Consider the following 57,671-nt stretch of genomic DNA (forward strand, 5'->3'; position numbering starts at 1 on the left):
CCTGGAATTACAGCGTTGCCAATAGTGCAGTGCAATCTCTGGGTGCAGGGGTGACTAAAAATGAAACCTTCACTGTGCAATCTGTTGACGGTACTGCTAGCCAAAACATTGTTGTCACGATTACTGGTGTCAACGATACCACTACCATCACAGGTACAGCTACAGCAGCAGTTACTGAAGATACCAGCACGCCCAATTTAACGGCGACGGGCGCATTAACTGTTGCTGATGTCGATACCGGGGAGAACAAATTTAACACCAGCGTTACCTCTGCTACTGGCAATCTCGGCAGTCTCACCATCACTGATACTGGAACCTGGAATTACAGCGTTGCCAATAGTGCAGTGCAATCTCTGGGTGCAGGGGTGACCAAAAACGAAACCTTCACTGTGCAATCTGTTGACGGTACAGACAGCCAGGATATCACTGTGACCATCAACGGTGTCAACGATAACCCAGTTGCAGGCACAGACTCCTTAGTTGCTACCCAAAACACGCCATTGAACATTTCTGTCGTCACCCTACTTGCCAACGACAGCGATGTGGATACTGGCGATGTCTTATCGATTACTGGGGTGAGTAACCCAGTGGGTGGCACTGTCACATTCAATAATAATGGCACCCCTGCCAACACTGCTGACGATTTTATCATCTTCAATCCCACCACCAGTGGCAATCGTAGCTTTAAATACACCCTTAGCGATGGCAAAGGCGGCACCGCACTCGGTACTGTCAACCTACTCATTGGCACTCGCCAATTTGGCGGCAATGGTACAGACAGCCTCACAGGCAATGATGGGCCTGATTACCTTGATGGCGGTAATGGCAATGATACCCTCATTGGCGGATTGGGCAACGATATTCTCCTGGGCGGTGGTAACGGTGATGATTTGTTAGTTGGCGGTGCTGGTGCTGATACTCTCACGGGCGGTTTAGGCGCTGATACTTTCCGCTTCGCCTTGAGTGATTCGCCACTCAGTAATTTTGACCGCATCACCGACCTGGAAATTCGCACAGATATCATCGATGGCCCCACTGCTGTTAGTGCGGTTAACCTTGCCGAACTGGGGGCGGTAAGTGCTTTAACCCAAGACTCAATCAGTGCGGTGTTGACTAACGGTAGCTTTGTTGCCAACCGTGCAGCCACCTTTAGTTTTGGTAGCCGCACTTTCCTGGCGCTGAATAATGGCAGTGCTGGTTTCCAATCTACCAGCGATGCGGTGATTGAGATTACCGGGTTTGGCGGTAGCTTGACTAATTTGGCAATTGTTTAAGTGTAAATAGAGCGATCGCACTTGAGACAATTTGAAGTGCAATCGCGCTATTTTGAAGAATTTGGTGCGTTACACTGTCCTTGCAAGAGCTTTTGTCTGCCCTGTAAGACTTTCTGCCTTGACGTTTCAGTATATCGCGCAGGCTGTAAGAGCTTCCGTCTTGCCTGTAAGACTTTCTGCCTTCCTTGTAAGACTTTCTGCCTTGACGTTTCAGTATATCGCGCAGCCTGCAAGAACTTCCGCCTTCCTTGTAAGAGCTTCTGCCTTGACTTGATGGCAAACACACTTACGTTACACCAATTTTTACCCCCTTAATCCCCACTTTACAAGGGGGGAAAATTAACCGGACACGATATCAATCGGTAAAGAATGCTGGAAATCACTGAAATTTTAGATTTTTGCAGAAAAATCAACAATTTTACGTATGACAACTTTTTATACAATTGTCCACCATAGATATGTAGTACATTCATTAACTTGGTGTTAATTATGGGAAGAGCAAAACGCAGTTCACGTACACTCGAAAAAGCTCAAGTACGACTAGCAAGTGTTAAATCTATCAATCCAACTCTTGAGGTGAGAGAGGGATTGACAGTCAAAGATTATACTGACAAAATCGAAAGCCTGCGAGAATCTATAGAAGCATACAATACCGCCCTCTCCAATATTGATATATTGCTAACTCATATTGTCGAAAGTGAAAAAGATTTAGCAGATTATTCCGATCAATTTTTGCGTGGTATAGCTTATAAATTTGGTCACAATAGCGACGAATATTACAAGGCTGGAGGAGTTCGGAAAAGCGATCGCAAGCGTCCTGTACGTCAAAGCGCGGTTTTACCCGCAAGTTAATCGTCAGGGCACAATATATTGTGCCCCTATCTGTATACTTCAAGTTAACCTACGTCATCATGAGCGAAACGGTTAAACAGGAAGTCTAAGGCATAGTTACGCAGTTGATAGTATTGTGGATCTTCCATGATACGGGCGCGATCGCGGGGACGAGAAAAAGGAATTTCCATGACTTCGCCAATCTTTGCATGGGGGCCGTTAGTCATCATCACCAATTTATCTGCTAAAAATAGCGCCTCATCGATGTCGTGGGTAATCATCAACACTGTACAGCGGTTTTCATTCCAAATTTTCAGCAGTTCTTCTTGTAACTCTTCTTTGGTAATGGCATCCAGCGCCCCAAAAGGTTCGTCTAAAATTAAGACTTTGGGACGAATCGCCAAAGCGCGGGCGATGGAAACTCTTTGTCTCATACCGCCAGACATTTGCATTGGTTTCTTTTCCATTGCGTCAGCCAGTCCCACCATTGCTAAATGATCGCGCACGATCGCTCTTTTTTCAGCTTGTGGTTTATTAGGATAAACGGCATTAACAGCTAAATAAATATTTTCAAAAGCAGTCCGCCACGGTAGCAAAGCGTAGTTTTGGAAGACAACCATTCTGTCTGGGCCTGGTTTGGTAATGGGCTGTCCTTCTAGTAATACTTGCCCGGAGGTGGGAAAGTTAAAACCGGATACCATGTTTAATAGCGTGGATTTACCGCAGCCAGAGTGACCGATGACACAAATAAACTCGCCTTGTTCGACGTTGAGGTTAACGCCATCGAGTACGGTGAAAGGGCCTTTTTTTGTGGGATAGACTTTGGTAACGTCTTTGATTTCTAGGAAGGGCTGACGGGTGGTGGCTGTATTTTCTAATGGCTTTCTGAGGTCGGTAACTGTTGAATTGCGGTTTTGCATGGTGATTTGGTTATTGGGTATTAGGTATTGGGGACTCTTGGCGGCGAACTATTAAAGTTCAAGGCTCATTAATGCAATACGGTTCAGTTAAGGGTTGACTGTTTGTCAAAGTCAATTTTTTTTAACGAACCGCCAAGGACGCAAAGAACGCAAAGGAAGAGAAGGAAGAAATGTTTAACTCAAGTGTATTAGTTGTTAATAGAGTTCAAAGGCTGGTGCGTGATGTCCTACTTCTTCCACTGCCTCTTTCTCTCACCATTCTTTTATGAAGCAAGTTTTCTTCTTGGTGCATCAAGAATAACTTCGGCGACTGAGAAATCGCGTTTAATTTTCAAGCTGTTGAGATAGGCAATTGGATCGTCGGCGTTAAAGGGAGTACCATCAAATAGTTGGATGGGTTGGCGAATGTAGCTAATATCTAAGCCTAATTCTCGTGCGGCTGTGCTGAAAACACGCACTCGACATACACGTTCGACAACTTCCACCCAATTTCTGGGGAAGGGAGTGTCACCCCAACGCGCTAATTGACTCATAATCCAAATTTGTTCGGTGCGACTGGGGCGGTTAATGGCAGACTCGGAATAAAACTGGTGGTGGGCATAGTCTCGCAGGGGATGGTCAATATCACAGGTGAGACTATCTGGATCTTCGAGTTGGATGTATTCTAAATCAGTGCTGACATAATCTCGACTTGCTAAAATTTGGCGAATCTCTAGGGCATTTTCGGGATTTGCACAGTATTGACAAGCTTCTAGCAATGCTTTAGTTAAGGCAATGTGGGTGTTTGGATAAGCTTCTGCCCAATCTTCCCGCACTCCCAGAACTTTACCGGGGTGTCCTAGCCAAACTTCTAAGTCGGTGGCGATGGTAAAGCCAACATTTTCGGCGGCGGCGCGGTAGTTCCAAGGTTCGCCGACGCAGTAACCATCAATGCTTCCGGCTTGCAAGTCGGCTACCATCTGGGCTGGGGGAATGGTCTTCATGTCTACATCGCCGTCAGGGTCGATTCCACCAGCGGCTAACCAGTAACGCAGGAGTAAGTTGTGCATAGATGCGGGATGCACTACTCCCATTGTGTGCCTTTGGTCGCGAGTACTAAGCAGATATCTTTTGAAGTCTGATAAGCTTTGCACGCCTTGGTCGTAAAAGCGTTTTGCTAAGGTAATGGCGTTACCGTTGCGGGTCATGGTGAGGGCGGTGACAACGGGCAAAGGTTGGTTGTTGTGTCCTCCCAAAGTCAGCCACATGGGCATCCCGGAAGGCATTTGAGCCGCATCCAAATAACCGCCACTCATGCCATCAACTATACCCCGCCAGCTACTTTCGCGCACTAGGTGAACTTCATCTAAACCATGCTTGGTAAAAAAGCCTTTTTCTTTAGCAACTGCTAAGGGAGCGCAAGCGGTGAGTGGTAAAAAGCCGATTTCTAAATTAACTTTTTCTAAGCCATGACGGGAAATGTCGGCAGTTTTTCGGGCGCGAATTTTCTTAATCCGTTTTTGCTGATTGAGGAAGTAAATCATCTCACTCCGCAAGCTGTAGTAGCTAGGATGTTCGACAACTTCCATGCGCTTGCGGGGTCTGGGAATATCTACTTCTAAAATGTCACCAATTTTCGATTCGGGGCCGTTGGTGAGCATCACAATTCTGTCAGATAATAGCACTGCTTCGTCTACATCATGGGTAACCATCACAGCAGTAACTTCATTTTCTTCGCAAATTTGCATGAGTTGTTCTTGCAAATTACCGCGAGTGAGTGCATCCAACGCGCCGAAGGGTTCATCTAATAGTAGCAGCTTGGGACGAATCGCTAAAGCGCGGGCGATCGCTACACGCTGCTTTTGTCCCCCAGATAACATTCCCGGCTGTTTGTCAGCATGGGGACGCAAGCCCACCATATCGATATGTTTTTCGATAATGGCGTTGCGTTCAGCTGCGGGTACGCCCTTCATTACTGAATCTACAGCTAGGGCAATATTTTCTCTCACTGTCCGCCAAGGTAATAGCGAATAGTTTTGAAAAACCACCATTCTATCGGGGCCTGGTCTGCTGATTTTTTGCCCTTCTAAGGTGACAACACCTTCACTAGGCAAATCCAAACCTGCAATCATATTCAATAATGTAGATTTGCCGCAACCGGAGTGACCAATTAAAGAAACAAATTCTCCTTTTTTAATTTCTAGGTCAATTCCTTTGAGGGCAATATATTTACCACCGCCGGTTAATTCAAAAACTTTATCAATTTGATCGACAGCAACAAATGTAGACATGGCAGTTTTAAAATTTGTAATTTGCTCAGAAAATTTACAACAGATAAGTGAGTAAACAGCAGACAGCAGCTAGTTTTTCAATAATTACGAATTACGAATTACGAATTACGAATTAATAGTAGCTGCCAGATTTACGGTATTCGAGGGCAGTGAAGCCATCGTTTTCTAATACTTGACCTTTATCGACTAGGGCATAAATTAACCATCTGTCACCACATTTCATTTGATTTTGTACGGTACATTCTAAATAGGACAATGCTTCGGTGAGAATCAGGCAACCATTGTCGGCAGTTTGTGTAGAAAGATTGACAAAAGGATTATTTCCTAAAACGCTATTACGAGAAAAATAGCGGCGGACATTTCTGCCTTCTTTGAGAATATTCAAAACAAATTTATCGCCGGGATGACACATTAAATCTGCATTTTGTTCGTCAGCAATGGCAATCATAATCCCCGGTGGATTAAAAGTTGCTTGAGATACCCAAGAGGTTAAAACTCCTTTGTGGCTTTCTTCATCACGAGTTGTTAAAACACACAAGGAACCAATAATCCGCCCCACTGCTTGTTCGGTGCGGTCTACTTGGGTTTCTGTGACAACTTGACGCGCAGTCCGCAATTTTTTAGTTTTCTTCAAGTTTTGGGCAAAGGAAGCGCCTGCTTCTTGGCATTGTTGAAGAATTTCAGATGTAGGAGTAAAGCGGACTCTAATTGTTTCAAATCCTAGAAGATAATTGGCATCTTTGAGCTTACTTTCAAGTAAATCAATTGCTTCTCCACTCCAGCCATAAGAACCAAATACTCCTGCTAATTTTGTTTTAGCTGCTGTGGCGAGAACTATTCCTAAAGCTGTTTGAATTTGGGTTGGTGCATGACCGCCTAAGGTGGGTGAACCAATAATAAATCCGTCGCAAGCTTCGACAATGCGGGTAATTTCTGCTGGTTCTGCCAACTCACAATTAATGGACTCTACATTGACTCCATATTGAATTAAACCTTGAGCGATCGCATTAGCTACAATTGCCGTATTTCCGTAAGCAGAGGCATAAAGTAAAGCAACACTCAATTCTTGTAATTTCTGTTTTTGACACCATTGACGATAATCAAAAGTAAATCGGCTGAGGCTGTAACGAACAACAGGGCCATGAGCAGGAGCATAACATTTTGCTGGGAAAACCGAAAGCTTTTCTAAAGCAACTTCGACTTGTTTGGCTTGGGATGCGTGGAGACAATCAAAATAGTAATGACGTTCTGCATCTAAACTTTTCCAGTCTTCATCGAAGAGGGTATCTTCGCAAATATGAGCGCCAAAAAACTTGTCTGTGTAGAGAATTTTGGTAGCAGAATCATAAGTACACAATCCATCTGCCCACCGAGGAGTCGGTACGCTCACAAATGTGAGATGATGTCCTTGTCCTAAATCCAAAGTATCCTCGGAACGGACAGCTTGAATGCGCGATTCCCATTGCGGAAAAGCAGTTTTTAAAGCATTAGCAGCGGGGCGAGAACAAATTAAAGTAGCTTGAGTAGCTTGAGAAAACAGTACTTGTAAGGTGGCTCTGCGGTTCGGGTTGACATGACCGAGAACAATGTAATCTAGGGTAGTGAAATCTAGATATTGTGCTAATTCTTGGAGATAAATTTCTGTAAAAGATTCACCGGGAGGATCGATTAAAGCTTTTTTATCAGCTTGAATTAGATAAGAATTTGCCGTAGTTCCCCGTTGGCGGGAATACTCAACTTCAAATTTTAGTCGTTCCCAAGTCCGCGATCGCAAAACCAGCGTATCTTTACCAATCTCAGCAACCTGCACATCTCTCGGACGACTGGTAATTAAAGTATTAGCAGACATAGTAACCTCTATCGGGGAAGGGGAAAGGGGAAAGGGGAAAAGGGAAAAGGGGAAAGATTTGTTGCAATTTGTCCCCTTATCTCCTTATTTCTCGATTAATTGCCATTACTTTCGACTAATTCCGATTTGGCTCGATTTTTATAGCGTTTAGATATTGCTTGTTCGGGGTCGATGCCTTCAAATGTGGGGGGTAGCCAAACTCGAACAACTAGTATTACTCCTAAAACTAATAAGAAGGCACAAGTAGCTAAAATTTGACTCCAATTAGTTTCTAAAACTCCTTTAACAATGACTTCTCGTAAGGCGGAAACAATAGAGACTTCCACAGCTACGCCAATAGATATTCGTTGTTCTTGTAAGTAAATAATCAGCAGCCGAAATAACTCAACTAAGATGAGCAAAAAGAGAATATCGGCAGTCACAACATGAAAATCCAGTGGAGGAAGCAGGGAGAAAAACATATCTCTCACCTGAATTACCATGAAGCAAAACAAACCAAGACAAAGAGAAATTACAATCAAATCTTGAATCAATTCCAAGGTTTGTACGATGCGTTTCCGATGGATTTCATAAGTAGGAATTGAGCTATCTTGAGCAGTCTTATACATAGCTTTTTGTGAGTGAGGAGCGGGGGAGTGGAGGAGCGGGGGGAGCAGGGGAGGCAGGGGGAGAAATAACCAACAACTAACGACCAATGACCAATGACCAATGACTAATGACCAATTTAGTAATGATTGCCAATTTTGCGGTGATGGACGGCGGTGAGTCCGTTGACTTTGGCGACTCGGCCAGTTTGGACGGTGCTATAAATCACCCAATGGTCTCCACAGTCCATGCGGCTGGTGATTTCACATTCAAGATAAGCTAAAGCTTCAGCTAAAATGGGGGATTCGTTGGTAGCAGCAGGATATGTTTTAATTCCCGCAAAGCGGTCTGCACCGGGGGCAAAACGCTTGAGGAAATGTTTCATTAATCCTTGATATCTGCCTTCTTCTAAAATATTTAAGACAAAGCGATCGCCAACGTGCATTAATGATTCTATGGCCCGGTCTTTGGCTACAGCGATCGCTACGCCTAAAGGATTCAAACTTGCTTGTGTTACCCAAGAAGCCAGCATTGCACTTTGAACTTCTTCTTTTTTGGCGGTGATAATATACAATCCTGTGCTAATTCGCCCTAAGGATTTCTCTAATTCGTTATCAATGGATTTAATTTGTTTGATGGTGCGATCGCGGTTCAACCATTGACCCATATCTGTCCCCGCTTCATCGCAAAGTTGCTCTAGTACCTTGGAAGGAGCTTCTTTAACTAAAATTGGGGTAAATGCTTCAATTAATCCCAATTCTTGAAACTTATTCCGTAAGGGAAAAACAGGCTCATCTTCTCCTCCTCCCGACTCTAATAAACCAATGGCTTGTTTATTATGAGCAGCAGCTAAGATAATCTTTAAAGCTGCCTGAGGAACATCTGATGATTGGGGAGGCATTCCAACAACTAAACCAGCAGCTTGGTCAACTAATTCTCGAACTTCTTGAGGCTCGGCATTATTTAAAGCTACTAATTCTACCGCCACACCTGTTTTTGCAATTCCATGGGCGATCGCCCTTACTAAATGCTCGCTATAACCGTAATCTTCAACGTAAAATAAAGCCACTAATGTCTCTGTTTTGGCTTGTTCTAAACTCCAATTTTGATAGCGTCCCAGCCATTCGGAAATATACTCTTTTAGTAAAGGCCCGTGTCCTGTAGCAACTGTTTTGATTTCTAACTTTTCAATTCGCTTTAAAGCTGCCAATACAGACCGAGCATTAGGAGCCATCAGGCAATCATAGTAATATTTAAAATCTTCTTCGATGATGGTCAGATTCTCATCATAAGTATGGTCATCACAGTAGTGCATTCCAAACACATCGCAGGTGTAAAGAGTGCCTGTTTTGTGGTCATAAGTCAAGATTGTATCAGGCCAGTGTAAGTTAGGAGCCGAGATAAATTCTAATTTATGCCCGTCGCCTAAATCTAACAACTCTCCACTTTTTACCAGCTTTGATTTAAAAGGCTGGTGAATCATATTTTCCAAAAATTGAATAGCTATCTTCGCACCAACAACAGTAATGTCAGGAGCTAGTTGTAAAATATTTTTGACTAAGCCACTATGGTCTGGTTCAGTGTGACTAACAATCAAATAGTCTATTTTAGTTGGGTCGATTAATCCTGTCACTATCTCCAGATATAACTCCTCAAACTTGCCATGAGAAGTATCAACTAAAGCTAGTTTTTCTCCTTGAATTAAAAAAGAATTATAGGTCGTGCCATTCCGTAAACCAAACTCGACATCAAAACGTTCTCTATCCCAATCAAGACAACGAATAGCAGTTGTTTCGGGAGCAATTTCAACAGTTTCAATTGTTAAACGTCCGGTGTTGGGAATAACTTGAGTAGGCTGTGTGAGTGCGACCATTGGTTTTCTCCAATCAAGAGATTATCTAGAGCAACTGTGCTTACTTCTTATATTTACTTGAAATGTTTAATTAGTAAAATGCCAATTTCTAAAGTTAACTATCAAAAAGATTTATTGTTCATTCCTATTGATTTATCATTGAATAAATCAATGGTTATCATTAGTTTTCTAGCAAAGATTGAAACTATTCAAAGAGAAATACGCTTGGGTTAGTGATATTTAGTAGCGAAAGAGTTCGCCAGCTTCCTTTAAAAATTTAGACTTAATTCCTTCCTTTTTAAGGAAGCCTAGGAGAATCAAGCTTTAACCCAAGCGTATTAATTTAACTAGGAGTTATAAATTTGCAGCAGATTTCAAATTCCTGAAGCACCAACCTAAGTCTGGTAGCCTTCTGTAAAGACTGTTTTACTTGCCTATTCTGAATTCTGTTGTATAACTCATCACTGATGATTACTTCTGTTCTGCCGGTAAAATCTTGTTTTGCAGCCAAGCCATCGCTTTATCTAGCAGTAAACCAACAACGCCGATATAAACCAGAGCCAAAATCACTTCGCTGACGTTGTTATTTTGATACGCATCCCAGATAAAAAAGCCAATTCCCACAATACCAGACATGACGATTTCAGCGGCGATAATCGCTAACCAAGCTAAACCGATCGCAATTCTCAAACCGGTAAAAATATAGGGTAATGCCGCAGGAATCAAGATATTAGTGAAATATTCTTTGCGGCTAAGTTGTAGAACTTTGGCGACGTTGTTGTAATCTTGGGGAATTTGAGTAACGCCGACAGCAGTGTTAATTAAAATCGGCCAAATAGCAGTAATGAAAATTACGAATAACGCTGCTGGTTCGTTTTGTCGTAAAGCTGCTAAAGAAATTGGTACCCAAGCTAAAGGTGGTACAGTCCGCAATAATTGAAACAGAGGATCTAAAGCCTTGGACATGGTTTTATTAACACCAATTAAAATGCCCAAGCCAATACCTACAATTGCCGCAAGTGTATAACTAATAGCGACTCGTTGTAGACTTGCTAAAATTTGCCAAAACAAACCTTTATCGATGCCACCTCGGTCATAAAATGGCCAGAAAATAAGTATCCACGTGTCTTGTATAACCTGTATTGGTCCTGGTAATGTTGCACCGGGAGTCCAAGCAAATAATTGCCACAGAACTAGAAATATGGAAATGGCGATCGCTGGTGGTATAAGGTCAGGAAATTGCTTTTGCAGACGGGATATAAAGCCATTATTAAATCTAGGGCTTGCAGGGCGTTTTTGGGCTAATGTCATAATCTATCTACTCCTCAAATTTTATTTGTCATTAGTCATTAGTCACTTGTACTGAGCGTTCGCGTAGCGTCTCGTAGAGAAGCCGAAGTATTGGTCATTAGTCATTGGTCATTCTTTCTGAATGCCCCATGCCCAATGCCCAATGCCCAATGCGCAATTAAATATTGACCTTCTTGATTTTCAAACTCTTGAGATATTCTTCTGGCTTTTCGGGGTCGAATTTAATGCCATCAAAAAACTCTTCTACACCACGAGATGTGTTTGTAGGAATTTCAGCAGTGGCAATACCAGCTTCTTTAGCCGCTTCTTTCCAAATATCTTCGCGGTTGACTTTATTAATTAGTTCCTTCGCTTTTGCGGCATTATTGGCAATGTAGTCTTTTGGTAAAAATCCCCAACGGACATTTTCCACAATGAACCATAAATCATGACTTTTGTAAGGATAAGAAACATTACCTTTTTCATCTTTCCAGTAGTAAGCTGCCATTGATTTATCATCAATTTTGCGACCATCACCCATGTCATACTTGCCTTGGAATGGGTCTGCAAGAATTTCAGGTGACGCCAGATTAAAATAATTTCGTCCAGCAAGAATTTGAGCGGCTTCTTTGCGGTTGTCAAAATTATCTAACCACTGTTGAGCCTCCATAATGCCTTTTAAAATTGCTTTGGTTGCTTTGGGATTTTTATCAACCCAGTCGGCTCTCATGGCAAGATATTCTTCAGGATGATTCTTCCAAATTTCTGCGGTTAATGCTGCTACATAGCCAATTTTGTCTTGAACAAGACGATAAGGCCAGGGGTCACCTGTACTAAAGGCATCCATTGTTCCTGTTTTCATGTTGGCTACAGTTTGCGCTGCTGGTACTGTGAGCAATTTCACATCTGTATCTGGGTCTAAACCGCCTGCTGCTAACCAGTAGCGAATCCACAAATCTTGGTTGACGTGGGGAAAGGTGAATGCTGCGGTGAAGGGGGTTGAAGATTTGAGTTCGGTGAACAGGGATTTAGCGCTAGCCAGTTGTAAACTGATACCTTTGCCTTGGTGCTTGCTGGCGATCGCAATTCCATTTCCATGTGTGATTAATTGGCATAATACATACATGGGAATCTTTTGATTGCCCTTGGTAATTAAACCTTCTGTAATTAAATGTGGCATTGGCATCTGCCATTGACCGCCATCAATACCACCACCCGCAGAACCAATTTCTACGTTATCTCTAGCCGCACCCCAAGAAGCTTGCTTAGAAAGGTCAACTTTAGTCATGCCATATTTGGCAAAAAAGCCTTTCTCTTTAGCAATAATTAAAGGAGCCGCTTCTACAATCGGAATATATCCTAATTTGACTGTAGTAGTTTCTGGTGTTTGTTCGGGACTAATATTAACAACCGACTGAGCAGTTTGCTGTACTTGGGTTCCTTCACCAGTCAGGTTTTCAGGAGGATTACCCAAACAACCTTTGAGCAATACAGCACTCGCAGATGCTCCAGCTGTGAAGATAAATTTGCGCCGAGAAATTCGATTAAAAAATTCTGTCATAATATGTCCTGGAATGTAAATTTTATTTTTATAGCTATGACAATTGAAGCAAGAAAATATTATATTTCTTGCTATTCAATGATTAATCAAGCTATATTTTGCAAGACAAATTAGACCATTTTTCAATGGCTATTACTATTGCCTCAAACAAAAGCTCAATGAATTAATTAAATCTGCTCTGGTGTGATGCAGAAGTGTTATTCACTTGGTTGAAATAAGTTTACAGCCTTTAAAGCCCAATTAGTTAACTATGAGTCGGCATTTATTAAATAAATATTAGATTGGATGTATAAGTAAAAGTTTATCTATCTGTCTCAAGTCTAGTAGTAATTATTAATATATAAACTCTGATTTATGAATACTATTAACTTGAGATTATGATTGATAAAAAAGTAAATCATTAACGAAATCAATCATAATCATAGACAAAAAGCTAAATGATTTAAAATACAAGATAAGAAGATAAAAGTCAGCAGAATTTTATACCAAGCTTAAGCTGCCTTACCCTACAAGAAAGTGTGGTTTAAATAGTAAATAAGACCAATTTGCGATAGATAGTATTATTCCGTTTTTGAATACTACAGATCCCGTGTGCTATGCTTGTTCGTCTATCGGTAGCTAACACCCAGTGTCATGTAGACGAGAGTGCTGGGGTATGCCCCGCTTTCTCGAACGTAACAATTTTGAGCGCACCGTCTCCCGTAGGGAGGAAAATTGTGAAGTGAGTAACAATAATCGAGGCTATTTGACCAAGGTCTTGTAGTAGCTCCGGAGGTGATGTAGATATACTTGAGACTGCTGTAGTTAATCAACAGCAGCAACCAATAACACCGGAGAAAAAGTCATCTGGAAAAGTGGCTAAAAGTACTAGGCGGCAAACGGCAAGTTAATCTAAGCCAAAAGATGATATAGTAATCCCTTTTGATTTATGAAATTATCTGTGTGGTGCGCGTTCGCGTTGGCAAAGCCTCTCGCAGAGAAGCGCAGCGCAAGCGCGATAGTAGGCAAGAGGCAACGGTTCGGCTGTGCTCACCGTCCGTAGGCAAGAGGCAATAGGGTTATAGAAGATTAAAGGTACAGAATTTTGCTCAAAAATCAAATAGGAGTCCTATATTGTAGATAACTTTAATCAATACCAGATTTAAACATAAAGGAGTGCAGCCATGCCAACAATTCATTTGATAGATGGGGAAAAAGGAGGGGTAGGCAAGTCTCTAGTCGCTAGAACAATGATTCAGTATTGTCTGGATAAGAATATGCCGTTTGTACCAGTGGAAACGGATAGGTCAAATCCAGATGTAGCTGGGGTCTACAAGGGGATATGTCAGTATGCAGTGTTTACAGAAGATGAGAAGCAAGCTGATAAGGCGGATAAAATCTTTGAGATAGCAATGACTAAGACAGTGATTGCTAATCTAGCGGCACAATCTCATAGGGCAGTCAAGGAATGGATTGAGAAGAATCAGTTAATTGAACTGGGAGAGTCACAAGGGGTATATTTTTGTAAGTGGTTTGTCTCAACAGGAGGGTATGACAGCTTAAATCTATTTAAGCAATCTGTAAATAGCTATGGTGACAAAGTTCCTCATGTATTAATCAAAAATTTAGGCTTATGCGATGATTGGGAACACGTAAATTCCGATGTGGCAATACAAGAGATAGTAAAAAAATATAATATTAAGGCTATAGATTTTCCGAAACTTGCGTATAAAGAAAGAAATATTATAGACCAGCACAGATTAACATTTGCGGAGGCAAGACAGTATAAAGAATTTGGAATAATCAGCAAACAAAGAGTGGTGAATTTTCTCAAGCTTGCCTATGCTGCTTTTGAAACCGTTGGTATATGGTATGAAGAAGTTAAATAATATCATGTTCGGCAAATCACCCTTAATATGTGATTTGCCGTGGCATCTAGCCCACCCAGTTCACAGGACGGCCTAGATGCCCATCCTACAAGAAATATTGGAATATTTTATTACTTGGAAGTCTCTTTAAAATATCCTCTTAACCTTTGAGATAACCCACCCTACCAAAACTGAATTCTGTATTCTTCAAGTTGTGTATTCTGCGTTAATCCTCACGTAGTCATAACTCAAATCACAACCCCAAGCTTTACCTGTACCATAACCATTGCCAACACTAACGGAAATTAATACTGTATCCTCTTGGAGATAAGCACCCGTCGCTGCTTGTTTCAAATAGGCGCTGGCTGCCGCACGGTCAAATGGTACGGGTTGCCCGTTTTCTAACATTAAGAAATTCCCTAACTTAATTTGCAGGTTTTCTTGCTCAAAGGGCACACCTGCGCGTCCAGCAGCTGCGGCGATGCGTCCCCAGTTGGGGTCACGTCCAAAGATTGCAGATTTAACTAAGGACGAACCAGCGATGGTTTTGGCTATTTGTCTGGCTGAGAGTTCATCATGGGCGCCAGTCACTTCCACTTCTATAAGGCAGGTTGCACCTTCACCATCACGGGCGATCGCTTTGGCTAAATGCTGGCAAACTGCTGTTAACATCGCTTCTAATTTATCTGATTCTGCACCCCATTCTGTAATTGCTGGGGTGCGAGATTGACCGTTTGCCAAGGCGATTAAGCTGTCGTTAGTGCTGGTATCACCATCCACAGTAATGGAATTAAAGCTTCTATCAGCTGCCCTAGCTAACATCTGCTGCCAAAGACCTGGCGAAACAGCTGCATCACAAGTCACAAATGCCAGCATGGTTGCCATGTTGGGGTGAATCATGCCAGAACCCTTAGCAATACCGCCAATCCGCACAGGGCGATCGCCTATAGTTGTCTCTAGGGCAATGGATTTTGGTACCAAGTCTGTGGTGATAATTGCAGCCGCGGCGGCATCTGAGCCTGTTGGAGATAGTGCTGCTACTAGCTTTGGAATCCCGCTTCGCAAAGCATCCATCTTAATACGTTGACCAATCACGCCAGTAGACGCCAATAACACAGATTCCGAGGGAATACTCAGTGCTTGGGCTATTGCCATCCCAGATTCTAGGGCATCAATCCAGCCTTGATTTCCTGTAGCGGCATTTGCTTGTCCAGCGTTGCAAAGGATAGCACGAGCACTATGCTTAGCTTGCAACCGTTGGCGACAATACTCTACACAAGCAGCTTTCACCTGGCTCGTGGTGAATACACCGGCTGCGATCGCTTCCACATCTGAAAATATCAAAGCTAAATCCGGCAACCCCGAAGGCTTCAATCCTGCGGTAATTCCCGCCGCTTGATACCCCCTTGGTGCTGTGATGCCACCTGTTATTTTTTGCCAATCTGCCATGATTCTCCCTTACAACCTGATGAGTGCTGTTGCGGTAGCGGGGCGTTGAGCCAGTGCTAAATCACCGAAGTTCAGAGCAGCAAAAGCAGCCACTCTGACTTCTCGCTGAGTGCTGAGTTAAGAGTTATTCTCCTTACCTTTGCCTTTGCTCATCCCCGCGTAAGAGCGTTTCCCCACTCCCTACTCCCTACTCCCTAGTTGGTTTTGTTGTGAGTTTATTTGCTGATGGCAATAAATCATAAAGCACCACCTGGCCCTTAGCATAATTATTTTTACCTTTCTTATGACGAAAGCCAAATGCGAAAAAGGAGAGCTACTTAAGTCGCTCTCCAGATCATCAGGGTGCATCTACTTACCAGAGCATACCATTTTTGGTATGAGGGTTGTCACCAGTTTTATTATGAAGATTCTGTAAAGAACACCGGGAAAATACTTAGGTAATTGGGAGGTGTGGCAGATGTGGGAAGATGGGGAAGAAATCTTTCCCCCCACACTCCCCACACTCCCCCATCTCCTCATCTTCCCAGTCTCCACTCTAGCCGTTGAGCTTTTTCTCGACTAATTCGTTAGTCAGCTTCGGATCGGCACGTTTGGCTGTCTTTTTCAAAACTTGTCCGACGAAGAAGCCTTTGAGGTTGGTGTTACCGTTACGATACTTTTCTAGTTCTTTGGGATTGCTGGCTATGACTTCATCAACAATGGGTTCTAGTACAGTAGGATCGGTAATTAGTTCTTGACCGGCAAAAGCTTTTTCCGGAGAAATACCACTGAGTAAGTCTGGCAACTTTTCTTTGGCTTGGGCGTTGCTAATTTTGCCCTTTTCAATTCGGGTGATGATATCAGCTAAATTGGTGGGAGTCAGGGCAATTTCAGTGATATTGAGTTTTTGCTTATTGAGGTATCCTGCAATATCTTGAGTAATCCAGTTAGCAGCAGCTTTGGGATTTGCACCAGCAGCGATCGCGGCTTCAAAATATTCAGATACAGGGCGATCTTCTGTCAAGACTCGTGCATCGTAAGCCGAAAGTCCCAATTGATTTTCGTAATGATGGCGTTTTTGGGCTGGTAGTTCTGGTAGTTCGCTGCGCCATTTTTCTAATTCTTCGTCTGACACCTCAATTGGCGCTAAATCTGGTTCGGGAAAGTAGCGGTAATCACTGGAACCTTCCTTCACCCGCATACTACTTGTACGTTGTGCGCCTTCTTCCCACAAACGAGTTTCTTGGATAATGCGATCGCCTGCTTCGATAGCTGCGATTTGCCGCTCAATTTCGTAGTCAATCGCCCGTTGGATGGCGCTAAAGGAGTTCATGTTTTTAATTTCTACTTTGGTGCCAAACTTCTCTTGTCCCACTGGACGCACGGAAATGTTGACATCGCAACGTAGAGATCCTTCTTGCATGTTCCCGTCGCTGACGCCGAGATACCGGACAATCCGGCGTAGTTCTTGGGCATATTCAGCAGCTTCGAGTCCAGAACGCAAATCTGGTTCCGAGACAATCTCTACTAACGGTACACCTGCGCGGTTGTAGTCTACCAAAGAATAGGAAGAACCGGAAAGGCGATCGCTGCCTGCGTGTACCAATTTTCCAGCATCTTCTTCCATGTGGAGACGCGTAATGCCAATGCGTTTGCGGGTGGGTTTTCCCTCAGCATCTACCAACTCAATTTCTAACCAACCATGTTCTGCGATCGGTAAGTCATATTGAGAAATTTGGTAATTTTTCGGTAAATCTGGATAAAAATATTGTTTACGGTCGAATTTGCTATATTTAGCGATTTGACAATTCAGTGCCAAACCAGCTTTGACGGCGTATTCTAATACCTTTTGATTTAGTACAGGTAAAACACCAGGTAAACCCATACAAACAGGGTCAATGTTAGTATTGGGGTCAGCGCCGAATGCTGTAGAGCTAGTAGAGAAAATCTTGGTATTAGTACTGAGTTGACAATGGGTTTCTAGACCAATAATCGCTTCGTACTCAGTTTTTACAGTTGTAGCAGAGGTCATAATATCACTAATTTGGGCATAATCCTTTCTTAAGCTACTATTGTAGCGGCGTCTGGAGTTGCCCTGAAGACGGTTAATTGGTGAATTATCCTGACTTGAAAAAACTGAGTACAGTGTTTGTCATTAGTTATTGGTCATTAGTTATTGGTTATTAATAATTGGACTTTGGACTAATGACTAATGACACCCATTAATGCCTAACAGCTTCCTATCATGTAATTGTACTAAATAAATATTCCTGAAGGATTGATTTGGCATTTCTTTGCAATACTTAACTAGCTTCTAATTAAAAAAAGTTAATATAGATTAAAAATAATAACTAACATTATAATTTATTAAGTTTATCAAGCTAAATTGAGGATATGCTTAAATTATTGAAGTCTAGTTGAAAAATTAAGTAACTAAGTGCAAATAAAATTAAACATTTGTTTGGTATTAAATACTAAATACCAAGTTATTTGTGCCAAATTGCTAACTAGATTGTCAAACAAGGCGGTAAAAACCCGGCTTGAAGCAAGTAATCATAGTGAAAACAAAAGTAAACTTAACAACAATCACTTAACGATGATAGAAAAAATTTTGCTGGCTGTATCGGGGTTGGGACATGCGGAAGAAATGCTCAAAACCCTCAAAGAAATACCCTCAATTCAATCTGCAAAAGTTACAGTTTTGCATGTTGTCCCTGCACAAAGTACTGCTGCTACTATGACAGCTAAATGGGAAGATGGCGGTAAAATTTTGGCTAATGCCATTCAAACTTTAAACCTCGATCCTAGCCAGGTTTCTTCAATTTTGCGTCAAGGTGACCCCAAGGATGTAGTTTGTCAAGTAGCTGATGAAATCGACGCGGATTTAATTATTATGGGTTCACGCGGACTCAAGCGGCTACAATCGATTTTATCTAACTCGGTGAGTCAGTACGTTTTTCAGCTCTCTTCTCGCCCCATGTTGCTGGTCAAAGATGACATTTATGTCAAAAGAATTAAGCGGATTATGGTGGCAATAGACAATTCTGATGCAGCAAAAAACTGCTTGAAATTGGCACTATTTTTGCTGCGAGACATTCAGGGTGGTGAGTTGATTCTGGCGAATATTGCCACAGATTTAGGCGGTAAAAAATCAGAAATAACTCAGGTTACTTCGGACAAAAATCCAGTTTTGGCAGCCGCAGTTGCAGAAGCTGAAAAAATCGGCATCAAACCTCGTTGTTATATCAGCAGTGGCAAACCTGGTGAAGAAATTTGTCGGTTATCAGAGGAGTTGAATGTAGACTTATTATTGCTTGGTTCTCCAGATCGTCGTCCATCGATCGCTAAGAGTTTTGTTGATATCGACCGACTCGTCGGCGCTTCTTTGTCTGATTATGTCCGAGTCAATGCAAGTTGTCCAGTATTACTAGCACGAACCATCGCTTAAAGTAAAGAGTGCTGAGTATCAGAGTTGTTGTACTCAGATAGGAAAACCAGATTTTGCCTTTACTACTGGACATGTTGATACAGAAGATTTTAACCAAGTTAGTCAAGTGCAGCATCTAGGTTTCAAAGCGAGGCGTAGAGCCTATTCTAATTCTGAATTCTGCTGTAAATAAAAACCCCTACATTATTAGTGTAGGGGCTTTATTTTATACACAAACCCTTAAGAATCTTTTCCACCTTCGCGGCTAGCAGTTTGGATGTACAGAATTAGTAAAAACACAGAGGGCACAAGTACGAACAAAATGCTCGCTACGAACCCCAGGTCATTAACTTGCATGGCAAGAAAGCCTCTCTTAAATTTCCAATCAACAACATTAGGATATCATCATCGATGACAGAGTTGGCTCAAATTTTTTACTTGCATAAATGCTAGCCATCCATAATTTCAAAAAACTTAAGGCTTTGTGACCACACTGACAGGCCCATTCACCAAAGTTTGACAAGCAAGACGGTAATTTTCGGGCTTTTTCTTTAATTTCCGATTCTCTACATCTGTACGGGGGGAAAGATTCTGTTGTCCTTCCACTATCTCGACAATGCAAGTGCCACACTGACCGTAGCCACCGCAATTCGTCATCTTGCCAATCAATGTATATATATCAATGTTATTTTGGATTGCTTTGAGCCGGAGATTTGCACCATCGGCTGCCACTACTTCTTTATTTTCTTTAACAAATTTGATATTACCCATAGTTGATTCCTCCTTGACTGTAAGCTTGGCTTTCAAGGCTTCATATTGACATGGCTTGACTCATGTCTTATTTATTATAATAATTCATTACAAAATATTAATAAATGTTAATTTAACAAACATAATCCCACAAAAATAGGACAGGCATAGTACCTGTCCTAATCAGAAAATTGAAAAATAAATTAACTTACCTAAACCCCACAGCTGCTTGCCAAACGAAAGCAAGCAACAAGAAGAATACGGGGATAACTGGGAGAACATCCACTAAAGGATCAAAGATTTGGTAAGCTTCAGGCAGTTTTGCTAATAAAAGTGCTGCTTCCATGTTTGTTTAAATCCACCTATCCAACACAGCGTTAATAATTGAGAAATATCTTAACATGCTTTGGTCATTGGTCATTGGTCATTGGTCATTTGTCATTTGTGAAAAACGTTTAGGTAGGGAAAGGGGAAGAACTTTGTTTAATTCCTTTTCCCTGTCTTTTTTTACCCTTCCCCTTGGTAAAGTATGTCCCCACTCTCATCTTTTTCAAGCCAATGACCAAACTCTGCGGTAAAACGATCGCTTAATATTGCTTCTCTAATATGCTGCGTAAAGCGAATTAGTTCAGTAATGTTGTGAATGCTTAACAAGGTGTAAGCTAAAATTTCTTGCGATCGCACTAAATGAGATACGTAAGCACGGCTGAAATTTTGACAAGTGTAGCAAGGACAAGTTTCATCTATAGGCGCAAAATCTTCACGAAACTTAGCATTTTTCAAATTCCAGCGTTCGCCTTGGACTATTGCCGTCCCGTGTCTAGCCCAGCGCGTGGGAATTACGCAATCAAATAAATCTACACCAGAAGCAATGGCGATCGCCATTTCTCGATAAGTACCCACACCCATCAAGTAACGCGGCTTTTCGGGGGGTAGAAGTGGTGCTGTGACTTTTACAATCTCAGCCATTAATTCTGGTGGTTCTCCCACACTCACGCCACCAATGGCATATCCCGGCAAATCCAACTTAGCCAAAGCTTCGGCCGCACGGCAACGCAAATCTAAATACACGCCTCCCTGCACAATCCCAAATAACGCTTGCTCACTGCGTTGATGAGCTGTTATACAGCGTTCTAACCAGCGGTAAGTGCGCTCAGTGGCAGTTTCTACCTCTTGGCGAGTTGCCGGGTAAGGCGGACATTCATCAAACGCCATGATTACATCTGCCCCTAAAGTATTTTGAATCTCAATAGAGCGTTCTGGTGTTAAATTAATAATTTGTCCATCATGGGGCGAGCGGAAAGTTACACCTTCTTCAGTAATTTTTCGCATCTCACTTAAACTGAAGACCTGAAACCCACCGGAATCTGTGAGCATTGGTCCATTCCAACCCATAAATTTGTGCAACCCACCACCTCCAGCGACGATCGCTTCCCCTGGTTGTAGGTGAAGATGATAAGTATTCGATAAGATCATTTGTGCCCCAGTATCTCGTAGTTGAGATGGGGTAATAGTTTTAACATTAGCTAGCGTCCCCACTGGCATAAATCTTGGGGTTTCTACAGGGCCGTGAGGGGTAAAAAATACTCCTGCTCTAGCTTTTGTCTGACTACAGCAAGCAAGGCATTGAAATGAAAAATTGGCACTCATACCACTTTGAATTTTTAAAGATGCGCTTATATAACTTACGCAAAACTACATGATGTAGGGACAATTCATGAATTGCCCCTACATCAATAAAGCGCAGCCTTAGATAAAATTTATATAACAATTGCTATTTAGAAAGAATCAGAACAATCATCGTCAATTTCTGCATCCCATCTAGCTGAAAGTACTTGCTCCATCATCGCTTCTATGGCGCTGACATTGAAGCTTCGTTCCCGTCGCTCTTGCAGAGGGGTTGACCGAGGAATCAACCTGAGACACACTCCTTCTTGCATCAAATCAAAGAAGGTTTCTTGTTCCGACGACTGTTTGAGTTCTAAATAGTCAAAACTACAAACATTCAAATATAGGGCGTGGTTAGCCACTAAGGTAGACCTTTGTGGATTGGCAAAAACTTCCATCACATCCCCTTCACCCTCGCTCAGTACCTTATCTTCTTGGGTGTAGATGTAGTGGACTCGACCTAAATCTGTCAGCAATCGCCGGATGTCGAGCTTATTCACGATGACGCCCGCGTTCACAATGCACGGAGCTGGTATCCTGGTGTCGGGTAGATGGTGACTCATAGGGAAATAGCGATTGAGCTACGGAGGGTGAGAACATAAGCTAAACACTCATATTGAATAGCTTAATTTACTCCCTATATTTAAAAAAATATCAATTTTGTGGGGCAATCGTCTATTGACAAGCGTCTACTTCTTAGATAGCAATAGACTTTTTTCAGTCGTTGATTACCTTTCCACTATTGGCATTTTACCATGCTGAGGCTTTCTTAAAATCTGCGTTAGGCTGCACATCCAATCTAAAGGTAGATGTGGAATTTTGCACCTATCACCTGAGTCGATAATCTTGAGTAAGTTTTTAGTTAACGAATACAAAACACAAATTTTGCTCCTTGATGGAATTGTAATGTTTTGAATCAATTTACTGTATAAAATGCTACTGTAAAGCGGTGAATTGCCACTGAGAACAGCATAACAAAATTTTCAGGGATAATCTCTAATGGAAGTAAATCTTATCTAAAGCTTTAAAGTCTCTAGATGTCATTTCTACTGAAACTCAGACTGTTATTTAGCAATTAACAATGTAACTCAAATGATGAAACAGCAACAATGGTGGAAAAACCTGCTGTTCAATCTGGCAGCGAGTATTATATTTTACACAGTTATTCCCCTGCCGTATTTGAATGGGTTAGACTTTCGGGGAGTGGCGCGTCATGCCTCAACTGTAGGGTTGATAATTGGGGGAATTTTAGGGTTACTGGATATAGTGATGAATTACATTGGTATACCAGTGCTAACTCGTAGTGCTTTGGTTGTCAGTCTTTGGATTGCCATAACTGGAGGATTGCATCTAGATGGGGCAATGGATACTGCCGATGGCTTAGCAGTGGGCGACCCTAATCGGCGATTAGAGGTGATGGTGGATAGTGCCACAGGTGCCTTTGGGGCAATGGCAGCGATCGCCTTAGTAATATTAAAGATCACAGCCTTAACGGACATGCCAGAAAACCGCTGGCTGGTATTGATGGCCGCTTGTGGTTGGGGACGTTGGGGACAGCAAGTAGCCATCGCTCGATATCCTTACCTAAAACCGACTGGCAAAGGTGCTTTTCACAAACAAGCCATTCGTTCTGACAAAGATTTATTACCCGGATTGTTGTTGCTGTTGAGTTTGAGTGGTTTAGTGTGGCTGATGGATAAACAGCAGCTATTTTTAGCAATAGGAATGATAGTTGCTGGAAGTGCGATCGCAACTTTCACAGCCGCCTGGTTCAACCACAAATTAGGCGGACACACAGGAGACACCTATGGCGCAGTCGTTGAGTGGACTGAAGCCTTATTCTTGTGTGTATTGACTGCTTTTTAGGGAGTGGGGACTGGGGACTAGGAAAAACTTTTCCCAATGCCCAATGCCCAATGCCCACTTTACTTAATCGGTTGCAATTTTGTCACCTTGAGTTTAAAAGCCCCAACCCCAGTTTCTCCGAAAGACCGGACGCGGATAACATAAGTCCCTGTTTCTACGATGCGAGTAAATAGTAGAGAATTGCTACTACCATCAGGACCGTCATCATTTTCTGCTAAAGTTGAACCATCAGGTGACAGCAGTGTGATAATGCTGTCAAAGCTTTCAGAGGACAGATCAACTGCTAAATTATCGCCCTTCTCTAGCTTGACTGTGTAATCGCGGGCAAACCCACCTTGACCTGTGGGAATGTCTTTATCTGAAAGGCTATCAGAAAATTCAGTACTGTTAGATAAAGGAATAGGACTATACAACTTATTTTGAGCAGAAGCTGTACCTGTACTTGTAACTATTGCCAGCAACGTCGCAGGAATGATGATCGATTGTTTTAAACCCACCGCAAAAGCTTTATTCATACATTTCAAGCAATTTTTCCGCAAAATTAGGGTAAATTGGTCAACTCATACACTTTTGTGTCCAAAGTTGCCCATTAATTCTGGATTGATTCGTCTTTGACGGTAGTGGCTACTGCTACTAATCCTAAGACCACAATTCCATACTCACGAAGTGTTTGCACAGCAGCTCTGGCAGTAGCACCAGTAGTATAAATGTCGTCCACTAACAGCACTGGGAGATTTGGAGGACTATTGCGAAATTCTTGCCCAACAGCAAAAGCTTCAGCCAAGTTTTGTTCTCGCCTAGATGCCGATAAACCAAATTGCGCTTCAGTTTGTCGGACTCTTGTTAATCCATTTAGTTTCAATTTTAATCCAGTTATTCCGCAGAAGCTTTGTGCTATTAATGCAGCTTGATTGTATTTACGTTGCCTTTGCTTGCTAGCGTGGAGTGGAATGGGAACTACCACAGTCTGGCTATCTCGCTTCGGTGAATTCAACAACCAAGATTCTCCTAACCATTGACCTAAAGGACGAGCTATTTGGGGTTGATTTTCGTATTTCATCACCGCGATCGCCCTTTTGACTATACCCCCATACTCGCCCCAGCTAAACACTGGTAGTGGTTCTTGCCATAGAGAAATTGAGTTTTGACGTTGACATTTTTGCAATTGTCTAGTGCAGTTGTGACAGATTTCTTGGGAAGTCGAGCGTTGGCACAGTGGGCAATGGGATTGGAGAAAAAGATTAAGTAAGCTTGTGAGATTTTGAGTCCAAGTGTGCATTTAGAATTTTCCTTTTGTCATTAGTCATTAGTCATTAATCCAATGCCCTATGCCCCATGCCCTATGCCCCATGCCCTATGCCCAATGACTTAACATAGACACGATCGCAGCGTTTTGTTTCTATTCCTGTTGCTGATTTATAGCCGTTGCTTTCATATAGCTTGACTGCTTCTACTAAAACGCTGACAGTTTCAATCCAAATTTGTTCAAAACCACGTTCTGCGATCGCTGCTTCTAGCTGTTGTAACAAATATTTCCCCAATCCTAAACCCCTAATGCTGGGCAAAAGATACATTTTGCGGATTTCTACAGCTTTTTCGCCACGTTTGATGGGGTAGTATGCCCCAGTTCCTACTAACTGGCTTTGGTGTTCAATTACCCAAAACTCTCCCCCAGTAGCTAAATAAAATTCCTCTACTTGCAGCACATCTCGGTCAGCACCGTTTGGTTCCCAACCCAAACCGTATTCTGATAATACATAATTGATAACTTGGGCAGCTCTGGTGCGATCGCTTTGCACCCAATCACGAATTAAAAAGTCTTGATAATATTTTTTCATACCATTTGCTGGTAAAGTTTACACAGAAAATTTTTCTGGCTCTATATCCCAATTTACTCAGCAAATAGCTTTTGTGGCAGAGTCTAGTTCTGGCAGTTCTAATTTTTCTAGTTATTTCATGTGTTTCTCTGGACACTTAGAGTTTTTGTGCATGATTTTTATCACTTGACATCGGCAATACTAAAGATTTCTCAAAAACTTCGCCACCCCTTGCCAAATTGAAGTTGACTTGCTATTGTTCCTACCACCCTGGCTCAAATCCGACAAAGTAGGAAATGATGCAGATTTAGCATAAACTCCATTTCGCAAAACTTTCGCTAGGGCATTGTTATTTTCTCGCAACCCTTCATAAAAGAAGAATACCTCACCTTGAATGCCAACTTGGCGATTGTATTCAATTGCCTGTACCAAGTATTCTGGACTCATACAATAACTGCCAAGCTTCATCAAAATTCCTGGCGCTAACTTGGGCAAGGTTGCACCAGTGAACTGTTGAGTTACCAGTTGATCAGCGATCGCCTGATAACTCTTAAAGTCACGGCGATAAATTTGCGGGTGAATCAGATCGACTATTCCCCGGTTCAGCCATGTGGGCGAGTCTTGCAGATATTCCTGAAAAGCCCAATCATAAATATTAGGTGCGATCGCTACTAATAAATTAGGATTTACTGCTTTGACTTGGTGATATAAATGCGCCCAAAAATCAGTGAGAATATCTGCACGCCACTGTAGCCATTGCCTATCCTGAGGATTTGGCGGCGGGTTGCCATCGAATTGCTGGCGATAGCGTGTTAAAGTAACTCCATCGTAGCCACCTTCACAGGGAAATGCTGGCAAGCGATCGTCCCCTTGGATACCATCAACATCATAATTTTTGACAACTTCTAACACTAAGTTCAATAAGAATTCCTGAACTTCTGGGTCGAGGGCATTCAACCACTCAAAGCCGTTTTTCTTGAGTAAATTACCATTGCGATCGCGCCCAGCCCATTCTGGTTTTTTCTGCAAGAGAATACCGCCATTCAAATTGTAAGAACTGGCAAAACCATATTCAAACCAAGGAATAACTTTTAACCCAACTCGCCGCGCTTCTACTACCACTTCTTCTAAAGGGTCGCGTCCTACAGACATGGGGTCAATTTCAACCCCAAAATTCTGTTGCATGGTTTGACTAGGATACAAAGTTACTGCTTGATTCCAAACAACAGGAAACACAACATTAAATCCTGTCTGGGCAAGAAAATCCATTGCCTGGGCAATGCCTTCCTTTGACCTGAGAACTTTACTATCAGTCGTGGTCAGCCAGATACCACGCGTTTCGATTATTGCCATTTTCAGAAACTCAAATTTTCTGCACTCCACCCTCTAAACATTGACTAGCCGACGATACCGCGCCTGCATTATTGTATAAATCCCATAGGCAACCAAACCTAGTGCCACAATACCCAACAGCCATGCTCCATTAGGCTGTTGCGCTAGCGTCTGCAATGCTTCATCCAAACCTCCTGCGGCTGAGGCGTTCGACTGCCTTGCAGCTTCGATGAGAAACCAACCAATAATACAAAATACTACACCTCGTGCCGCTAAACCAAATCTAGAAATTCTCATCAGCCATTTGGCTTCTGTGTTACTTAACTCAGTTAAATTGAGTTCTTTACGAAACTTGCCACTAAAAGCTTGATAAAACTGATAGAAGCCTAAAGCAATTATCAAGACGCCTACAGTTCCAACTAACCATTGACCAAAGGGTTGAGAAAGCAAACGTGCCGTCCAATCTTCAGTAGAATCGCTACTATTTTTACCGCTGCCTGTACCCATAGCGATTTGCACAGCACTTAAGGCTAAACTTGCATAAATCAGACCATTAAATGCGTAACCAATTCGCACTGCCAAACCTTTGGCATCGCTACCTTTATTTTCTGGGTCTTTAATTGCCTGTACAAAACGCCAGATAACATATCCAATCAGGCCAATTGCAACCAAAGTTAGCAAAAACTTACCAAATGGCTGGTTGACAATCGTTTGAAGAGCGCCTTGGGTATCAGTTGTTTTACCACCCGTGCCAAAAGCCGCTTGTGCTGCCAGCAGTCCAACTATACCGTAAACTACTCCCTTAGAAACATAGCCAAATCGTCCCAGTCGCTCAACCCACAATGAGCGATGGTGTATTAACTGTTGTGTCATGGTAGTTGGGGAAAATTATGTCTATGTTTTAGCAATCTATACCCACAATTGACATCTACCTCAGGGTAAATTGTTTAACAGCTTTACTAAAAATTACTATTATCTACTATCTTTTAATAGATGTTAGGCTACTCAAAATAATATTAAAATTAGTATTATTATCTCGTAATTTATAAGGGTCGAATTGCATTAGTTATGTCTGTAAGAGAAAGTTCTGGGAAACACGAATATATTACTACCAATGGGGTAAAACTACACTACGTTACCCAAGGTGAAGGTCCCTTGATGTTAATGTTGCATGGGTTTCCTGAATTTTGGTACTCTTGGCGGCATCAAATACCAGAATTTGCCCAAGATTTTAAAGTGGTCGCTATTGACTTGCGTGGTTATAACGATAGTGATAAGCCAACAGATAAATCAGCTTATGTCATGGATGAATTTATCAAAGATATTGAGGGAGTAATTAAAGGATTAGGATACGAAAAATGTGTTTTAGTTGGACATGATTGGGGAGGAGCGATCGCTTGGAATTTTGCCTATGCTCATCCCGAAATGATAGAGCGATTAATTATTCTTAACTTGCCTCATCCTGCCAAATTTGCCCAAGGCTTACGCACTCCTCAACAATTATTACGTAGTTATTACATATTTATTTTTCAACTCCCGTGGATACCAGAATTACTTTTACAATCTTCAAATTACCAAGCAATCGAAACAGCTTTTAAAGGCACAGCAGTTAATAAAAATGCCTTTACGCAAGCGGATATTAAAGCGTATAAAAATGCTGCTGCAAAACCCGGTGCGCTCACAGCAATGTTGAACTATTACCGCAACGTTTTTTCCCAGAGAATCCTAAATCCAAATCGGGGAATTCTGGAAGTGCCAACGCTGATGATTTGGGGAGAAAATGACACTGCACTCGGCAAGGAACTAACCTATGACACCACAGCCTATGTTAGAGACTTTCAAATCAAGTACATCCCCAATTGTGGCCATTGGGTGCAACAAGAACAGCCAGAATTGGTGAATCAGTATATGGCAGAATTTCTCAGGACTTAGGCTAACAGTCAATAGTTAATCTTGGAAGTATAAATACTTATTAATACAGTGAGACTCTGCTGATTTGTGTAAGCTTTTCAAAAGATTTAACACTAATTTAACGAAAGCGGATTATCAAGGTTTATTCCAGTAAAATAGGCAAAAATTAGAAGAAATCCCATTTTTTGTTTCTCTCTCATCTTTGCTTCTTTATCACAAGAAACTTGTCAGGTCAATCTGTAACCTGAAGAAGTTTGGTGAGATAATAGAACTGTGAGGTAAAGAACGGACGCAACTTGAATAATCAAGGGGGAAAATTATGAAACTCCAGCTATTAGCGGCCACAGCCTTAGCAACTCCCCTATTTTTCATTAGCTCGGTGAGAGCTGAGAATCCGCAGGACTTACAAAAGCTGCTTTCGACTGGGGAATGTATCCAGTGTGATTTATCGGGAGCTAACCTTAGTGGCGCTCATTTAATTGGTGCTGACTTAAGAGGAGCCAAGCTTCAAGGAGCCAACCTTGCAGAGGCGAACCTTGAAGGTGCGGACTTGACTGGTGCTAACTTGGCAGGTGCTAACTTAACATCAGCTTATGTCACCAATGTGAATATGAAGCAAGCCAATCTCAATGGGGTAAATTTCACTCGCGCTACGATTCATGATTCTAATGTGTATAAAGCATCAATGAACGATCTCAATCTCACTGATGCCGAAATATTTAACACTGGAATCGGTATTGGTGGAGAAGATGCCGAGATTCCCGATTGGGACTAGGCTAAACTCAATAGGCAGGTTCAAATAAACACAACATAAGTTTTAGCGGATTTTTAATCAAAAAAACTAGTGTTTGCAAGCACTTTCCCTAAACCTGCACTACAACAAAAATATTAAGGTAAATAAAACCCTCTGCCTTGTAGTTACTTCACAATGATAAAGGTAGGGGGTTTTTTTTATTTGTAAAAGATTTACAATTAGTAATTATTGTTTAATAACTGTCTTAAATGTTTTAACTTATTTTAATTAACTGTCTTAACTGTCTTAACTGTCTTAACTGTCTTCAATTTTTGATTTAAGTATCTGCTTAACTGTCTTAAGTGTCTTAACTGTCTGATTATTTTTCCATTAATTACTCAACTGCTAACTTAACTGCTTTAGTCTACGTATTGCTTTTTTTCTTGAACTATGAAAAATTATGAGAACAGAATAAATACCTGAAAATTCATTTGCTAGCATCGGAAATAAATAATGACTTAAATAGCTCTTTGAACTGGTTGCGGCAATAGCATAACGTTAACAATAGCAAAGCGTCAAAACGAGTGTCAGAGTTTGTCACTATCTCATTAAAGTGGTGCTTAGCCCCTTGTATATGCTGTGTCTTTCGGTATAGGAACTTCAAATAAAACGTACATAGCTCGTTATTTGGATTTAGGAGCATCCTGTTTCTTGCCTTAACACAAGCGATCGCAAATATAGCAAATCTGGGAATGTGGCTCGGTTGGTGAAGATAGTCACCAACTGCAAGGATGCTCAGCTCGCCCACGAAATTAAAGACAGCAAAAAGACCTCAGAGGAGGTTACGCACAGATCATGCAACCCTTTGAACTGCCAGATTTTTACGTGCCTTGGCTTGCGCGTACTTTCGCTTCCTCACTCATGAAATTTGCAATGCGGCGAATGTTCACAATACGAGGGTGCTATGGACGCGACGATCTCCATATTTGACCAAAACAGACCTCCGGAGCATAGCGCTCATGGAGAGGTGCCCCATCATCTTGCGATCATCCTTGACGGGAACCGTCGCTGGGCACGTGCTCAAAAACTTGCAGACGTCAGCGAAGGACATCGCATCGGTTTCGATAAGATTCCCGATGTTCTATCCTGGTGTGAGGATTTGGGAATCCGAGTCGTGACGCTGTGGATGCTGTCCACAGACAATGTCAGGAACCGTCCGAGTAAGGAGCTTGCAGCTCTATACGAGATTGACGAGAATGTGGTGCGACGCCTGGTCGATGGCAAGCGCTTCAAGCTAAACCCTATCGGATCGCTGAAACTCTTGCCGGACAGGCTGGCAACGGTGCTGCGAGATGCTGCACAGAAGACACGCGACGTATCGGGGATGCTGGTTAATCTGGCGATCGCCTATGGCGGACGAGAGGATCTCCTGGAGGCGATCCAATCCGTGATTGCTGATGTTGTTGCCTCAGGCGACATCGAGATCACAGAAGAGCTTTTGACCGCGCGTCTGTCTACAGCAGGCCAGCCCAATCCCGATCTGATCATTCGTACATCCGGAGAGTGCCGAACTTCAGGGTTTATGCTGTGGCAGGCGGCGCTCTCTGAGTTGTATTTCTGCGACTGCCATTGGCCTGACTTCACCAGAACCCATCTCCTGCAAGCCGTCCAAGCCTACAGCGTGCGCGATCGGCGTTTCGGCTGTTAACTGGGCTACGTGAATCATAATTTCTATGCAAGCGAGGAGCCAAGTGAACAAATTCACCATAAATCCTACGGGACTGGGCACTTCAGCCGTCCGGCTCGTTGAAGCGCTCAAGAGCAACCGTGGGCAAGCCGCAGCCGATTCCACACCCGATGCCGTGACCTGCCCCCCGACGCCGCTTCAAACAGGATCTGTAACCGCGCCGATGGCGCTCACCACCTTTCTCGGTCCGAACACGTCCGTCTGCCAGCCACCGTTTGAATCGAAAGCAGGGGTTACCATCCCCTCACTGTACTGCCCAGATCCAATTCGCATTGACGAGGATCTGGCGAACGATGTCAATGAAAGGCTGGTGGCCTGGGTCGAGCAAATTGGGATCTACGCTGGACAACTCGACTACGTTCGGGCTTGTAACTACGGCCGCTACGCCATGCTCATTCATCCCGACACAAATGACCCCGATCGGCTCCTGCTGGCCGCGCAGTGTATGGCTGCTGAGTTTGCTGTGGACGACCATTACTGCGATGACGAACGTACCGGCTCTGACCCCACCATTATCGCCCGCCGCCTCGCCCTCACCCAATCCGCGCTAGACCCAGTTTATATTCTTGACCCGGAGTACGACGCTCAATTCCAGGCAGCAATGAAGTCCGACCCGGTTCGCGTCGGCCTGACTGCCTATATCAACCGCGTTGCTGAGTATGGTACGCCTGAGCAGGTCGATCGAGTCCGCCTCGGCACCGTCACCATGTTTATTCCGATGAATTGGGAGGCGGCCTGGCGGATGACAGGCGGTCTGCCTCCTGTGTGGGAATACTTAGCCGTTCGCCAAGCCAACAGCTTCGGACCGTGCCTGACGCTAGTTGATATCATCGGCGGCTACGAAGTGCCGGGCGAGCTCTACTCCATTCCCGCAGTCCGCCGAGCCACCATGATTGCCGGTACCGCAACCATTATTCTCAATGACCTTTACTCGATGGCTAAGGAGACTCAGCCAGGTATCGGTGACGGCGGACTGCCCGCCATTATCGCCGGCGAAAGTGGCTGCTCGTTGCAGGAGGGAACGGACCGCACTGCGAAGATCCACAATGACTTGGTGCGCGAATTCGAGACCGCGCAGCGGCAGATTATGTCCAAAGTCCCTTCGATGGAGCTTTGGCGGTATCTGGCGGGTCTGCACGCGTGGATGGGCGGTAGCCGCGAATGGCACAGCAAGAGCGCACGCTACCAGGTCTAACTGAACTGTCGATTCTATACGACGATTTTGACTTGAACCCAAGGCACTAGATGTGCAGAGTACTGAGGTGGTATATGACCGGCGATCGCCATCACGAGTTTCAATTTCGTAATAGTTCAACTGTTGGGTTTGGCAAACCCACTGGGCTGGACACCTCAGCTACGTGGGTCGAGTTCTTATCCAGTCCAGGAAGGTTGGGTTTGTAATCCAGTTAATCAGATCGGTTTTTTGTTGTTAATCAGTAAGGATATTTTATGACCACTTTTGCGAATCTACCCAATTCAGAAATTGAGATTCTGCACCAGCAAATGAGCTTGAGTACAGAAGCTGCACGTAAGCTAGCAACAACCACCAAAACCCAACCCCAGATGCAAGGCATCAGCTCGCGGTGGCTGTTAAAATTGCTGCCTTGGATAGAAACAGTGGGTGGTGCCTATCGGGTCAACCGCCGCTTAACCTATACGGTTGGAGATGGACGGGTCAGCTTTACTAATATTGGCGCCCAGATACAGGTCATTCCTCAAGAACTCACTGAGTTACCCTTATTGCAGGGATTTGAAGATGTCGGGGTCTTAAACGCCTTGGCTGGTCAATTTGTGCAACGAGAATATGCTCCGGGAGATGTCATCATCCAAGAAGGTCAAGAGGCCAACCAAGTATTGCTGATTGCTCATGGTAAGGTAAATAAAATTGGCCCGGGCAAGTATGACGATCGAGTTGTTTTAGCTGTATTAGCCGATGGCGACCATTTTGGCGACTACGCTTTAGTGGAATCCCAGGATACTTGGGATGTCACCCTTGTTGCCATTACTCGTTGCACCATCTTGTCATTGCCTGAAGCAGCCTTTCAAAACCTGGTTAACCAGTCTGAGGCCTTACAAACGCAGGTGGATCGATTCAGAGAAAAATTGCGCCAACCGCAAAACCAATATGGAGAGGCCTCCATCGATATTACCTCAGGCCACCTTCCAGAGGCACTATTACCTGGGACTTTCGCAGATTATGAAACCAATCCAAGAGAATATGAGTTAAGCGTCGCTCAAACCATTCTGCAAATCAATACACGGGTTGCTGACCTCTACAACGAACCCATGAATCAGACAGAGGAACAATTAAGGTTGACTGTCGAAGAATTACGGGAACGCCAAGAACACGAAATGATTAACAATCGTGACTTTGGACTGTTACACAATGCCGATCTCAAACAACGCATCTTTACCCGCAACGGTCCGCCAACTCCCGACGATCTTGATGAATTGCTCTCCATCGTTTGGAAAGAACCGAGCTTTTTCTTGGCTCATCCCCGCACCATTGCTGCTTTTGGTCGGGAATGCAACCGTCTTGGACTCTATCCCGATCCTATCCCTATGGGTAACAGTGCAATTCCGTCTTGGCGTGGTATTCCCATCTATCCTTGCAATAAGATTCCCGTAACAAGACAGCGTACTAGCTCAATCATGTTAATGCGTGTGGGAGCAGCCAACCAGGGTGTCATTGGTCTTCACAAAACTGCCATTCCTGATGAATATCAACCTAGTTTATCTGTGCGCTTCATGGGTATCAACGAAAAGGCCGTTATTTCCTACTTGGTTAGTGTTTACTACTCCCTTGCTGTCCTCGTTCCTGACGCACTAGGCATCCTTGAAGATGTCGAAATTGGTCTTTAAGTACAGTTGATCGTCAAAAGGGTACGGAAATCTTAACTGTAGTAGGTTGGGGAGCCACTTGCATGGGCGGGTTTCCCGACTTGAGCAAAGTGGCGTTTGAATGTGATGAAACCCAACAGAGGCGAGAATGTTGGGTTACCCTCCGGGAAGCCGCCTTTGGCGTCTACGTTCTTCAACCTAACCTACTACAACAAATCAAATTACAATTGCTCGTCCCTATCTATTAGTCAGCACGCGGCTCATCCCCCCGCTACCGCTAACAGCACTGATTTTTGTAAATTTAGTCACATGAAACCTTAACTTTATGACAGGTGTTTCGATTAGGCCAGATTTATACCAAGAAAACGGCCGACCCCAGATGAGCTTAAGCACGGAAGGGGCGCGGAATTTAGCCGAAACCACGAAAACTCCGCCCCAGATGCAGGGCATTACCCCCAGGTGGTTGTTACAAATGTTGCCTTGGGTAGAAGTCACGGGTGGGGCCTATCGGGTTAACCGTCGCTTGACTTATAGTGTCGGCGATGGACGGGTTAGCTTTACCAATACAGGGGCCCAGGTGCGGGTCATTCCTCAAACACTTTGTGAACTACCTTTACTGCGTGGATTTGAGGATATTGAGGTACTCAACGCCTTGGCAGACCGGTTTGTGCAACAAGAATTTGCTGCTGGTGAGGCGATCGTACAGGAAGGTCAACCAGCTGACCGGGTGTTATTAATTGCTCATGGTAAAGTTAATAAGCTGAACGCGGGCAAATTTGAGGCGGAAGCTTTACAGGATATCTTCGCTGACGGCGCTCATTTTGGCGATCGCGCTATAGTTCTATCTGAGGATACTTGGGATGTTACCCTCAGAGCCGCTACGCGCTGCATAGTTTTGTCTTTGCCAGTACAAGCGTTTCGGGAGTTGCTCAACCAGTCGGAAGCCTTGCAAACTCAGGTCGATCGCTTTAGAGCTATATTGAGCAAACCCCAGGATAGGCATAATCAGTCAGAGATCGCCATGAGTGCCGGTCACAGTCAGGAAACTGAGTTACCCAGGACATTTGTTGATTACGACTTGAGTCCACGGGAGTATGAGTTAAGCGTCGCTCAAACCATTTTACGGGTGAATACGCGAGTTGCTGACCTCTACAACGAACCGATGAACCAGACGGAGGAACAATTACGGCTGACTATTGAAGCCTTGCGGGAACGGCAAGAATACGAAATGCTGAATAATCGTGATTTCGGGTTGTTGCACAATGCCGATCTCAAGCAACGGATCTTTACCCGCACCGGCCCACCTACTCCAGATGATTTTGATGAATTACTCTGTCGGCGGCGCAAATCCCGTTTTTTCTTGGCTCACCCTCGGGCGATCGCTGCTTTTGGTCGGGAGTGTAACCGTCGTGGAGTTGATTCCCCAAGCAGGGAGGTCAATGGAAAGATTGTACCTGCATGGCGCAACTATCCGATTTTTCCTTGTAACAAAATTCCGATCGCCAAGGACGGTACTACCTCTATTTTGATATTCCGTATTGGACAAGAAGACCAAGGGGTGGTAGGTCTACACAAAACGGGCATCCCTGATGAATACCAACCGAGTTTGTCTGTACGGTTTATGGGTATCAATGATAAGGGGATCATTTCCTACTCAGTGAGTGCTTACTACTCCACAGCCGTACTTATCCCTGACGCACTCGGCATTCTCGAAAATGTAGAAGTCGGGCACTGAGGCAAGGGGTCAGACATCCAGGGCAAACGCATGTGTGACTCGTTCCTAAGCCAATACATAACTTAGCCTGAGAATGCCAAGGAACAGAACCTTATCTAAATGGGAGGTGCGCGGGATAATACCCGCCATCGACCTAACTGACAAACAATGGGCAATTCTAATATATTAAAAATCAGGAAAAGCCGTCCTAGAAGGACAGCGCTTGTATCCCATTATTTCCGGTCAAAAATAAGGTATTGTCAAAAAATTGACAACACCCTCAGATAAACAAGCTAATTTTTTCTAGTAACGTACAAGTTTAGGTTAATGCCTGAGCTGCTGCTGCTGAAAGAAACTCATTTGCTGCTTGCTTCAACAATTCGGCTTTATCGGTCTGTTCCCAAGGCAAATCTAAATCACTCCGCCCAAAGTGACCGTAAGCCGCGACGTCCTGATAAAAACGTCCGCCTCGTTCACTTGGTAAGTTGCGTAACTTGAAGGTATGGATAATGCCCGCTGGGCGCAGTTCAAAGTGTTGCTTGATTAATTCCAGCAAGGTTTCTTCATCTACTTTGCCAGTGCCAAAGGTATCCACTAAGATACTGGTTGGTCGTGCTACGCCAATAGCATAAGAAAGTTGGATTTCAACTTTTTCTGCCAACCCAGCAGCAACAATATTCTTTGCCACATAGCGAGCAGCATAAGCAGCAGAACGGTCTACCTTAGTGGGGTCTTTCCCAGAGAAAGCGCCGCCGCCATGTCGTGAATATCCACCGTAGGTATCAACGATTATTTTCCGTCCTGTCAGACCAGAGTCTCCTTGAGGGCCACCGACAACAAATTTGCCTGTGGGATTGACTAAAAAGCGTGTTTCCTCATTTGGCTTAACGTCAATGTCGCCAAAAACAGGTTCAACTACAGCTGACCAAAGGTCTTGTTTAATTTTGGCTTGTACCGCCGCTTCATCTGTAATTTCCCCAATATTGGCTGTATGCTGGGTGGAAATCAAGATTGTATCAATTCCGACAGCACGTCCATTTTCGTAAACTACAGTTACTTGGGTTTTGCCGTCAGGACGCAAGTATGACAATTCACCTGTTTTGCGAACTGCTGCCAATCGGCGAGCAATGCGGTGAGCCAGACTGATGGGCAAGGGCATCAATTCTGGTGTTTCGTTGCTGGCAAAACCGAACATTATACCTTGATCGCCAGCACCAATTTTGTCGAATTGTTCATCACTATCTTGCTGGCGGGTTTCTTGGGCGGTGTTGACGCCTTGGGCAATATCAGGTGATTGTTCGTCTAAAGCTAGCAAAACGCTGGTGCTGTTGGCAGAAAAGCCATTATCAGCATTGGTGTAGCCAATTTCGGCAATTTTCTTGCGGGCGAGATTGACGAAATTCACATTGGCTTTGGTGGTGATTTCACCTGTGATTAGCACCAAACCAGTATTAACTACTACTTCAGCAGCAACACGGCTACTGGGGTCTTGTGTCAGTAGGGCATCAAGGATGGTATCAGAAATCTGATCGCAGATTTTATCTGGATGACCTTCAGTAACTGACTCGGAGGTAAATAAATATCGACGAGACAAAGGTAATTCCTCCTTCGAGAGTATTTTCGCTGACCAAATGTGGGTATTTAGTCCAGCTACCTAATTTATGAAATCATAACAATATTTATACTGGAGTCGTTAGTGTCTTTTGAAGATCGATAAAAACTACTAACTAGAAGTGAGGAAGATACAATTTACGCTAATTATTTCTACGCAAAATGTTTTGAAGAATACAAAAAAAGCGGGGCATTCCGAAAAGTGCCCCTGCAAGCTTTGACACAAACACTGCCGCTTTAAACCTGAACTGCTAACTTTGCTTCGGTAGCTGTCAACCGCTCATAGGCAGCACGCATTTTTAAACCTGTAAGCACTTGGAAAAAACCTGTTCCATTATTGGAACCTGGATATTCACGGTGCTGGAGTAACAAGTGAGTCAACTCACCTTGATATTTGGTTGATGTATTGCTGAGATGGGTTTCGATGTAAATGACTTCTTCTAGATTGTCAAATTGACCGTCCACTTCTAATACTGAGACGTAGCGACCATAGTAAACATCTGAACCGTAGTACAGTTGCATACCAGGGTAGGAACAGGTCAGTTTGCGTCCGCAGGGAGTCCAATTAATTGTCGATCCTTCATCAAATAGGTAGGTTGGGTCAAAGCCTTCCTTACCTTCACGCTGAAGCATACGTACCCGTAAGACTCGACGCTCAGTATCGTTTTTGATCAAGTTTGTGGGCAATACCTGGAGAACCACATCAGCAAATTCTCTTTGTGGTTCGATAAACTTTTCAAAGTCAGGTTTGCGAGAATTTATTTGCGCTAAAACATCTTCGTAGCGATGACCGCGTTCAGCCATATCTCGCTGGATTTTCCAGGCAATTTTGACTTCATCACTAATATCGAAATAAACGCTGAAGTCGATTAGCGATCGCACCCGTTCATCATATAAAGGATGCAGCCCTTCAACTACTATAATGTGATTTGGCTCCACCCGCTCTGGTGGATCGATCAAGCCGGTTTCGTGGTTATAAATCGGCTTATCAATCGCTTGACCACTTTTGAGCGCTTTAATTTGCTCATACATCAGGTCAAAGTTGTTTGCCCTGGGGTCTAGTGCTGTTATCCCTGTTTCTTTGCGCTGTTTGCGATCTAAGGAGTGATAGTCATCCAAGCAGATGACTGTCATTAAATCTTCACCAAACAAATCTATCAAACGACGCAAAAACGTAGATTTACCGCAACCAGAGTCTCCGGCTACTCCAATCAGTACCACGCGTTCCGGCTTACTTGTCATAAATCTCCTCTAAATACTAAAGTTGTGTCAATAATTTTTCACACAGCAGATTTTGAAGCCAGGAGTTTACCCCTTTGGTTTATCCTGCGTTCTTGCTACCCAGCACTGCTATAAGACATCAATAAGTAGACAACAAATTCAAAACTCATAAGTTGCTACTCATCAGACTAGCCTGAATCTTTAAGTGCCGGTAAGTATTTAATCCTAGTGGTATATTTGATTTTAACAGAAGGGGGTATCCCATACAAGATTTGATGTCAAGAAGAATTAGTTTGGTTGACTAATCATTTTGATGATTCAGCTGTTAATTTTCCAGGAGGGATCGACAATACCTGTAAGTGTTGCGCTGCTCTGTTGCCTGCTAATTGTGACTTTATGGGATGGAGTTGTAATGGTATGATTGATTTCTTTGGCAAACTTTTTGACCTTGGCAAATTTTCTCGCCCCTGAAGGCTCAAGATATTTAAGACCAAAATCTATCCAACGAATGACTCCCTAAGTTGCATGAGTAAAATTCTTGGGTGTAAATTTATGGATATGCTCAAATAGGAGTGTCGGTGTTGTCAACATTCAACGATTCCGTTGACAAAAATAGTAAAATTTGACCAGATATCCAACCATGCGATCGCTTTTAACCACTGAGTGAAAATACTGCTACTACAAGTTTCTTGTATTCAACATCTGCAAGAGTCAAGTACAGGTAAAACAGTAAATAAATTTGCTAATAGCGAGAAAATTACGAAGGATGCAGTAAGCAGATGCTTTGGCTCAATAAACAGAGTGATTAGCAGTAATTCTATTCAGCTTGAGACTGGGAAGTAAAATTACAAACTGTAATAGCAAGCTCCTGATGGAGGTTGACAGATTTTTCACATCAAGTAAAACTGATTATAGTTGCTTAAATCACGGTTCTCTCTGGCGTTATGTTCCTAGCTCAAGTTTTACTAGTCATGTAGTTAGACATGACCAAGTAATAAATATAGCTAAGAATGTTTCGTGAGAGTAGTAGATTTCGCCAAGTAAGACCAAGGATAAGATGCTTTCAAGTGCATCGATTGATACGCCTTGTGCTATCTTGTGCAGCATGATGTATTTGTAGACAAAAGTTAGCAAAAAAGTATCGGTGGTAGTTAACGAAGAAAAGATTAAATTGATTCATTATTAACATTCTCCAAAAGACTTATCCTTTACCTTAGAAGGTGAACAGGTGTGTTTTTTACTATGCCTGCATGTCTTCGGTGAGTGTACTTAGCAAGGCATCGATTAATGATGCCGTTTTTCCAGAAGGCCAGTTTTGTGAAACGAAAATCCGGTAAACTAAAGCTGGCATGGGATGGGAATAGTTTTTTTGAAAAACGGTTAAGTAAATATCGGAGTGGTAGAACGAATGTACAATCAAGGTGCTGTTGAGGGTGCTGCCAACACACAATTAGGTAGCCGCGTCTTCCTCTATGAAGTGGTAGGTCTGCGTCAGAGTGAAGAAACCGATCAAACGAACTACCCGATTCGTAAAAGTGGCAGTGTGTTCATCAGAGTGCCTTACAACCGCATGAATCAAGAAATGCGACGTATCACTCGTCTGGGCGGCACTATTGTTAGCATCCAGCCCGTAGATGCTTTAGGGCAAGTTAATGGTAAAGCCACACCTGTGAATAGTAACACTGAAGTTAAAGCTGAAGAACAGCTCAAGAACAAGGACAAGAAAGGCAACACCATGACTCAAGCGAAAGCCAAAAAAGACCACGGTGACGTTCCTGTTAACACTTACCGTCCCAATGCTCCGTTTATTGGCAAGGTAATATCTAATGAGCCGTTAGTCAAAGAAGGCGGAATTGGTATTGTTCAGCACATCAAGTTTGACCTGTCTGGTAGTAATTTGAAGTACATAGAAGGTCAAAGTATTGGTATTATTCCACCAGGATTGGACAAAAACGGCAAGCCCGAAAAGCTCAGACTTTATTCCATTGCCTCAACTCGTCATGGCGATGATGTGGATGATAAGACGGTATCACTGTGTGTCCGCCAGTTGGAGTACAAGCACCCAGAAACTGGCGAAACAGTCTACGGTGTTTGCTCTACCCACTTGTGTTTTCTCAAACCTGGGGAAGATGTGAAAATTACAGGGCCAGTGGGTAAGGAAATGTTGTTACCCGACGATCCCGATGCCAATGTAATCATGATGGCAACCGGAACAGGGATTGCGCCGATGAGGGCTTATCTGTGGCGTCAGTTTAAAGATGCGGAAAGAGCAGCTAATCCAGAATACCAATTTAAGGGCTTTTCTTGGCTAATATTTGGCGTGCCAACAACTCCAAACCTCTTATATAAGGAAGAACTGGAAGAAATTCAACAAAAATATCCTGATAACTTCCGCCTCACTCCTGCCATCAGCCGCGAACAGAAAAATCCCCAAGGCGGTAGAATGTATATCCAAGACCGCGTAGCGGAACACGCAGATGAATTGTGGCAATTGATTAAAAATGAAAAAACCCACACATACATCTGCGGTTTGCGAGGTATGGAAGAAGGTATTGATGCAGCCTTAACTGCTGCTGCTGCTAAGGAAGGTGTCACCTGGAGTGATTACCAGAAGCAACTCAAGAAAGCTGGTCGCTGGCACGTAGAAACCTACTAAGTTAGTCATTAGTCACTAGTCATTGGTCATTAGTTATTCAAAAAACAAAGGACAAATGACTAACGACTAAGGACAAACCACAAAAGACTAAGGAAGAAGGATAATCAGTAGGTAGGGCATTATTATGCTCTACCTACAATTGTTGTTGGTGAAATTGGGTGCAAAATTTGTGGGTGTGAAACTAGGAATACTGGGATTAGGAACCGTGGGAACGGGTACAGTACAGTTATTACAAGATAAAGCTGGGCGTCATCCGTTGTTGCAAGAGATAGAAATATACCGGGTGGGAGTACGATCGGTAGATAAACCCCGTGCAATAGAATTGCCTGCGGAAGTATTAACTACAGATTTGGAAGCCATTGTCAACGACCCGACGGTGGATATAATAGTCGAAGTCATGGGCGGACTAGAACCAGCGCGATCGCTCATTCTCAAAGCATTAAGTAATGGCAAACATGTAGTCACCGCAAATAAAGCAGTAATCGCCCGCTATGGCGCAGAAATTTTCACAACTGCCAACCAAGCTGGCGTATACGTGATGTTAGAAGCTGCTGTCGGTGGCGGGATTCCGGTGATTCAACCTCTGAAGCAGTCCTTAAGCGTTAACCGCATTCATACTGTAACTGGTATAGTTAACGGTACTACTAACTACATCCTCACCCGGATGCAAACAGAAGGCAGCAACTTCAGCGATGTTTTAGCTGATGCTCAACGCTTGGGTTATGCTGAAGCTGACCCCACAGCCGATGTTGATGGCTTAGACGCAGCTGATAAAATTGCCATCCTCGCATCATTAGGTTTTGGCGGACGTATCAACCTCAAAGATGTGTATACCGAGGGAATTCGGCAAGTTAGCAAAACAGATATTGCCTACGCCGAAAAATTGGGATTTGTGATTAAATTGTTAGCGATCGCTAATAGAATTACACCCCCAGAAGAAGATGGGGGGACGCGGGGACGCGGGGACGCGGGGACATTTTCCCTGTCTCCTCTTTCGGTGAGAGTTCATCCGACTTTGGTGCCGAAAGCGCATCCTTTGGCTAGCATTAACGGCGTTTACAATGCCATCCTTGTGGAAGGAGAACCCATTGGGCAAGTAATGTTTTTCGGCCCTGGTGCTGGTGCTGGTGCAACTGCCAGTGCTGTAGCCTCAGATATCTTGAATTTAACTGCTAGTTTAAAATCGCAAACAGTCAGCACTCAGGAATTAAATAAATCCGAAATCGCTGCGCTGAATCCATTATTAGCTTGCGGACATCACGAATACAGCCAAATTGTGCCGATGGCAGAATTGATAACTCGATTTTATGCGCGTTTTCTCACGAATGACCAGCCTGGAGTTATCGGTAAATTGGGTACTTGCTTTGGTAACTATGGGGTTAGCTTAGAGTCAATTGTGCAAACAGGCTTTCAAGGAGAACTAGCAGAGATTGTAGTTGTGACCCATGATGTGCGGGAAGGGAACTTTCGGCAAGCTTTGGCAGAAATTGAAAGTCTGGAAGCGGTAGAAAGTATTCCCAGCTTACTGCGCGTACTGTAAGAGTATATGAATAGCGAGCGATCGGCGTCAGTTGTTCCCGCAGGCTAAAATACCTAGTTTTTTCAGACAGGTCTGTGCTTGCTAAAATCAACAACAAACCGCACTCCTGCGCGAGGATACCCTATGACCTCTGCAACCGACCTATCTACAGACCTGACTCCTTTCCCTGACCATACGCAGCTACCAGAATCTAATGGCACATTTGTGAAAAATTGGCAAGAGCATCCGCAAAGCATCTTACTTACTGACTCGATTACACCCATCCTCAAACAATTACATCCTGACGGTCAATATTGTATCGGTCAAGATTTAGGTATTTACTGGCGCTTGACAGACCCGCCAGAAAAAGGAGCAGAAGCACCAGATTGGTTTTATGTACCAAATGTACCACCGTTACTCGATGGACAAACACGCAGGTCTTATGTATTGTGGCGAGAATTTATTGCCCCATTAATTGCCTTGGAATTTGTTTCTGGGAATGGTAGTGAAGAACGAGATAAAACCCCTTGGCTGGGCAAATTTTGGATTTACGAACAGGTGATTCATCCGGCTTTTTATGGCATTTATGAAGTGAAGAAAGCCAGCTTGGAAATATATGAATTAATTGGCGGACAATATCAGTTATTAACAGCAAATGAACGCGGACATTATCCGATTACCCGCTTGGGAGTTGAGTTAGGTATTTGGCAAGGAGTTTATCAGAATGCAGAATTACCTTGGTTGCGTTGGTGGGATTTACAAGGTAATTTGTTGTTGACTGGTGATCAAAGAGCAGAACAAGAATCCCAACGGGCTGAACAAGAACGCCAACGCGCTGAACAAGAACGCCAACGAAATGAGATTCTGATTGCACAATTGCGATCGCTCGGCATTGAACCAGAAGTTTAAGTATTTGGCAATAGCTACTAAAAAAAAGTCCCCTAATAAGAGGACTGACAGAAGGATTATCGAGGCTAGTAATAAAATTAGTCCGCTAACAAGTCCATAACTTGCTCTAGTAGCAGTTTAGCCTTGTACAGGTTAAGCAGTTTCTCCTGCTCCCAGCGACTAGGTGCGCTTAAACATTTGCCTTCTAAGCTCGCCTTGATTAATGCTGCTTGTTCGGTGGTTGGAGAATTCATCTCATCTAGTGCCGCGCCGATGGACTGAAAACTACCAAACGATAATCTTCGTAATCCTTTCCCTTCTTGTAGCTGGTTAAGTGCGATCGCTGGAAATGCAATCAACGATGTGATATAGCTTACCTTCTGCACTGATTTCCCAGTCGGCCGTAATCCATAACGCTCACACAGCAAACGTAGTTCAGCAATGGTTTTGATTTCGAGTTCTGATCGTGTAAACATAGAATTACCATTTTCAAAAGTGGTATCGGTAGGTAACAAGTTTTCCAGGCTTACGTGCCTACCGATTTAAAACTCTATTGGTTTGCACGCATAAGTATCAAGCCTTATTTACATCTCTCAACAATGCCTAACCCTAAGGGTAATCCACAAAATTTTGAGCCTATAAAAACTGACAGAGAAGAACCGTTGATAGCAAATCTCAGCTTTCGGGTATCAGAACGGATGAAGGAAGAGGTGAAAGCACAAAAAGACCCTGCACAATTCTGTAGAGATGCTATCCAAGAGAAGCTAGATAGAGAAAAGTAGTCCATCGCAGACTCTTGCGCGAGGGCGATCGCTTTTCTTATGTCTCTATATTAAAGTGTATTTTTATACTTATAAATATAGTTTCTAAATATTTTTACATCGTTCATTGAATTCGGGCGATCGTTTCTTGAATTCGGGCGATCGTTCATTGAATTTGGGCGATCGTTTCTTGAATTTGGGCGATCGTTTCTTGAATTCGGGCGATCGTTCATTGAATTCGGGCGATCGTTCATTGAATTAGGGCGATCGTTTCTTGAATTCGGGCGATCGTTCATTGAATTTGGGCGATCGTTCATTGAATTTGGGCGATCGGTTACTGAATTCGGGCGATCGGTTACTGAATTCAGGCGATCGGTTACTGAATTCGGATGAATTTAAGTAAATTAGCGCAAGAAATATAATATTTTTTGTATTAAATAATTTAAATAATACTGAATATTGCGGGTGTCGTTCCCTGCGATTTTGTTTATCTTAATGGTGTAAAGACAAGGATAGAAGGCAGTTTTTATCCTAGTGTATGATTAAAAAAAGGCAAGTTATTTATGTCACGCCCAAAACGTGGGTCTAAAGTACTTGATAAAGCACAGCGTCGGATTGCAGCTTTGAAATCGATTAGTCCCACCTTAGATTTAGGTAATGGAATCACTATTGAAACCTTTGCCGCCGCCATCAAAAAAACACAGGACAAGTTGGAAGTTCATAACTCCACCCTTTCGACGGTGGATCTAACTCAGGGAGCCTTTGAATTAGAGGAAAAGTCGCTGATGGAATTAACAGAACATGTGTTAGTCAGCGTAGCTGCAAAGTATGGCAAGAATAGCGATGAGTACAAAATGGCAGGGGGCGTTCGTCGCAGCGAACGCAAGCGTCCAGCGCGAAAGCCTAAGCAAGAGGTTGTTATTGGATAAAGACAATACATTTGGGTTTTTTGACATTCTCCCGATTTGAATTCGGGAGATTTTTGGTTAAGTGGTGAACTAATAGAAAAAAGATAACATTTAAATAGCGATCGCTTGAGCTTTAGAGAAATATGACATAGACTAACCATCCCAAACCCAAGCCTATACTAGAAGTGCTAGCTAAAATTAGAAAAGTATGAAACTTGCTAAAAAATTTTCGTAATTCATCTCCAGCCGCAGGCACAGACCAAGCCCCAGCCACAGCCATAGCCCAAGCTACAGCCAAAGCTCCAACCCAAGCCCCAGCCACAGCCAAAGTCCCAGTCACAACCAAAGCCACAGCCCAAGTCCCAGCCCCAGGCACAGCAACAGCAACAGCCACAGCTACAGTCCCAGCCACAGCCGAAAGTATGTACACGGCATTAAACGCGGCTAATAAGTAGCCTATTAATAGGTAGCTTAGTAATACACCAATCAACCAGCCCCAGGGAATAATTTTACAGCGTTTCCTAAGCAACTGAGGCACATCGAAATATTTTTTACCAAGATTAGTAGCTTTGAAAACGTATTTTTTATGAGCTGGTTCAACAGATGGTGGAGGCGTTTGTTTTACTTTTTCTAACATTGCTAACCATGCTTGCATTGACTGAGGACGGTCTTTTGCCTCCAGCGCCATACCCTTGAAAACTGCTTTATTTAATCGATCGCTAATGCTTGGATTAATTTGTTTAGGAGGGATCAGGGGAGTATTATGCAGCTTGCGAGCCAGAGAAGTTGTAGGGGGCTGACCTGTGACTACATAATAGAGCGTTGCAGCTAGACAGTAGATATCGACAGTTGGCTCTCGACTGCCTCTGCTCATCTGTTCATAGGGCGCAAACCCTTCATTACCCGCAATACCCTTTGAACTCAAGGTTTTAGGCAAAAGTTCTTTGGCGATTCCAAAGTCAATTAAGACGGCTTTGCCATTTCTCCGCACCATAATGTTTCCAGGATGGGCATCTCGGTGTACTAAACCTGCTTGATGCACTACGCTCAAAGCTTCCCCAATCTGGCGGATGCAGAGTAGAATCTCTGCTTCTGGTAAAGCCCCCCTACGCTTCACTGCCTCAAATAAATTTTCTCCCTCAACAAAGTCCATCACTAAACAGTGGGTAGCACCTTCCCGAAACAAATCAATCACTCCCACAATATGAGGATGACGGTCTTTTGATAGGCGTGCGAGTATCCGCCCTTCTTGGATAAATCTCTCTATGTACTTTTCATATTCCGGATCGTGACTGAGATATTCATTAGGTGTTTTAATTACAACTGTCTGGTTTAGTTCAACATGCAAAGCCTTATAAGTAATCCCAAATCCCCCTTGTCCCAGGACTTTCTTAATTACATATTTGCCACCTTGCAATTGTTGTCCTGCTATCCAAGGCATGAATACCTCTAAGTAAAAAATTACTTTAATGCCAGCGTTTTAATGAGAGTTTAGCTAATTCTAGGGTGTTTTGCTAGATGACGGACTAGGAGATACTGATGGTGGACTATTAGATGCAGGGGATTTTAATTTATCCATCACAGCACCCACCCCTGCAAGTAAGCCTCCTAAAGCTGCGATCGCCGCTATCACCACAGTCCAAAACTGAATTTTTTTATCCCAGTTCGAGTTAGTATTCGAGGATACAGTTGTCACAGGCTGAGGAGTTTCCGCAGTTAATCCCAATAAATCAAGCCATTCCCGCATTGATTGAGGACGCTGTTTAGCATCTAGCTGCATACCTTTTAAAATTGCGCGGTTAGTGCCTTCGCTAATCTGAGGATTCCATTCTTTTGGAGATACTAAATGCTCGCCGTCCACTTTGCGCTTTACTGCATCAACAGGTGTTCTTCCTGTCAGAAGTTTATACAGAGTAGCTGCTAGTGAATAAATATCGCTATATGCACGAGTTATAGTACCTCTAGCGTAAAGTTCAGGAGGCGTAAATCCATCGGAAGTTTCTTTAGTTCGGCTTGTGGTTAAGATATGGTCAAAGTCCAGAGCTAAACCAAAATCGATTAGCACTGCTTCTAGCTGTCCCTCTCGGTTCCGCAACAAGATATTTCCTGGATGCACATCGCGATGAATCAGTTCATTTTCATGTACAACTATCAGTGCTTCTCCAATTTGCTGAATGTAACGTAGTGCATCTGGTTCTGAAAGAGTTGGTGGACGCAGGTCAGCCAAACTCACTTCATTTACATACTCCATTACCAAACACAAACAGTCTGCTTCCTCAAAGGAGTCTAATACCTCCACAATATACTTATGCTTACACTTTTGAAGCTTTAAAGCCTCCCGCAAAAACATTGTCTTTAGGCGTTCGCGCTCAAATTGACTAAGGGAATTTAGCAAGTCATCATTTAAGGTTTTAATGACAAAGCGATCGCCATTCTTATTTTTCACCAAATAAGTAATGCCAAAGCGTCCTCTTCCCAACTCTTTTTCAATAGTGTACTTTCCAGCTTGCAAGCGATCGCCAGCTACCCAAGCCATCTTTGCAACTCCCAAAATGCTTAGATTAATTCTCACACAAGAGAGCCTTAATAACTTGAGCCTAGCTTTGGAGAAAGACTGCGATGTCTACGATGGTCACTGAGCTTGTCGAAGTGCGGGCTACGCCTACGCTTTTTTCTTCCTCTATTGCTAAACTAAAAACAACCTTTAGCTAGTGCAAAGGTAGTTTTATGACCTCTGCCATCAACCCCACTGACCTCACCCCTTTCCCAGACCACACGCAGCTACCAGAGTCCGATGGCACATTTGTAAAAAACTTCCAGGAACATCCCCAAAGCATTCTCATTACCAACTCGATTCAACCGATATTACAAAAACTTCACCCTGATGGGCAATATTGTATTGGTCAAGATTGTGGCATCTACTGGCGGATGACCGATCCGCCAGAAAAAGGCGCAGTCGCACCAGACTGGTTTTATGTCACCAATGTCCCGCCCTTACTCGATGGACAAATCCGCAGGTCTTATGTAATATGGCGAGAATTTATTGCCCCATTAATTGCCTTAGAATTTGTCTCTGGTGATGGGAGTGAAGAGCGAGATCAAACACCTTGGAAAGGCAAATTTTGGATTTATGAGCAAGTGATTCGGACTCCGTTTTACGGCATTTATGAAGTGGATAAAGCCAGCGTAGAAGTGTATCACTTAATTGAGGGCAAGTATCAGCCATTACCAACAAACGAACGGGGACATTATCTCATACATCCTTTAGGCGTTGAGCTAGGTATCTGGCATGGAGTTTACCAAAATATGGAATTGCCGTGGTTACGTTGGTGGGATTTGCAAGGTAATTTGTTGTTGACTGGCGATGAAAGAGCAGAACAAGAAAGCCAACGAAATGAGATTCTGATTGCTCAATTGCGATCGCTCGGCATTGAACCAGATGCATAATTTTAATTAAAAGTCAACTATTTATTCACCTCTAGCAACTGGGAAGTTTCTAAGCGACTCATCCATTTTGCGAAATAAACTCGATTAGCTTTTTCCTCGGATGGATCTTTAGTATCTAAAGGATAAGGCGCCAGTCCCAAAATCGCTGCTGTGGTCACGCAAAACATCGATTTTTGGAAAGTCATGCAAATTTGCACTCGCAAATCATCTTCACCCCGGAGACTGCCACGATAAATTTCATGCAAGTACTCTGGAAGATAATGACGCATATCTTGCATCAACAAGGTGGGAGGGATACCTGCGCCACCAATGGGTAAAGGATCGGCGTACAATGCGCCATATTGGAATCGACTTTGATCTGGGGAGATTTGATAAGCTTGGGCGTTGTATGAAACTGTGCCGTGGAAAGGTGTTCCCCTAAAGAAAACTGCCTCTACATAAGGTATTGCTGTGTCTGCTAAGAAAGTCAAACCAACGTCTTTAGGAATGATTTCATAGAGTTTTTCCCGAACTTTGACGGTGTAAGTAATTGGCTTTGATGCATTTTCCACTAACCCTGCTTTAATATGGTCTACAATTTGGGGAATCGATTTGATTTCGCCTTTGTCGTAGCGGTCTGATAAGCTGAGGAAAATATCAGCCATGACTCGCCAAAATTGACCTAAACCAGTGTAATAAGCAGAAACGCGTAACTGTTCGGTTAAAAAGTCTGGAAACAGTTGGTTAATGCCTAAAATTAAAGGATTATTTTTAAATTTAGCTACGATGACAGCTTGCGCTCTTTCTTGAAATTCTTTTGTATCTAAATATTCATCGAGACCGCCACCACCGTGCCACATCATGCCTTTCATGCAATACTCGGCATATTCAAAATTAATGCGATCGTGCCACCAGTGACGCAGTAATTTCTGAAAAGATACCTCTCCATTAAAGTATTTAAAAAATGGAAAAAATACTAAAAACTGATGCTCGGCAATATAATTCAGATTTATTGAATAGGCATCTATAACTACGCCATAGCTTTTGAGAATACCAACTACTTCCACCACATTTTCTGGAGTATCGGTAAGTAATGCCTGTCCTGTTTGCAGGCGTTCAATAAACTCAGGTAAAGGTTCGTTAGTGAATTTATTTCTAATAGTTACCATTGCAAGTTCTCCATTAAGTATTGGGCATGGGGCATGGGAAAAGGACGCCGGGACACGGGGAACCAAGAGGATAGAGGGATAAATGGAAAAGACTTATTGAAAGTTATCTCCTTGTCTCCCCATCTCCCTACTCCCTACTTTCCATTCCCCATTCTCTTATCCAAAGACACCGCTGCTACTACGTTTTGAGTATTCACCATTGCTGTAATTGTTGGTTCAGTCCAGCGTGATAACCAAGACGGCTGGATGCCAAAAATCACAATTAGTAAGGCTAAAATTGCAGCTGGAAGGCGATCGCTCCAATACACGCGTGGTAAATTAACAACAGGTGCAGATAAACGTCCAAAAAAGGCACGGTTCATAAGTAACAGGAGGTAAACCGCTGTTAACCCCGTACCAATCATGCACAGCAGCGTTTGTACTGGAAAAACTGCAAAACTACCCCGATAAACTACGAATTCGGAAATAAACCCCAACATTCCGGGTATACCTGCGCTGGCCATGACTCCCACAATCATCAAGCTACCGATTACTGGCATACCGCGTTCTGGGTTCAGCAATCCTCTGATAATTTCTAAATCCCGGCTGCCGGCTTTTTTATATACAACGCCCACCAGCAAAAACAGCATTGCAGAAATCAAGCCGTGGCTAATCATTTGCATGACAGCACCCAACACACTTAGAGGTGTAGCCGCAGCCGCCGCTATCAGGACGTAGCCCATGTGTCCAATGGAACTGTACGCCACCATTTTTTTCATATCTGTTTGGGCGATCGCACAGGATGAACCATACAATACACTTACTGCTGCCCAAATTGCTAACCAAGGAGCCAGATAATTCCAAGCTTCTGGTAACAAGTTCATACCAAATCGCAGTAAGCCGTAAGTTCCCAACTTCAACAGTACCCCAGCCAACAGCACGGAAATCGGTGTGGAAGCTTCTACGTGAGCATCTGGCAACCAAGTATGGAAGGGAACTAAGGGAATTTTAATCCCGAAGCCGATCAAAATTCCCACTAGCAGTAAAAGTTGTGTAGCTAAAGGTAGAGTCTTGGCGTTCAAGGTTGCTAGTGCAAAGCTAGAGGAACCACTCAGCCAAACCATGCCCAGGAAACTTGCTAAAATCAGGATTCCGGAAACGGCAGTATAAATCAGAAATTTTGTTGCAGCATAACCCCGTTTTGAACCACCCCAAATAGCTATCAACAGATACAGCGGAATCAACTCCAACTCGTAAAACAGGAAAAATAGCAGTAAATCCTGTGCTAAGAAAGCTCCAATCACCCCAACACTTAAAAGTAGTATTAGAGAGTAATACAATTTGGGACGCCCAAGGGATTCATCGCTACTGTAGATGGCAATACAGGTCAAAAGCCCATTTAAAACCAGCAATGGCAAGGATAAACCATCTACTCCCAGGTTATAGTTCAAGCCTAAGGCATCTACCCAAGGAACAGACTCGGCAAACTGTTGACTGATTTCTCCAGGACGGAACTGAATTGTTAGTACTACTGTCAAAAACAAACCAATAATCGCAAATACTAAAGCTACCCCACGGGCAAGTTTCCCACTAATGCCAGAGGGCGAGAAACCAATTAAAGCTGCTCCAATCAAGGGCACTAAAATTAAAGCACTAAGCATAGACTTCAGGTAAGGAAGATGAGGGCAGGGGAGGCAGGGGAGGCAGGGGAGGCAGGGGGAGAAACTCCTAACTCTTGGAAAGACTTGGTTAACCTTTTTCTGTAGTCAGCACTCAACACTTTTAAAAGGGCAATTTATCTAATAAACCCAATGACCAGCTGATGAAAAAGCCGAGGATGCTGACGACTGCGAGGATAGTCAACATATAACCTTGGGATTGTCCAGAAATGCTGTATTTTAAACTTTGTCCGCCGAGAATTGTGGCAAACCCAACTAAGTTCACTATACCGTCAACCAAATAGCGATCGCTCCAAGCAGAAATCTTAGATAGTAGCGCTACTGCACTCACTACGGTGACTCGATAAATTCGGTCAATGTAAAAGTCATAACCCAACAAATCTTGGAAAAATCTCCATGCTAGGATTCTCGATCTTGACCAAGCTTTGTGCAGATAAATTGTAGACCCTACAACTACTCCCAGCACTGTAGAACCAAACAACGCTAATACTACATACCAATTGATACTTTCCCAATCAGGTAGCAAGTACCATTGCTGTAGCAGCAGAGGTAGAAGCAAAGTCAATACTGTTAAAGTCACCATCGGCAATGCCATCGACCAACCGACTTCTGGAGTACGGCGGGTCTTTTGTTGCGGTTTACCCCAAAAGACTAATCTAAATACTCTGGTTAAATTCAATGCTGTCAAGCCATTGACTAATAATAAAACTCCAATCACCCAAGGGCTAATACTCACAAAACCGTCAGCCCATGCTAACATTGCCCAGAAGCTTCCCAGTGGTAGGAGTGTCACCATTCCTGCTGAACCGACGATGTAGGCAGTGGTGGTAGCTGGCATCCTTGACCATAAACCGCCCATTTCTGTCAAGTCTTGACTTTGGGTAGTTAAGATCACTGAACCAGAACTCATAAATAATAATGCTTTGGCGATCGCATGGGTTAACAGCAACATCAAGGCTACACCACCTTGCTGCAAGCCCACTGCCAAAAACGCTAATCCCATGTATGCACTAGTAGAATGGGATAAGGCTCGCTTAATATCTATTTGAGCTATGGATACTAATGTTGCACCAATGGCTGTTACAGTACCCATGATTACTAAAGCATTCAAGGCAACAGGTGATAGGGCTAATAATGGTTGCAGTTTAAATAACAAATAGGCACCACCAGCTACTACCAAGGAATTTCGCATTACCGAGGCAGGGTTCGGCCCTTCCATCGCCTCGTCTAACCACAGGTGCAGTGGAAATTGGGCACATTTACCCGCAGGTCCAGCAATTAACGCTAACCCCAATAATGTTGATGTGACTGGGCTTAAATTAGCTGTTTGCGCCCATTCATATAAATCGGAAAAATTCAAGCTGCCGGCTGAGGTGGAAAGGGTGACTACAGCCATCAACAGTAACAAGTCTCCCACCCGTTTAGTTAAAAACGCATCTCGCGCCGCTGTCACTACTAACGGTTGAGCATACCAGAACCCCACCAGCAAATAAGTCGAAAGTGTCAGGACTTCCAAAAGCCCATAGCTGAACAACAAAGAATCACTGATTGCTAGGGCACTCAGCGCCGCTTCAAAAAATCCCAGCAGTGCAAAGAAACGTGCCAACGACCAGTCTTTTTCCATGTAACCCAAGGCGTAAACTTGTGCCAATAAGCTTAAGCCTGTAATTAAAACTGTTGCCCCGATACTCACTGGTGAGAGTTCCAAGGCAAAGGATAAGTCTAAATCGGCTGCTTTGAACCAGGGAACCAACAAATTTTGTGGTTCTTTATCCCAAATATCTTTAAATACAAACAAGCTATGGATAAATGCCAAAACGGTCGTCAACAAGTTGATGTATGCCGCAGGTCTTGGCCCTGTCCGCTTAATTATTCCCAATCCCCACGGTAAGGTCAAAATTGCACCTAATAAGCTATACAAAGGTACAAACCAACTTGTTAAAAATAAAAATTGACTCATTTAAATTTCCCTTGACGACTCAGCCTTAATTTTAAAAAAGCTTTCAGACAACTATTTAATTTAATTAAATTAATTTGCCAAAACCTCTATGTTTGTTTACTATTGTTTCAACTAAGAACTTCGGAGTATTTATACTTAATTTACCCTATTAAACTTCAATAAAATATAACTTCATATAATCAAAAGCATTTACTTGCCTTAACATCCTCGACCTTTTTACATTTGTATTTCTACTTTGACCAAAGTACTTTATACGATATATTTGAAAAAATTATATGTTTTTTACCTAGTCCTTGTAGATTTAGCAAAAACTGAGGAAAGATAGAGACAGCAAAGCATACAGCGACTGCTCACTCCTTCCCAGATTGGATTAGCCTTAGCTATGAATCTCGTTTTGTAAATGTAATAAAGAAATTATAAAGCATAAGTGGCTGCTCTAGGAATCAGTGAACTTTAATTGCTCATCGGCATAGATAAATTTATGTTAAGTTTTTTAAAACTTTTTTATCATAAACTATTATAGTGATTTGTATTGCCAGGGACGCCAAGCTTTCCTATGCTTAAATTGGAAGTGTTTTCTTAGCTCTAAGATCAAGCTCTCCCCGTCAAAAATTTCAAATAACAGTACTGTTCGGATTAATTTTGTAGGAGTTCTGCGATGCCAATTGCAGTTGGAATGATTGAAACGAAGGGCTTTCCAGCAGTGGTGGAAGCTGCTGATGCGATGGTAAAAGCCGCCCGTGTCACTTTAGTAGGATATGAGAAAATTGGTAGCGCTCGCGTCACCGTGATAGTTAGGGGAGATGTATCGGAAGTTCAAGCTTCCGTAGCTGCTGGGGTAGAAGCGGCGAGAAGAGTTAATGGTGGTGAAGTGTTATCCACACACATTATTGCTCGTCCTCACGAAAACCTAGAATACGTCTTGCCGATACGTTACACAGAAGCTGTAGAACAGTTCCGTACCTAAAAGCCGTTTAAATAAAGTAGTTAACGCTTTTTAGTTTTTTGAGCATCATTTGTGTCCAAGGCTAAAACTTTAAATAGGGATTAAAACTAATGTCGATCGCAGTAGGAATGGTTGAAACGCTAGGCTTTCCAGCGGTAGTGGAAGCTGCTGACGCAATGGTGAAAGCAGCCCGTGTTACTCTGGTGGGTTATGAAAAAATCGGTAGTGGTCGCGTAACAGTGATTGTGCGGGGAGACGTATCGGAAGTTCAAGCTTCCGTAGCCGCAGGAGTTGAATCTGTGAAGCGAGTCAACGGCGGACAAGTCCTGTCTACCCATATCATTGCTCGTCCTCACGAAAACTTAGAATATGTTCTGCCAATTCGTTATACAGAAGACGTAGAACAATTCCGGGAAAATGTGAATGCAATTCGTCCTTTTGGTAGAAGACCGTAATTTGTAATGCAAGTTGCCAAAGTTCGCGGCACAGTAGTTAGCACCCAAAAAGACCCAAGTCTCAGAGGTGTGAAACTACTGTTGTTACAATTAGTAGATGAAGACGGAAACATCCTGCCACAGTACGAAGTAGCAGCGGATATCGTGGGAGCAGGAGTAGATGAGTGGGTACTCGTCACTCGTGGCAGTTCTGCTCGTCAAATTGATGGCAATGAAAAGCGTCCATTAGATGCAGCAGTGGTAGCGATAATAGACACCATTCACGTTGCAGATCGCCTAATTTACAGCAAAAAAGATCAGTATAGGTAGTCATTAGTCATTGGTCATTGGTCATTAGTCATTAGTTATTTGCAAAGGACGAAGGACAACTGACAAAGCGCAAAGTTGGAGCGGAGGTTTCCTCCGATCGGAACTTTGTAAGAGGTGACAAATGACAAATGACAACAGAACAAAGCGCAAAGTCGGAGCGGAGGTTTCCTCCGATCGGAACTTTGTAAGAGGTGACAAATGACATAGAGGAGGAATCTCGCGATGGTAGTCCGCAGCACGGCGGCACCCCCAACCCCGTGGTCAAGGAATTTAGCTGAACCCGAAATCCATGAAACCGCCTTTGTACACAAATTTTCCAATTTGATTGGAGATGTACGTCTAGGTGCAAATGTAATCGTTGCTCCGGGGACGACGATTAGAGCGGATGAAGGCACACCTTTTTATCTTGGTGAAAACACTAATGTCCAAGATGGCGTTGTGATTCATGGGTTGGAGCAAGGTCGAGTAGTTGGCGACGACGAAGAGAAATACTCGGTGTGGATAGGCAAAAATGCTTGCATTACCCACATGGCTCTAATTCACGGACCAGCTTATGTTGGGGACAATTCCTTCATTGGCTTTCGCTCCACAGTGTTTAATGCCAGGGTAGGTGCAGGCTGCATCGTGATGATGCACGCTTTGATTCAAGACGTAGAAATTCCCGCAGGTAAGTATATACCTTCAGGAGCAATAATTACCACCCAGCAGCAAGCTGACCGCTTGCCAGACGTGCAAGATCGGGATAAGGAATTCGCTCATCATGTGGTTGGGATTAATCAGGCTCTACGAGCTGGTTATCTCTGTGCTGAGGATACAAAATGCATTGCGCCGATTCGGGATGAAATTGCTAAATCTTATACAGGTAATGGTATTACTGTTTTAGAGTTGGAAAGGAGTAGTAACGTGGCAAGTAATAGCTTGGGTGCAGAAACAATAGAGCAGTTGCGGTATTTATTACAGCAAGGATATAAGATTGGCACGGAGCATGTAGACCAAAGACGGTTCCGCACAGGTTCTTGGACTAGCTGCCAGCCAATTGAACCGAGATCTTTAGGTGAAGCGATCGCTTCTTTGGAAAGCTGTCTGAGAGACCACGGCGGCGAATATGTGCGGCTGTTTGGCATTGACAAAGGTAGACGGCGGGTGTTAGAAACCATCATCCAACGTCCCGATGGTGAGGCAAAACCAGCCACCAGCTTTAAAGCTCCTGCTAGTTCTAGCAATGGCAGCTACAGCAGCAACAACCATAATAGTAATAGTAATGGTAACGGCTCTGGCGGCGGCAAAGTTAGCAATGAAACTGTAGACCAAATCCGGCAACTTTTGGCTGGTGGTTATAAAATTGGCACTGAACACGTAGATGAACGCCGCTTCCGGACTGGTTCTTGGAGTAGTTGCAAGCCAATTGAAGCAACTTCGGCAAATGCAGTGATTTCCGCTGTGGAAGAGTGTATAGACAACCATCAAGGCGAGTATGTGCGTCTAATTGGTATTGACACCAAAGCCAAGCGGCGGGTGTTAGAAAGCATCATTCAACGTCCCAACGGTCAAGTAGCTTCCTCTGGTAATCAGCAGAAATCTTCATTTACTAGCAGCGGTGGGTCTTCCAAAACTGCAACAGCTACAAGTACTCGTTTAAATTCCGAAGTAGTAGACCAGCTAAGACAATTGTTGGCTGGCGGATATAAAATTAGCGTCGAACACGTAGACCAGAGACGCTTCCGTACAGGTTCCTGGACGAGCACTGGTCAAATTCAAGCCTCCTCAGAAAGAGAAGCGATCGCAGCCGTAGAAGGACACCTTGGCGAATACCAAGGAGAATATGTCCGCTTGATTGGTATTGACCCCAAAGCCAAGCGCCGGGTATTAGAAACGATAATTCAACGTCCGTAGTTTATGGGAATAGGGACTGGGGACTGGTGACTGGGGACTGGGGATTGGGGATTGGAGCAGATGGGGAGATAGGGGAGATGAGCAGATAGGGGAAAAGGTTGCAGCAAGTCTTTCCCCTTTGCCCCTCTGCCCCTTTGCCCCTCCGCCCCTTTGCCCCTTTGCCCCTCCGCCCCTTTGCCCCTGTGCCCACTCCCCACCTGAGGTTAAATTTCCATGTCTGTGCCGCCACTGCGCCTCAGCAATAACTTTGATTCTTACATGAGTGGTGAGGTGACTGTTCATCCAAGCGCGGTACTCGCACCTGGGGTAATACTCCAAGCAGCTGCAAACAGCAAAATCGTTATTGGCCCGGGGGTCTGTATTGGCATGGGGTCGATTCTCCAAGTCCATGAAGGAACCCTGGAGGTGGAAGCAGGCGCAAACCTGGGAGCCGGTTTTTTGATGGTTGGCAAGGGGAAAATTGGAGCAAATGCTTGCATTGGTTCGGCAACAACAGTTTTCAATTGTTCAGTTGAACCCGGACAAGTAGTTCCACCTGGTTCGATTTTGGGAGACACCAGCCGGCAAATTGCTGAAATAAAACAACTCGACCCATCCCCAGAGAACCAAGCTTCTACAAGCAGCCAAGAAAGCAATAATGGCTTAGGGGAAGGTGAAGAAAAGGTAATTTCCTCAACTAACTTCTCGGCATCGGCTTTTGTGGAGTTAAAAGGGCGATCGCTTTCTTTCTTTAAATCTTCCCCTACTCCAGAAAGCAAATCTCCTTCACCCCCAAAGC

51 protein-coding genes (1 of these 51 running past the window's edge) are annotated in these 57,671 nt (G+C 43.4%); 23 read left to right on the forward strand and 28 right to left on the reverse strand.

The features are described from left to right. Both ACM0OY_RS19570 and ACM0OY_RS19575 read left to right on the forward strand, forming a co-directional pair. The coding region (locus tag ACM0OY_RS19570; protein WP_414570516.1) for a VCBS domain-containing protein at window positions 1–1,274 on the forward strand (1,274 nt) is incomplete at its 5' end. A gap of 489 nt (window positions 1,275–1,763) precedes the next feature. After that, entirely contained in the window at window positions 1,764–2,126 is a 363-nt protein-coding gene (locus ACM0OY_RS19575; protein WP_414570517.1) for a hypothetical protein, read from the forward strand. Between the two features lie 44 nt (window positions 2,127–2,170). Here the strand turns inward: ACM0OY_RS19575 and ACM0OY_RS19580 are convergent, their stop codons facing one another. The 7 genes from ACM0OY_RS19580 to ACM0OY_RS19610 form a co-directional block, all read right to left on the reverse strand. Beyond that, entirely contained in the window at window positions 2,171–3,025 is an 855-nt protein-coding gene (locus ACM0OY_RS19580; protein ID WP_414570518.1) for a nitrate ABC transporter ATP-binding protein, read from the reverse strand. Between the two features lie 263 nt (window positions 3,026–3,288). Further along, complete coding sequence (locus ACM0OY_RS19585; RefSeq protein WP_414570520.1) at window positions 3,289–5,295, reverse strand: nitrate ABC transporter ATP-binding protein; 2,007 nt, start codon at window positions 5,293–5,295, stop codon at window positions 3,289–3,291. 112 nt (window positions 5,296–5,407) lie between these two features. After that, complete coding sequence (locus ACM0OY_RS19590; protein ID WP_414570521.1) at window positions 5,408–7,144, reverse strand: diflavin flavoprotein; 1,737 nt, start codon at window positions 7,142–7,144, stop codon at window positions 5,408–5,410. A gap of 95 nt (window positions 7,145–7,239) precedes the next feature. After that, window positions 7,240–7,752, reverse strand: coding sequence for a phosphate-starvation-inducible PsiE family protein (locus tag ACM0OY_RS19595; RefSeq protein WP_414570522.1), 513 nt, complete (start codon window positions 7,750–7,752; stop codon window positions 7,240–7,242). A 116-nt stretch (window positions 7,753–7,868) separates the two neighbouring features. Then, complete coding sequence (locus ACM0OY_RS19600; protein ID WP_414570523.1) at window positions 7,869–9,602, reverse strand: diflavin flavoprotein; 1,734 nt, start codon at window positions 9,600–9,602, stop codon at window positions 7,869–7,871. Window positions 9,603–10,052: 450 nt separating this feature from the next. Then, window positions 10,053–10,892, reverse strand: a complete 840-nt coding sequence (gene ntrB, locus ACM0OY_RS19605; protein ID WP_414570524.1) for a nitrate ABC transporter permease — start codon at window positions 10,890–10,892, stop codon at window positions 10,053–10,055. 157 nt (window positions 10,893–11,049) lie between these two features. Beyond that, the gene (locus ACM0OY_RS19610) at window positions 11,050–12,432 is read right to left on the reverse strand and encodes a CmpA/NrtA family ABC transporter substrate-binding protein (RefSeq protein ID WP_414570525.1); all 1,383 of its coding nucleotides are present in this window, start codon (window positions 12,430–12,432) and stop codon (window positions 11,050–11,052) included. Between the two features lie 1,163 nt (window positions 12,433–13,595). On the opposite strand from ACM0OY_RS19610, the gene ACM0OY_RS19615 reads away from it, so the two are divergent. After that, window positions 13,596–14,300, forward strand: coding sequence for a mobilization protein (locus tag ACM0OY_RS19615; protein ID WP_414570526.1), 705 nt, complete (start codon window positions 13,596–13,598; stop codon window positions 14,298–14,300). 186 nt (window positions 14,301–14,486) lie between these two features. On the opposite strand, the gene argJ is transcribed toward ACM0OY_RS19615, so the two are convergent. Together argJ and gatB are read right to left on the reverse strand one after the other, a co-directional pair. After that, window positions 14,487–15,728: a bifunctional ornithine acetyltransferase/N-acetylglutamate synthase gene (gene argJ, locus ACM0OY_RS19620; RefSeq protein WP_414570527.1), complete on the reverse strand. Its 1,242-nt coding sequence runs from the start codon at window positions 15,726–15,728 to the stop codon at window positions 14,487–14,489. 535 nt (window positions 15,729–16,263) lie between these two features. Then, complete coding sequence (gene gatB / locus ACM0OY_RS19625) at window positions 16,264–17,739, reverse strand: Asp-tRNA(Asn)/Glu-tRNA(Gln) amidotransferase subunit GatB (protein WP_414570528.1); 1,476 nt, start codon at window positions 17,737–17,739, stop codon at window positions 16,264–16,266. 564 nt (window positions 17,740–18,303) lie between these two features. On the opposite strand from gatB, the gene ACM0OY_RS19630 reads away from it, so the two are divergent. Next, a complete protein-coding gene (locus ACM0OY_RS19630; RefSeq protein WP_414570529.1) occupies window positions 18,304–19,155 on the forward strand; it encodes a universal stress protein in 852 nt (283 codons plus the stop codon). A 219-nt stretch (window positions 19,156–19,374) separates the two neighbouring features. On the opposite strand, the gene psbM is transcribed toward ACM0OY_RS19630, so the two are convergent. From psbM to ACM0OY_RS19655, 5 genes are all read right to left on the reverse strand, one after another. After that, window positions 19,375–19,491 carry a photosystem II reaction center protein PsbM gene (gene psbM, locus ACM0OY_RS19635; protein ID WP_096540882.1) on the reverse strand — a complete coding sequence of 39 codons (117 nt, stop codon included), beginning with the start codon at window positions 19,489–19,491 and terminating at the stop codon, window positions 19,375–19,377. A 117-nt stretch (window positions 19,492–19,608) separates the two neighbouring features. Beyond that, window positions 19,609–19,905: a 2Fe-2S iron-sulfur cluster-binding protein gene (locus tag ACM0OY_RS19640; RefSeq protein ID WP_099071961.1), complete on the reverse strand. Its 297-nt coding sequence runs from the start codon at window positions 19,903–19,905 to the stop codon at window positions 19,609–19,611. A gap of 187 nt (window positions 19,906–20,092) precedes the next feature. Beyond that, complete coding sequence (locus tag ACM0OY_RS19645; protein WP_006195022.1) at window positions 20,093–20,230, reverse strand: photosystem II reaction center protein K; 138 nt, start codon at window positions 20,228–20,230, stop codon at window positions 20,093–20,095. Between the two features lie 161 nt (window positions 20,231–20,391). Then, the gene (gene tgt, locus ACM0OY_RS19650; protein WP_414570530.1) at window positions 20,392–21,534 is read right to left on the reverse strand and encodes a tRNA guanosine(34) transglycosylase Tgt; all 1,143 of its coding nucleotides are present in this window, start codon (window positions 21,532–21,534) and stop codon (window positions 20,392–20,394) included. 128 nt (window positions 21,535–21,662) lie between these two features. After that, the gene (locus tag ACM0OY_RS19655) at window positions 21,663–22,115 is read right to left on the reverse strand and encodes a hypothetical protein (RefSeq protein ID WP_414570531.1); all 453 of its coding nucleotides are present in this window, start codon (window positions 22,113–22,115) and stop codon (window positions 21,663–21,665) included. Between the two features lie 529 nt (window positions 22,116–22,644). Here ACM0OY_RS19655 and cobS point away from each other — a divergent pair. After that, entirely contained in the window at window positions 22,645–23,418 is a 774-nt protein-coding gene (cobS, locus tag ACM0OY_RS19660) for an adenosylcobinamide-GDP ribazoletransferase (protein ID WP_414570532.1), read from the forward strand. A gap of 59 nt (window positions 23,419–23,477) precedes the next feature. Here the strand turns inward: cobS and ACM0OY_RS19665 are convergent, their stop codons facing one another. The 5 genes from ACM0OY_RS19665 to ACM0OY_RS19685 form a co-directional block, all read right to left on the reverse strand. After that, complete coding sequence (locus ACM0OY_RS19665) at window positions 23,478–23,933, reverse strand: pre-peptidase C-terminal domain-containing protein (protein WP_414570533.1); 456 nt, start codon at window positions 23,931–23,933, stop codon at window positions 23,478–23,480. A 74-nt stretch (window positions 23,934–24,007) separates the two neighbouring features. After that, on the reverse strand, window positions 24,008–24,697 hold the full coding sequence (locus ACM0OY_RS19670; RefSeq protein ID WP_414570535.1) for a ComF family protein: 690 nt from the start codon (window positions 24,695–24,697) through the stop codon (window positions 24,008–24,010). A 61-nt stretch (window positions 24,698–24,758) separates the two neighbouring features. After that, entirely contained in the window at window positions 24,759–25,256 is a 498-nt protein-coding gene (locus ACM0OY_RS19675; RefSeq protein ID WP_414570536.1) for a GNAT family N-acetyltransferase, read from the reverse strand. A 180-nt stretch (window positions 25,257–25,436) separates the two neighbouring features. Continuing rightward, the gene (locus tag ACM0OY_RS19680; protein ID WP_414570537.1) at window positions 25,437–26,588 is read right to left on the reverse strand and encodes a glycoside hydrolase family 10 protein; all 1,152 of its coding nucleotides are present in this window, start codon (window positions 26,586–26,588) and stop codon (window positions 25,437–25,439) included. A gap of 33 nt (window positions 26,589–26,621) precedes the next feature. After that, the gene (locus ACM0OY_RS19685) at window positions 26,622–27,440 is read right to left on the reverse strand and encodes a DUF1206 domain-containing protein (RefSeq protein ID WP_414570538.1); all 819 of its coding nucleotides are present in this window, start codon (window positions 27,438–27,440) and stop codon (window positions 26,622–26,624) included. A gap of 195 nt (window positions 27,441–27,635) precedes the next feature. Between ACM0OY_RS19685 and ACM0OY_RS19690 the strand changes: the two genes are divergently transcribed. From ACM0OY_RS19690 to ACM0OY_RS19720, 7 genes are all read left to right on the forward strand, one after another. Then, window positions 27,636–28,499 carry an alpha/beta fold hydrolase gene (locus ACM0OY_RS19690; protein ID WP_414570539.1) on the forward strand — a complete coding sequence of 288 codons (864 nt, stop codon included), beginning with the start codon at window positions 27,636–27,638 and terminating at the stop codon, window positions 28,497–28,499. Between the two features lie 298 nt (window positions 28,500–28,797). After that, complete coding sequence (locus tag ACM0OY_RS19695) at window positions 28,798–29,253, forward strand: pentapeptide repeat-containing protein (RefSeq protein ID WP_414570540.1); 456 nt, start codon at window positions 28,798–28,800, stop codon at window positions 29,251–29,253. Window positions 29,254–30,175: 922 nt separating this feature from the next. Then, window positions 30,176–30,919: a polyprenyl diphosphate synthase gene (gene uppS / locus ACM0OY_RS19700; protein ID WP_414570541.1), complete on the forward strand. Its 744-nt coding sequence runs from the start codon at window positions 30,176–30,178 to the stop codon at window positions 30,917–30,919. A gap of 43 nt (window positions 30,920–30,962) precedes the next feature. Next, complete coding sequence (locus tag ACM0OY_RS19705) at window positions 30,963–32,153, forward strand: family 2 encapsulin nanocompartment cargo protein terpene cyclase (protein ID WP_414570542.1); 1,191 nt, start codon at window positions 30,963–30,965, stop codon at window positions 32,151–32,153. 254 nt (window positions 32,154–32,407) lie between these two features. Continuing rightward, window positions 32,408–33,820: a family 2B encapsulin nanocompartment shell protein gene (locus tag ACM0OY_RS19710; RefSeq protein ID WP_414570543.1), complete on the forward strand. Its 1,413-nt coding sequence runs from the start codon at window positions 32,408–32,410 to the stop codon at window positions 33,818–33,820. 62 nt (window positions 33,821–33,882) lie between these two features. Continuing rightward, window positions 33,883–34,047 (forward strand): hypothetical protein, encoded by a 165-nt coding sequence (locus ACM0OY_RS19715; protein ID WP_414570544.1) that lies wholly within the window; start codon window positions 33,883–33,885, stop codon window positions 34,045–34,047. A gap of 77 nt (window positions 34,048–34,124) precedes the next feature. Beyond that, window positions 34,125–35,534 (forward strand): family 2B encapsulin nanocompartment shell protein, encoded by a 1,410-nt coding sequence (locus ACM0OY_RS19720; RefSeq protein ID WP_414570545.1) that lies wholly within the window; start codon window positions 34,125–34,127, stop codon window positions 35,532–35,534. A gap of 298 nt (window positions 35,535–35,832) precedes the next feature. Here the strand turns inward: ACM0OY_RS19720 and metK are convergent, their stop codons facing one another. Together metK and ACM0OY_RS19730 are read right to left on the reverse strand one after the other, a co-directional pair. Continuing rightward, window positions 35,833–37,107, reverse strand: a complete 1,275-nt coding sequence (gene metK, locus ACM0OY_RS19725) for a methionine adenosyltransferase (RefSeq protein ID WP_414570546.1) — start codon at window positions 37,105–37,107, stop codon at window positions 35,833–35,835. 254 nt (window positions 37,108–37,361) lie between these two features. Continuing rightward, the gene (locus ACM0OY_RS19730; RefSeq protein WP_181932234.1) at window positions 37,362–38,366 is read right to left on the reverse strand and encodes a phosphoribulokinase; all 1,005 of its coding nucleotides are present in this window, start codon (window positions 38,364–38,366) and stop codon (window positions 37,362–37,364) included. Between the two features lie 1,387 nt (window positions 38,367–39,753). Here ACM0OY_RS19730 and petH point away from each other — a divergent pair. The 3 genes from petH to ACM0OY_RS19745 all read left to right on the forward strand — a co-directional run bounded on the left by petH (window position 39,754) and on the right by ACM0OY_RS19745 (window position 43,429). Next, on the forward strand, window positions 39,754–41,001 hold the full coding sequence (gene petH, locus ACM0OY_RS19735) for a ferredoxin--NADP reductase (RefSeq protein WP_414570547.1): 1,248 nt from the start codon (window positions 39,754–39,756) through the stop codon (window positions 40,999–41,001). 169 nt (window positions 41,002–41,170) lie between these two features. Next, on the forward strand, window positions 41,171–42,541 hold the full coding sequence (locus tag ACM0OY_RS19740) for a homoserine dehydrogenase (protein WP_414570575.1): 1,371 nt from the start codon (window positions 41,171–41,173) through the stop codon (window positions 42,539–42,541). 123 nt (window positions 42,542–42,664) lie between these two features. Continuing rightward, the gene (locus tag ACM0OY_RS19745; RefSeq protein ID WP_414570548.1) at window positions 42,665–43,429 is read left to right on the forward strand and encodes a Uma2 family endonuclease; all 765 of its coding nucleotides are present in this window, start codon (window positions 42,665–42,667) and stop codon (window positions 43,427–43,429) included. A 77-nt stretch (window positions 43,430–43,506) separates the two neighbouring features. Here ACM0OY_RS19745 and ACM0OY_RS19750 read toward each other — a convergent pair whose 3' ends face one another. Further along, window positions 43,507–43,884, reverse strand: a complete 378-nt coding sequence (locus ACM0OY_RS19750; protein WP_414570549.1) for a hypothetical protein — start codon at window positions 43,882–43,884, stop codon at window positions 43,507–43,509. Between the two features lie 123 nt (window positions 43,885–44,007). Between ACM0OY_RS19750 and ACM0OY_RS19755 the strand changes: the two genes are divergently transcribed. Next, the gene (locus ACM0OY_RS19755) at window positions 44,008–44,190 is read left to right on the forward strand and encodes a hypothetical protein (RefSeq protein WP_414570550.1); all 183 of its coding nucleotides are present in this window, start codon (window positions 44,008–44,010) and stop codon (window positions 44,188–44,190) included. 50 nt (window positions 44,191–44,240) lie between these two features. Here the strand turns inward: ACM0OY_RS19755 and ACM0OY_RS19760 are convergent, their stop codons facing one another. Next, window positions 44,241–44,486, reverse strand: a complete 246-nt coding sequence (locus ACM0OY_RS19760; RefSeq protein WP_414570551.1) for a hypothetical protein — start codon at window positions 44,484–44,486, stop codon at window positions 44,241–44,243. A 246-nt stretch (window positions 44,487–44,732) separates the two neighbouring features. On the opposite strand from ACM0OY_RS19760, the gene ACM0OY_RS19765 reads away from it, so the two are divergent. Beyond that, window positions 44,733–45,098: a hypothetical protein gene (locus ACM0OY_RS19765; protein ID WP_414570552.1), complete on the forward strand. Its 366-nt coding sequence runs from the start codon at window positions 44,733–44,735 to the stop codon at window positions 45,096–45,098. Window positions 45,099–45,210: 112 nt separating this feature from the next. Here the strand turns inward: ACM0OY_RS19765 and ACM0OY_RS19770 are convergent, their stop codons facing one another. Together ACM0OY_RS19770 and ACM0OY_RS19775 are read right to left on the reverse strand one after the other, a co-directional pair. Continuing rightward, window positions 45,211–46,518, reverse strand: a complete 1,308-nt coding sequence (locus ACM0OY_RS19770) for a serine/threonine protein kinase (protein WP_414570553.1) — start codon at window positions 46,516–46,518, stop codon at window positions 45,211–45,213. 60 nt (window positions 46,519–46,578) lie between these two features. Further along, the gene (locus ACM0OY_RS19775) at window positions 46,579–47,613 is read right to left on the reverse strand and encodes a serine/threonine protein kinase (protein WP_414570576.1); all 1,035 of its coding nucleotides are present in this window, start codon (window positions 47,611–47,613) and stop codon (window positions 46,579–46,581) included. 191 nt (window positions 47,614–47,804) lie between these two features. On the opposite strand from ACM0OY_RS19775, the gene ACM0OY_RS19780 reads away from it, so the two are divergent. Continuing rightward, window positions 47,805–48,524: a Uma2 family endonuclease gene (locus ACM0OY_RS19780; RefSeq protein ID WP_414570554.1), complete on the forward strand. Its 720-nt coding sequence runs from the start codon at window positions 47,805–47,807 to the stop codon at window positions 48,522–48,524. A 17-nt stretch (window positions 48,525–48,541) separates the two neighbouring features. Here ACM0OY_RS19780 and ACM0OY_RS19785 read toward each other — a convergent pair whose 3' ends face one another. The 3 genes from ACM0OY_RS19785 to ACM0OY_RS19795 all read right to left on the reverse strand — a co-directional run bounded on the left by ACM0OY_RS19785 (window position 48,542) and on the right by ACM0OY_RS19795 (window position 53,290). Next, window positions 48,542–49,672 carry a CO2 hydration protein gene (locus tag ACM0OY_RS19785; protein ID WP_414570555.1) on the reverse strand — a complete coding sequence of 377 codons (1,131 nt, stop codon included), beginning with the start codon at window positions 49,670–49,672 and terminating at the stop codon, window positions 48,542–48,544. A gap of 134 nt (window positions 49,673–49,806) precedes the next feature. Then, a complete protein-coding gene (locus ACM0OY_RS19790; protein ID WP_414570556.1) occupies window positions 49,807–51,312 on the reverse strand; it encodes an NADH-quinone oxidoreductase subunit M in 1,506 nt (501 codons plus the stop codon). Window positions 51,313–51,433: 121 nt separating this feature from the next. Further along, window positions 51,434–53,290, reverse strand: a complete 1,857-nt coding sequence (locus ACM0OY_RS19795; RefSeq protein WP_414570557.1) for an NAD(P)H-quinone oxidoreductase subunit F — start codon at window positions 53,288–53,290, stop codon at window positions 51,434–51,436. A gap of 658 nt (window positions 53,291–53,948) precedes the next feature. Between ACM0OY_RS19795 and ACM0OY_RS19800 the strand changes: the two genes are divergently transcribed. The 5 genes from ACM0OY_RS19800 to ACM0OY_RS19820 all read left to right on the forward strand — a co-directional run. Then, window positions 53,949–54,257, forward strand: coding sequence for a carbon dioxide-concentrating mechanism protein CcmK (locus ACM0OY_RS19800; RefSeq protein WP_015209255.1), 309 nt, complete (start codon window positions 53,949–53,951; stop codon window positions 54,255–54,257). An 89-nt stretch (window positions 54,258–54,346) separates the two neighbouring features. Beyond that, on the forward strand, window positions 54,347–54,691 hold the full coding sequence (locus ACM0OY_RS19805) for a carbon dioxide-concentrating mechanism protein CcmK (protein ID WP_010995041.1): 345 nt from the start codon (window positions 54,347–54,349) through the stop codon (window positions 54,689–54,691). 6 nt (window positions 54,692–54,697) lie between these two features. Next, window positions 54,698–55,000, forward strand: a complete 303-nt coding sequence (locus ACM0OY_RS19810) for a EutN/CcmL family microcompartment protein (protein ID WP_414570558.1) — start codon at window positions 54,698–54,700, stop codon at window positions 54,998–55,000. Window positions 55,001–55,222: 222 nt separating this feature from the next. Then, window positions 55,223–56,893, forward strand: a complete 1,671-nt coding sequence (locus ACM0OY_RS19815) for a ribulose bisphosphate carboxylase small subunit (RefSeq protein WP_414570559.1) — start codon at window positions 55,223–55,225, stop codon at window positions 56,891–56,893. A gap of 213 nt (window positions 56,894–57,106) precedes the next feature. Continuing rightward, window positions 57,107–57,671, forward strand: partial view of a transferase gene (locus ACM0OY_RS19820; protein ID WP_414570560.1) — the 5' portion only. 197 nt of this gene lie beyond the right edge of the window; 565 of the gene's 762 nt are visible here — the first part of the coding sequence; the start codon lies at window positions 57,107–57,109; its stop codon lies beyond the right edge, outside the window.

The organism is Nostoc sp. CCY 9925, assembly GCF_963920935.1.
Taxonomy (GTDB): Bacteria; Cyanobacteriota; Cyanobacteriia; order Cyanobacteriales; family Nostocaceae; genus Nostoc.

What these genes read in the sequence shown, in the direction of transcription:
- ACM0OY_RS19575 (WP_414570517.1), top strand. Translation starts at nt 1,764, where the DNA reads ATGGGAAGAGCAAAACGCAGTTCACGTACACTCGAAAAAGCTCAAGTA.
- ACM0OY_RS19580 (WP_414570518.1), bottom strand. Translation starts at nt 3,025, where the DNA reads ATGCAAAACCGCAATTCAACAGTTACCGACCTCAGAAAGCCATTAGAA.
- ACM0OY_RS19585 (WP_414570520.1), bottom strand. Translation starts at nt 5,295, where the DNA reads ATGTCTACATTTGTTGCTGTCGATCAAATTGATAAAGTTTTTGAATTA.
- ACM0OY_RS19590 (WP_414570521.1), bottom strand. Translation starts at nt 7,144, where the DNA reads ATGTCTGCTAATACTTTAATTACCAGTCGTCCGAGAGATGTGCAGGTT.
- ACM0OY_RS19595 (WP_414570522.1), bottom strand. Translation starts at nt 7,752, where the DNA reads ATGTATAAGACTGCTCAAGATAGCTCAATTCCTACTTATGAAATCCAT.
- ACM0OY_RS19600 (WP_414570523.1), bottom strand. Translation starts at nt 9,602, where the DNA reads ATGGTCGCACTCACACAGCCTACTCAAGTTATTCCCAACACCGGACGT.
- ntrB (WP_414570524.1), bottom strand. Translation starts at nt 10,892, where the DNA reads ATGACATTAGCCCAAAAACGCCCTGCAAGCCCTAGATTTAATAATGGC.
- ACM0OY_RS19610 (WP_414570525.1), bottom strand. Translation starts at nt 12,432, where the DNA reads ATGACAGAATTTTTTAATCGAATTTCTCGGCGCAAATTTATCTTCACA.
- ACM0OY_RS19615 (WP_414570526.1), top strand. Translation starts at nt 13,596, where the DNA reads ATGCCAACAATTCATTTGATAGATGGGGAAAAAGGAGGGGTAGGCAAG.
- argJ (WP_414570527.1), bottom strand. Translation starts at nt 15,728, where the DNA reads ATGGCAGATTGGCAAAAAATAACAGGTGGCATCACAGCACCAAGGGGG.
- gatB (WP_414570528.1), bottom strand. Translation starts at nt 17,739, where the DNA reads ATGACCTCTGCTACAACTGTAAAAACTGAGTACGAAGCGATTATTGGT.
- ACM0OY_RS19630 (WP_414570529.1), top strand. Translation starts at nt 18,304, where the DNA reads ATGATAGAAAAAATTTTGCTGGCTGTATCGGGGTTGGGACATGCGGAA.
- psbM (WP_096540882.1), bottom strand. Translation starts at nt 19,491, where the DNA reads ATGCAAGTTAATGACCTGGGGTTCGTAGCGAGCATTTTGTTCGTACTT.
- ACM0OY_RS19640 (WP_099071961.1), bottom strand. Translation starts at nt 19,905, where the DNA reads ATGGGTAATATCAAATTTGTTAAAGAAAATAAAGAAGTAGTGGCAGCC.
- ACM0OY_RS19645 (WP_006195022.1), bottom strand. Translation starts at nt 20,230, where the DNA reads ATGGAAGCAGCACTTTTATTAGCAAAACTGCCTGAAGCTTACCAAATC.
- tgt (WP_414570530.1), bottom strand. Translation starts at nt 21,534, where the DNA reads ATGAGTGCCAATTTTTCATTTCAATGCCTTGCTTGCTGTAGTCAGACA.
- ACM0OY_RS19655 (WP_414570531.1), bottom strand. Translation starts at nt 22,115, where the DNA reads ATGAGTCACCATCTACCCGACACCAGGATACCAGCTCCGTGCATTGTG.
- cobS (WP_414570532.1), top strand. Translation starts at nt 22,645, where the DNA reads ATGATGAAACAGCAACAATGGTGGAAAAACCTGCTGTTCAATCTGGCA.
- ACM0OY_RS19665 (WP_414570533.1), bottom strand. Translation starts at nt 23,933, where the DNA reads ATGAATAAAGCTTTTGCGGTGGGTTTAAAACAATCGATCATCATTCCT.
- ACM0OY_RS19670 (WP_414570535.1), bottom strand. Translation starts at nt 24,697, where the DNA reads ATGCACACTTGGACTCAAAATCTCACAAGCTTACTTAATCTTTTTCTC.
- ACM0OY_RS19675 (WP_414570536.1), bottom strand. Translation starts at nt 25,256, where the DNA reads ATGAAAAAATATTATCAAGACTTTTTAATTCGTGATTGGGTGCAAAGC.
- ACM0OY_RS19680 (WP_414570537.1), bottom strand. Translation starts at nt 26,588, where the DNA reads ATGGCAATAATCGAAACGCGTGGTATCTGGCTGACCACGACTGATAGT.
- ACM0OY_RS19685 (WP_414570538.1), bottom strand. Translation starts at nt 27,440, where the DNA reads ATGACACAACAGTTAATACACCATCGCTCATTGTGGGTTGAGCGACTG.
- ACM0OY_RS19690 (WP_414570539.1), top strand. Translation starts at nt 27,636, where the DNA reads ATGTCTGTAAGAGAAAGTTCTGGGAAACACGAATATATTACTACCAAT.
- ACM0OY_RS19695 (WP_414570540.1), top strand. Translation starts at nt 28,798, where the DNA reads ATGAAACTCCAGCTATTAGCGGCCACAGCCTTAGCAACTCCCCTATTT.
- uppS (WP_414570541.1), top strand. Translation starts at nt 30,176, where the DNA reads ATGGACGCGACGATCTCCATATTTGACCAAAACAGACCTCCGGAGCAT.
- ACM0OY_RS19710 (WP_414570543.1), top strand. Translation starts at nt 32,408, where the DNA reads ATGACCACTTTTGCGAATCTACCCAATTCAGAAATTGAGATTCTGCAC.
- ACM0OY_RS19715 (WP_414570544.1), top strand. Translation starts at nt 33,883, where the DNA reads ATGGGCGGGTTTCCCGACTTGAGCAAAGTGGCGTTTGAATGTGATGAA.
- ACM0OY_RS19720 (WP_414570545.1), top strand. Translation starts at nt 34,125, where the DNA reads ATGACAGGTGTTTCGATTAGGCCAGATTTATACCAAGAAAACGGCCGA.
- ACM0OY_RS19730 (WP_181932234.1), bottom strand. Translation starts at nt 38,366, where the DNA reads ATGACAAGTAAGCCGGAACGCGTGGTACTGATTGGAGTAGCCGGAGAC.
- petH (WP_414570547.1), top strand. Translation starts at nt 39,754, where the DNA reads ATGTACAATCAAGGTGCTGTTGAGGGTGCTGCCAACACACAATTAGGT.
- ACM0OY_RS19745 (WP_414570548.1), top strand. Translation starts at nt 42,665, where the DNA reads ATGACCTCTGCAACCGACCTATCTACAGACCTGACTCCTTTCCCTGAC.
- ACM0OY_RS19750 (WP_414570549.1), bottom strand. Translation starts at nt 43,884, where the DNA reads ATGTTTACACGATCAGAACTCGAAATCAAAACCATTGCTGAACTACGT.
- ACM0OY_RS19755 (WP_414570550.1), top strand. Translation starts at nt 44,008, where the DNA reads ATGCCTAACCCTAAGGGTAATCCACAAAATTTTGAGCCTATAAAAACT.
- ACM0OY_RS19760 (WP_414570551.1), bottom strand. Translation starts at nt 44,486, where the DNA reads ATGAACGATCGCCCAAATTCAATGAACGATCGCCCGAATTCAAGAAAC.
- ACM0OY_RS19765 (WP_414570552.1), top strand. Translation starts at nt 44,733, where the DNA reads ATGTCACGCCCAAAACGTGGGTCTAAAGTACTTGATAAAGCACAGCGT.
- ACM0OY_RS19770 (WP_414570553.1), bottom strand. Translation starts at nt 46,518, where the DNA reads ATGCCTTGGATAGCAGGACAACAATTGCAAGGTGGCAAATATGTAATT.
- ACM0OY_RS19775 (WP_414570576.1), bottom strand. Translation starts at nt 47,613, where the DNA reads ATGGCTTGGGTAGCTGGCGATCGCTTGCAAGCTGGAAAGTACACTATT.
- ACM0OY_RS19780 (WP_414570554.1), top strand. Translation starts at nt 47,805, where the DNA reads ATGACCTCTGCCATCAACCCCACTGACCTCACCCCTTTCCCAGACCAC.
- ACM0OY_RS19785 (WP_414570555.1), bottom strand. Translation starts at nt 49,672, where the DNA reads ATGGTAACTATTAGAAATAAATTCACTAACGAACCTTTACCTGAGTTT.
- ACM0OY_RS19790 (WP_414570556.1), bottom strand. Translation starts at nt 51,312, where the DNA reads ATGCTTAGTGCTTTAATTTTAGTGCCCTTGATTGGAGCAGCTTTAATT.
- ACM0OY_RS19795 (WP_414570557.1), bottom strand. Translation starts at nt 53,290, where the DNA reads ATGAGTCAATTTTTATTTTTAACAAGTTGGTTTGTACCTTTGTATAGC.
- ACM0OY_RS19800 (WP_015209255.1), top strand. Translation starts at nt 53,949, where the DNA reads ATGCCAATTGCAGTTGGAATGATTGAAACGAAGGGCTTTCCAGCAGTG.
- ACM0OY_RS19805 (WP_010995041.1), top strand. Translation starts at nt 54,347, where the DNA reads ATGTCGATCGCAGTAGGAATGGTTGAAACGCTAGGCTTTCCAGCGGTA.
- ACM0OY_RS19810 (WP_414570558.1), top strand. Translation starts at nt 54,698, where the DNA reads ATGCAAGTTGCCAAAGTTCGCGGCACAGTAGTTAGCACCCAAAAAGAC.
- ACM0OY_RS19815 (WP_414570559.1), top strand. Translation starts at nt 55,223, where the DNA reads ATGGTAGTCCGCAGCACGGCGGCACCCCCAACCCCGTGGTCAAGGAAT.